Raw genomic sequence first — 57,671 nt, 5'->3', positions numbered from 1 at the left:
CGTCGAGGTAGACGAGGTACTTGTAGAAGTTGCTGCCCGCGGCCCCGGGCACGGCGTGCGGCCGGACGCCCGGTACCTCGGCGAGCAGCGCGTCGTACCGGGCGGCCAGCGCACGGCGGGCCGCGAGCGTGCGGGAGAAGCGCTCCAGGTCCACCGTGCCGACGGCGGCGTGCAGTTCGCTCAGCCGCCAGTTGCCGCCGGGCCGGTCGTGCAGCGTGGAGCCCTGGGCGCTCTTGCCGTGGTCGCGCCAGCGCCGCACCTGCTCCAGGTCGTCCGCCGACGGGGCGCAGAGCAGCCCGCCCTCGCCACTGACGGCGACCTTGGTGGGGAAGAAGGAGAAGGCGCCGAACCGGCCGAAGCTCCCGGCCGGATGCCCGTCGAGGGTGGCGCCGAGGGCGTGCGCGGCGTCCTCCACCACGGGGATGCCACGGTCGCGGGACTCCGCGAGCACCGCTTCGAGCGCGGGCGAGACGATGCCGCCGATGTGCACCGGCAGGACGGCGGCGGTGTCGGGGTGCCGGTCGAGGGCGGCGCGCAGCGCGTCCGGGTCCATGCCGAGGCCGTCCAGCTCGATGTCGACGAAGCGTGCGGACGCCCCGGCGCGGACGGCGGCGGCCGCCGTGGCGAAGAACGTGTTGACCGGTACGAGCACCGTGCGGCCCGCCACACCGATGATGCGCAGCGCGATCTCCAGTGCCGCCGAGCCGGAGGCGACCGCCGCCGTGTCCGCGCCGGTCCAGGGGCGGGCGAGCTCCTCGAAGCGGGCCACCTGCGGGCCCTGGGTCAGGATGCCGGAGGCGAGCGCGGCGTCGACGCGGTCGAGCACGGCGCGCCGGTCGCAGATCTCGAAGTGGATGCGTTGCGCGGGCACTTCGAGGCCTGCGACAGGTTCCGAGGCGCTCGTGGGGGCCGGTTCGGGCAGCGTGCGGGTGAAGAAGTCCGCCGCGTGGCCGACGTGGGTGCCGTGCCCCATGGGGAGTCCGTGGATCTCCGCGTCGGCCCCGACGGCCGCGTACGTCTCCCGGACGCTGTCGGCGGCGGCCCGCGCGTCGGCCGGTTCCAGGTAGGAGTCGGCCGTGCCGTACTGGAGCTGGAGCGGGGCCGGGGCGAGGGCGCCGTACAGGTCGGGCAGGTCGGCGTACTCAAGGATGCCCGGGAGCACCGCCCCCTCGTAGCCGGTCAACAGCCGTTCGTACAGGGCCGGATAGCTGCCGACGTGGCTCGCCGCGCAGAGCGGGATGCCCCGGCGTTCGGTGAGCAGCGCCGTGTGCAGGGCGACCGCCGCGCCCAGGCTGTGGCCGAAGAGGCCGACGCGGCACGGGTCGACGAGCGGATGCGCGGCGAGGACGTCGAGCGCGCCCAGGGCGTCGCCGACGAGGGCGCCGAGCAGGGAGCGGCCGGTGAGGGCGAACGCGTGGGCCAGCAGCGCCCCTTCGTCCCGCCCGGCCCTGCGGGCGGCGTCCATGCCGCCGCCGATGCCGTGGTCGAAGGAGAGCGTGACGAAGCCGGCCCGCGCCAGGTGTTCGGCGACATTGCGGTCGGGGTGGTCCGGCGGCACGTCCCCGGTGAGCTGGTCGAGGCGGGCGTTCTTGCCGCCGAGGACGAGGACGGCCGGGCCCCGCGCGGTGTCCGGCGGCGCGAGGAGGGTGCCGTGGAAGGAGCCGCGTACGGGGGACTCGAACAGGAGCCGTTCGTGGCGGAGGCCGTCGCGTGCCGAGGCGGTCGACCCGGCGATGACGAGCGGGGCCCGCTCCACGCGGGCGAGCCGTTCGACGACGGCACGGACCCGGCGGGCCCGGGCCGCGTGCTCGTCGGTGCTCTTGGCGTGCCGCAGGACCGGCTCGGCGGCGAGGAGCCGCTGGACGTGACGTAGCTGCATGCGCGCTCAGACGAAGTCGCCGTGCAAGGTGCTCGGCACTTCCAGCGCGTAGGCGTCCAGGGCCTCGTCCAGTTTGATCTGGCCGCGTTTGAGGAGTTCCAGGAGTTCGTTCTGCGGGCGGTAGAAGCAGGATTTACACAGGTCGGTCCTGCGCGGATTGGACGCTTCCCACTCGGCGCGCGGTCCGCCTTCGAGCACTTCCGCGTATCCCTGTTCGACGACATTGCCGATCAGATAGCGGCTGTTGAGATGCACCTGCGGGCACGGATAGAGATTTCCGTCGGCGCCGACGGCCGTGACGAAACGGCTGTAGTGGCAGCGCTCGAAGTCGCCCTCTACCTCTTCGACCTGGTCCATCGGGCCGCGGTCGAGTTTCGGCACCGACACTTCGAAGGCGTCGGTGGAGAGTTCGGCGGCGCGGGTGAGGGATTCGGAGATCTCCGGCATCACGGATTCGATGGTCTCGTGCCCGAGTGCGCTGTAGAATTCGGGCTCGAAGCGCACGTAATGCGCTCCGGACTCATGGGCGATACGGGCCGCCTCCATGATTTCCCGGTAGTTCTGCAGGGTGATCACATAGTTGAAGCCGATGCGGAAGTCGGGGTCGACGGCCCGCTCCCTGAGCTTGCCGACCGAGCCGATGAATTTCGAGAACGTCTGCTCGCGGTCCCGCGTGATGTCGTCGAAGGTGGCTTCCGTGCCGGCGTTCAGGCCGATCCGGACCCAGGTGTGCGTCTCGGCGACGCAGTCGGCGACCTTCGGGCGGCCCAGGCGCGAGCCGTTGGTGATCAGGCCGATCCGCAGCCCGGCCGCGTGCCCGGCCCGGCAGATCTCCGCGTACCCGGGGTGGATGGTGCACTCGCCGCTGCCGCAGAAGGTGACCGCGCGTCCGTCGTTCTCGGCGAATTCGCGCAGCAGGGTCACTGCCTTGTCGGTGGCGATCGAGTCCTTGAACGAGAACAGGTCGTAGAACTGTTCTTCGTTGGGGGAGTGGAAGTTGCAGAAATTGCACCGCATGTTGCAGGCGCCCATGATGCCGATCCGCATGTGAACCGGCTTGATCTCCTGGTCCGCCACGAATCGACGCAGCAATTCACCGTGGGCGAGGACCTTCTGGGGAGAGTGCGCCTGATCTAGGCTGACAATTGGCAGACCTTCACGATTTTGGGGGGCTGCCATTCCGATTTCGCCGACACCTGGTGTGCTGTTCACGAACCCCCCACGCATGATCGATGTGCGGTGACGTTGTTCGAGCGTATTCCGGTATTAGGGACACTAGGGAGCGCCAGAAGTGCTGTCAATGGGTCTAGACAACCGGGTAGTTGATGGCGGAATCAGGCACCCCGGTCTGTTGGGAACGCCGTCCGGAGCAGTGGCCGGGAGCGGCCGGCGGGCCGCGATGAGGTCCGCGCTCAACCACTCCGGAGGCCGCCTGTCGTGCAGGTGGAGCGCGGCGGGCCCGGGGTCGGCCGGGACGGCGGGGGAGGGTGGCGGCGCACACTCGGAGCGCATATGCCCGGTGGCCGTCAAGAGGCGGAAACTCGTCGCCGGTGGGCTGCCGCGGTGCATGTGGGCCGGTGAGGGCGGGGCTGGTGGGGTTGACGGGACAGGTGGGTACAGCGAGTGGACATTGCGCCCTGTCAGGTGCTCATCGCAGCCATGGTTGTCAGTTCCTCTGTCACCGTGTTGGCGAGCAGTTGGGAGTCCCCGGGACGGAGGTGGCTCACGACCGTGAGCGTGTAGGTTTCCGCGTTCTGGGTGAGGGCGAGGTTCACGGAGGCGGGCGGAGACAGCGGGGGCAGGGCAATGATGCCGGTCAGGCGGCGGCCGTGCAGGCGGCTCGGGCCGTCTCGCCACTTGAACGCCGTGCACACCGCCGTGTTCACCTCGGGCCGGGTCATGCGCCTGGTCAGCGTCGCGGTCAGCCAGGGTGCGGCACGGGAGATGCCTTCCAGGACGGGCAGGGCCGTGCGGTGGGCATGGCATCGCTGGTTCAGGGCCGACATCAGGTGCTGGCAGGTCCGCAGGCGGTCGGCCGGGGAATCGGTGTCCACGGGCAGCGGGACGCGGAGGGCGGTGAGGAGGGTGCCGAGCGCCTGTGTCTCGTCCGGGCTGCGCAGGTCCACGGGCACTCTCACGTAGAGGGGCGCGGCGTCCAAGGGCCGGGACGTGAGGGTGTCGTAGCAGGTGGGAAGGGCACCGGCCAGGGCGCTGAGGAGTAGTTCGTTCAGCGTCGCGCCCCGTCCCGTTGCGGGCTGACGCCGTGCTGAGCGCATCACGGCGGGGTCGAGCCGGGTGACGGTAACGGCGGGGCGGCATTCGCCGGGTGCCAGCGGCAGAGGCTGTCCCGGGGAGTTGCTGCTACGCCACTCCCTGATCAGGTCCGTGACCGGCACGCGGGGCCGCGGCGGCGTCAGGGCGGGTTTCGGTGCACGGACGCGGATGCCGGGGTCGTCCATGAGGAGGCGATAGAGGGTGGTGAGGGAGCTGCCGTCGAGGAGCGCGTGGTGGGCAAGGAGCACCAGGGGCTGTCCGCCGGAGGGTGTGGCCTTGGGTACCAGGAGCTGCCAGGGGGGCCGGTTGGGAGGTAGCTGCCGGACCACCGCCGCGGCCAGGAGCGGCTCTACCTCCTGCGCGCACGAGATGACGTGTGCGGCCGGATCGAACGGTCCCGCGAACGCCCAGCGGTGGCCGAACAGCGCCGCTGACCGGGGAGACGGCATCAGGATCTGGTGCATCCGTTCCAGCGCACCCCACCGCTCACCGACACGGGAGCGGAGTTCGGCCAGGTCGAAGGGCTTGCCCGTGTACAGCGTGGCGGAGCCGATCGTTCCGGACAGCCCCGGGCGCACGAAGCCTTCCTCGATCCCTGACAGTCGCACGTGTGTCCCTCTTGGCTCGTGATGGGCGGGGTCGTCGTCTTCGGTTCGGTCAGCGGATCAGGGCCGGGGGGTGTCGAAGACGAGACAGGCGTTGTGGCCTCCGAAGGCGAAGCTGGCGCTGATGGCCGGTCCGGCGGGCAGTTTGCGCGGCCGGGCCGTGACGACGTCCAGGTCGCACTGCGGATCGAGCTGCGTGGTGTTCGCGGTCGGCGGCACGATTCCCTCGTGCAAGGACAGGGTGGTGATCACGGCTTCCAGGGCTCCTGCCGCCCCGAGGGCGTGTCCGGTGACCGACTTGCAGGCAGTCACCGGGACGGCGGCGGGGCCGAAGAGGGCGGTGAGGGCGCGTGCTTCGGCCACGTCGTTCAAAGCGGTGCCGGTGCCGTGCGCGTTCATGTGCGTGACGGCGTCGGCGGGGGTGCCGGCGTCGGCGAGCGCCTGTTCCATGCACGCTCGCGCGCCGGTGCCATGGGGGTCCGGCGCCGTGAGGTGATGGGCGTCGGAGGTGCTGCCGTATCCGGTGAGGGTGGCGTAGATACGGGCGCCGCGGGCGCGGGCGTCATCCAGCCGCTCCAGCACCAGGAAGGCTGCGGCCTCGGCGAGCAGGAATCCCTGCCGGTCCGTGTCGAAGGGCCTCGAGGCACGGGCAGGGTCATCGCATTCGGTGATCATGGCACCGGATCGTCCGAAGGCGAGCGCGGTCGTCGCGGTCATAGGGCTTTCGTGGCCGCCTGCGATGACGACGTCGGCGCGCCCGGCCCGGATCATCAGCATCGCCTCGCCCACCGCATGGCTGCCGGAGGCGCAGGCCGTGGAGAGAGTCAGTGTGGGGCCGGTGGCGCCGTGCTTGGCGCTGATCCAGTAGGCGCCGGCGTTGGGCATGACCCGGGGTGTGTACGTCACGTCGGGCCCTCCGATCCCGGCCTCCTGGGCGATCACTCCGCCGTAGGCGGTGCCGGTGACGACCGCCCTGCGGCTTGCGGGGGCCTGGATACCTCCGGCATCCGCGACGGCGTCCGTGGCGGCGCACACCGCCATCTGCACGGACCGGTCCGTTCGCCGGGCTTCTTTGTAGGTGAGGTAGCCCTCCGGTGTGAACTCGGGCATCGGGCATGCGGGGCGTACGACGGTGCCTTCGGCATCGAAGGCGTGCATCTGGGCCGGGCAGCGGGAGGTGAGCAGGTTCTCCCACAGTGCGCCGACACTCGTCCCTGCCGCGCAGCGGACACCGAGGCCCGTGACCGCGACGGCGCTCTGGTGAGTCATCCGGTGACCGCTCCCGAGGCACGGGTGGTGCGCAGCTGCTCGATGAGCTCGGCTACGTCGCCGACCGTGCGTACCGAGTCGGGGCCGACGCCTCTGAACGACACGTTGAAGCTTTCCTCCACGGCAGCCTGGAGTTCGGTGATGTCCAGACTGTCGGCTCCGAGGTCGGCCACGAGCCGAGCTTGCGGCACGACGTCCTGCACCGGCACGGACAGGCAGTTCGCGCACAAGGCGCGCAGCTCATCCCAATAGTCCGGGGGTGTTGTCTTCACGGTGTCTTCCTTTGCTCTGGTGCCGTCATCAGGGGCCTGGTCGGTGCGCACCGGCGTGGGTGGCGTGGTGGCCCGCATCTGCCGTCCGCGCCAAGGTGTCGATCTCGTGGGCGACGGCGTCGGCGAGCCGGTCGGCGCTGCCGGGAAGCAGGTGGCACACGGCAGTCAGCGCGCACGCGCCCGGAGTCTGCATCAGCAGAAAGCTGGCGCCACCCGGCCGGGACAACGGTGGCAGGCCCGCCATGTGCCTCAGCTCCCGGCCTTGGAAGGTGGTCGAGCGGGCACGCCATTTCACGGTGGTCGTCACCGTCGCCATGTAGGACGGCCGACCTCCTCTGCCGGTCAGCCACGCGCCCGCCCACGGCGCCATCCGCCGAACGCTCTCCGCCAGGGGGAGCAGTACGGCGGCGTGGACGCCGGCTCGTTCGGGCACCGCTTGGAGCGCCCCCTGGCAGACCCGCAGGCGGTCCACCGGGTCGGCGAGGCCGAGGGGCAGCGCGACCCGAACAGCGGTGACGACGTTGCCCAACTCGTCCTGGTTCTCCCGTGTGCGCAGGTCGCACGGCACACACGCGTACACCGGCCGCGCGGACGGCCAGTCCTTCAGAGGGCCGAAATGGGTGCGCAGCGCTCCGGCCACCGCGCTGGTCAGCAGCTCGTTCGGGGTGGCGCCGCGAGTGCCCTGAGGGTGCCGGCCCGCGGCACGCAACGTGGGAACCGGCAGCAGGCGGACGGCGACCGAGGGCTCCGCCTGGTCGGGCGAGGGCAGGGGGAGGAGCTGCCCGGGTGAGGTCAGCGCCTTGAGCTCCCGGGCCACCGCGGCCGGCGGGACGCGAGGGGGCCGGGGCACGAGGCCGGTGGTCCGCACAGGGTCGGCGCCGTCCATCAGCAGGCGCAGCGCAACGGTGAGGGAGTGCCCGTCCATCAGCACATGCTGGGCCACCAGCGCCAGCGCGAAGCCGCCTTCCGATCCGCCCGGAACGAGGTACAGCCGCCAGAGCGGCAGCCCGCCGGACGGCGGCCGGTTGACGAGGTGGGCCCACAGCTCGTGCAACTCACAGTCCGCGTCAAGAACGTGCTCATCAGGGTGGAACGGTCCCGGGACGGCCCAGTGCGCGTGGCGCCCGTCCTCGTCGGCGCCGGGCGTGAAGTGAAGCACCTGGTTCAACCGGGACAGGGCCGTCCAGCGTTCGGCGACCCGCCGCCGGACTTCCTCCAGCGAAGGCGGTTCCCCGGTGAAGACCGCCGCCAGCCCCGTGACACCGGAGCAACCGTTGCGCAGGAGCATCTCGTCGGCGAGGGACAGCCTCATGAGGTGCACCGCCTGTCTGTCTTCCGTTGGTACACAGCCCTGATGCCGGATGTTGCGGAGACGGAACTCATGACCCTCCACGTCGATCAGGCACGTCCATGGCACAGCGGCCGTCCCGGTGCCCGAGACCGGTGACGGGCCGCTCCCCAGGCAGGGCGCTGAACGCGGGCACGCCGTGCGCGAGCAATGCCAGTTCTCGCCCGAACGCGTCGGCCAGGTCCCGGGCGTGGCCCTCAGGGGTGTGGCCCGTCACGGTCAGGGTGAAAGCGCGCGCGTAGTCCGTGAGCGTCAGGCGGACCGTTCCGCGGGTCTGCAACGGCGCCAGGGGAATCACCCGCTCCAGCGCCGCACCGTCCAGGGACCAGGGCCCGCGCGGCCAGGTGATGGCGGTGCAGGCCACGGGGGCCCAGCTCGGCAACGCGGCCGGGATGCTGACCAGGCGCAGCGCCCAGGGTCCGATGCGGGAGGCAGCGTTGACCAGGTCGAGCGTGGCATGCGCCTGCTGCAGGGGACCGAGGCCGGTGAGCAGCTCACGGCAGGCTCGCAGCCTTTCTTGGGGGTCGTCGACCGCCACGGGCAGGGGAAGTCGCACCACTGAGAGGAGGTTGCCGAGCTCTTCGCTCTGTTCGGGTGTGCGCAGGTCCACGGAGAACATGCCGTAGAGCGGGCGAGCCGCGCCGGGCCAGCGCTCCGGGGGGCCGTGGACGGCCCGCAGGGCGCCCGCGGAGGCCGCGAGCAGGAGTTCGTTGAAGGTCGCGCCGAGCCCTGGCAGAGCCCGGCGGGCCGCTCGTACGGTGTCGGTGTCCAGGCCACTCCACGCGAAGTCCCTCTCCGGGCGGACCGGCCCGCAGAGACGTGGCAGGGCACGCCCGCACCGCAGGGTGTCAAGCGGCCGGCCGGCATCCCGCAGCGCAGGTGCGGCCCGCACACCGCGGTGCGTGGTGCCGCCGCGTTCGCTGCCGCTGTCGAGGAGCCCGCTCAGCAGCCGTTCCAGGGACCGTCCGTCCATGAGGGCGTGGTGGGCGGTGAGGATGAGGGCGAAGCGCTCCTGCGCCCCCTGCTGGCCGGGGCGGACCAGCAGCAGCCGCCAGGAGGGCCGCCCGCCGGGCACCGGCTGGGTGACCAGGCGGGCGAGCAGTCCCGTGAACGCCTCCTGGCCCATACCGTTACTGGGCACCGCCGCGAGGACCTCGGTGACATGAGCGCCGAGGTCGACGTCCTCACTGTGGTGCCAGCGGTGACGACGCAGCCAGGAGGGCGGCCCGGGCCGCAGCAGGACGCGACGCAGCTGCGCAATGCCGCCCCAGCGGTCGGCCACGCGAGCGCGCAGATCAGCAAGGGACGGCGGCGTTCCCGTGAACAGCAGGGCCATTCCGATGGGGGGTGAGGGACGCGCGCTGGTTCCGGCGAGGAGTTCATCGACGGGCGACAGAAACACACTCTTGCTCATCGTGTGAACCGCCTTTCCATCTCCGGCCGCGATGCGCGTTTTGGCCACTGCTCGGGGTCATGGTGCCGTCACCTCCGCACCGGAGGCGCACGAGTCGTCGATGGCGGCGGCAACCTGATTCAGCGTCGTGTCCAAGGTGATCTGATCGTGGCTGAATGGCAGGCCGGTGCGCCTCTCCAAAGCGACGGCGAACTCGACCTGCGACAAGGAGTCCAGGTTGATGTCCTCCATCGTTGCCCCGGGCGTCAAGTCATCCTCAGGGCACCCGAATTCGCCGACCAGAACTTCCACGACGATGCTGTATCCCGTGCCCACGACAAACTCCTCGTGACGTCGCTCGAACCGGCTGCTGCCAGCGGTGTGCAACGGCCGATTCTGCCAGGGGAAATCCCGCACACCTGGCCAGAAGCAGGCCTTTCACTCGTAAGGGGCTCCCGTCGCGGCACAGCGCAAGGGGCCAGCCCCCCCCACCCACCGGACACTCCGGCTCACCACTCCACAAGCAGCCGTGAGAGCCCGCGGGTGATCAGGCCCTCCTTCCAGGCGACGGCCTGCGGCGGCCCGGCGGCCAGACGCAAGGACGGGAAGTGCCGCAGCAGTTGCGCCAGGACGATCTGCAGCTGGAGCCTGGCGAGCGGCGCGCCGGGACACCGGTGCGCGCCGTGACCAAACGTCAGGTGGGTGGCAGAACGGCTCTGCGACGTGCCGCCCCGCGGCTCGGCAAAAACGCTCTCGTCCCGGTTGCCGTGCAGCAGAGACACCACAACGGCCTCGCCCGCGGCGACAGTGACCGCGCCCAGCCGTACCGGTTGCGTTGCCACCCGGGTCAGACTCACCGGGGTGGAGGGCGTGAGCCGCAGCAGTTCCTCCACCGCCGCGGGCAGCAGCTCGGGCCGTCGGCGCAGCTGCCCGTACGCAAGCGGGTCAGACACCAAGGCAAGTGCCGCCAGACTGATCTGACCCGCGGTCGTCTCATATCCGGCCGTCAGCAACGTCAGGCCCATGGTGATCAGTTCGGCGGATGACAGCCTGTCCTTGTCGTGTGCCTGGATCATCGCGGTGAGGAGGCCGTCGTCCGGTTCCTGGCGTCGGCGCTCGACAAGGCCCGCCATGTAACTCACCAGCCGGACGCGGTGCCGCGCCTTTTCCTGGCGCGTGCCGTGCGTGCAGTCGAACACCACTGTCACGTGGTCACGGAAGCAGTCGCTGTCCTGCACGGGGATGCCCAGCAGTGAGCACAGCACGCCGCGTGCCAGCGGCAGGGCCAGACCTCCGCTCAGGTCCGCGGGTGGCCCAGCAGCGATCATCCGGCCGATGTGCTCGTCGGCCAACCGCTCGATGGACGGGCCCAGGAGCGCTGCCCGGCGGCCGGTGAACGCACCCGCCACCACCCGCCGCAGCCGCGCATGGTCGGGGCCGTCCATGCTCACCATCGACTGCGGGGCGGGCTGGACGTCGACCAGCTTCGGCGCCAGGGTGCCGGCGGCCGCGGCCCGGCTGAACCTGTCGTCCGTCAGCACCAGGCGCCCGAGGGCGCGGTCGCGTACGAGCCACACCTTGTCGCCGGTCGGTGCTGTCACCCGAGCAACAGCTCCCCGGGCTTCTGTAAGGAACGCCGGCAAGGGCCCCAGCTGATTCTCCTCGATACGCAGGGACGCAGACGCCAATTCCATCGATTCCATGGCCCTCCAACTCGATCGGAAACGTCCACGGGACGTCGTCCGAGCCGATGGCCGAGATCGGTGACGCATACGGGCATCCCGCGGTTCGCAGGATACGCCGCGGCGCATTTTTGCTTTACCCGCCAGGTGAATTGGCAGCGGGTCGTGGGATTCCGCCTGGAGCCGCATACCCGCGAGCGGCGACAATAACAACATGTGAGGGTGCAACCGCCGTCGTGCGCATAGGAGTTAGTACTCACGGGAGCCGGGGCTGTGCGCCTCCAGAGGTGCCGCACCGGCTCTGCTCGGCGCACACCGCGTACAGCACCGGCGCCTCGCTGCCCGTGGACGGCGCCTCCGGACCCGGCTGAACCCTCCCCGGGGTGCCACAGGAAAACCCTGGGTTCGGGGGCCGCGCTCAGTGGTTGAACCCCAAAAGTACCGGCTGGCCGACCTGGCGTTCGAGGCCGTACGTTCCGTGTGCCCCGTCTGTCCCACGGGCCCCGGTCGCCCACCCCGGCACCCGTACCCGTACCCCAGGGTTTTCACGGTCGCCCCCGTCCGCGTACGGCGCGAAGGTATACCCACGGTCGCGGAGACGCGGCGGACCTGAACACCGGAAATGGGGGAGCTGGACCGGTGATCCGGACGTACCACGGGGGTGTACGCACGGAGGGTCTGCCGCGGATCGGGGGAGCGACCGTCGCGAGGGCGGGGGGCGGGGGTGCCCGGAGGCACCCCCGTTCGGGTGCCGGACACGACCGGGACCGGGGCGCGCGCCGTTGCCGCCCGTGCGGCTGTGGGAGCCGCACGAGGGGCGAGCGGGTCCGGGGCCGAGGCCGTCCGGCCCGACGGTCCGGCCGAGACCCGGACTGCCCCGCCCAGCCAGCCCCCGGCGTCGGGGCGCAGCCGGGGGTTCAGAGGCGGGCCCTCAGACCTCCGACACCTCGGGGGCCTCCGCGGCCTGCGCGAGCAGGCGGACCAGCTGCGCCCTGCGGTGCACCCCGTCGAGCTTGCGGTAGATGTTGCTCAGGTGGAACTCGACGGTTTTCACACTGAGGAAGAGCCGCTCCGCCACCTCGTGGTTGGTGAGACCCCGGCCGACCACCAGCGCGACCTGCAGCTCCTGCGGGGTCAGCCGCTCCAACGGAGCCCGCTCGGGCCGCACTTCGGTGCCGCCCGCCGCGTGCAGCTCCGCCGCCACCCGCGCCGCCCATCCCGCAGCCCCGAGCCGCTCGAACGTGGCGAGCGCCCGCTCCAGGAGGCGCCGGGCCTCGCTGCGCCTGCCCTGCCTGCGCAACTGCTCGCCCCAGGCGAATTCGGTCCGGCCCCGCTCGAAGGGCACCGGGCGCTCGGAAAGCAGTGCGAGGGACTGCCTCATGTGGCGCGAGGCGGCCTCCGGGTCCCCCGGTTCAAGGAGTCCGCGGCACCGGGCCGCGGTCCCCGCCGTGACGGGCCGGTGGCCGCGGCCCGCCTCGTACTCCAGGACGTCGAGGACCTCGCGGGCCTCGGCGGTCCGGTGCAGATGGACGTACGCGTCGGCCAGGTCGGCCGCCCACGTCAGATACAGCCCGTCGCCCCGGCCGTGCCGCTGCGAGAAGGCCCGTACCTCCTCCAGGTGGTGCACCGCCTCCTCGAAGCGCCCGAGGCCCAGTTCGAGCAGGCCGAGGCCGCCGAGCGCCCGTGCCGCGTCCAGTTGCAGTTCGGTGGAGGCGGCCCACTCCATGGCCTGCGCCGCGTGCCGCCGGCAGTCCTCCTCGCGGTTGAGGGCGGCCTCGGTCCTGACCAGGGCGGCGAGGCCGCGCGAGACCTCGATGACCTGCCCGGTGGCCTCGGCCAGGCGCACCGCTTCGTCGGCGCTGGCGAGCGACGGCGTCCAGCGGCCCCGCCAGAACTCGACGACCGACAGGGTGCCCAGCAGGTGCGAGAGCAGCCCCACCGCACTGGAACCGCGCGCGGTGTACGCGGCGCGGTCCAACAGGCTGTGCGCCTCGTCGAGTTCCTCCGCCGCGAGGTGGCACAGGCCGCCCACCCCGGCGACCGGATAGGGAAAGGTGGGGTCGGGGGAGGCGAGCGGGCCCGCCAGTTCGCGCAGGAGCGCGCGGCCCGCCTCGGCGTCTCCGCCGAGCAGCAGCATTAGGGTGCGCAACAGCCTTACGGGGACCAGTGGTTCGTGCGCGGTGTCCGCGAGCTCGACCGCCCTGGCGGAGGTGCGGTGGGCCGCCGTGAGGTCGCCGATCGCCAGCTCCGTGAGCGCGATGCCGCCGAGCATCACCGCGGCGAGTGCCGGGTCGACCTTCTCCGCCTCGTCGAAGGCCGACCTGAGCAGTTCGCGCGAGCGGGTCGGACGGCCGCGCTGCACGTCGAGGTAGCAGCGGAGCTGGCGTATGTCGAGCTGGGTGGCGAGCTGTTCGGCGTGTTCCAGGGCGCGGTCCAGGATCGCGGCCGCTTCGTTCAGGGCCCCCGCGGCCTGCGAGGCGCGGGCCGCGCAGAGCAGCCGCTCCGCCTTGCGCTGCCCCTCGGGAGTGAAGCGCGCGGCCCGCTCGTACAGCCGTGAGGCCAGGGGGTACGCGAGGGTTTCGGGGGCACCGGCGGCGGCGTTCTCCAGGAGGGACGCCACGTGCTCGTCCGGCTCGGCGCCGGAGGCGGCCAGGTGCCAGGCGTACTGTTCGAGCGCGGGGGCGGTGGCTCCCTGCAGCGAGCGGGCGATGGCGTGGTGGGCCCGGCGCCTGCGCACGGGCGTCGCGCTGTGGTAGACCGCCGAGCGCACCAGTGGGTGCCGGAAGGCGTATCCGTCCCGCTCCTCGACGACCAGACCCGCCGCCTCGGCGGTCTCCAGCGATTCGTAACTGAGCCCGTGCGCCCGCAGCGCCGCCTCGGTGCCCGCGAGCGGCCGCGTCCCGAGGACCGCGAGCAGCAGCATCGCGTCCTGTGCCTCCGAGGGCAGCCTGGCCACGGCGCTGCCGAACGTGTGGGCCAGCATCTCGCCGATGGGCAGGGGGGCTCCTGAGTCGTCGTCGCAGCTGCCGGCGAGCAGCGCGGGCAGCTCGATCAGGGCCAGGGGGTTGCCGCGCGCCTCCGTGAGGAGCCGGTCGGCCTCCCGCTCGGTGAGCTCGGCGGTGCCCTCCTCGGCGATCAGCCGGTGCGCGGACTCGGGGTCGAGGCCGGTGAGGGTGAACGTGTCGATGGAGGCGAGCCGGGAGGCGGCCTCCTCCTGTTCGTCGCGGGCGGTGAACAGGACGACGACGCCCTCGCGGCCGAGCCTGCGGGTGGCGAAGGCGAGCGCGTCCAAGGAGTACGGGTCGAGCCACTGCGCGTCGTCGACGGTGACCAGGACCGGGTTGTCCTCGGCGAGCGCGCCGAGCAGGCTGAGTGTGCCCGCGGCCACCGCGAAACGGTCCTGGGCGACGGCGGGACCCAGTGCCAGCGCGCCGGTGAGGGCGTCCGCCTGCCGGTCCGGGATGCGGTCGAGGAAGTGCAGGACGGGGCGCAGCAGATCGGCGAGGCCCACGTACGGCAGGTCGGACTCGACCTCGACGCCGCGCGTGGAGAGCAGCAGCAGATCGTCGGCCTGTGCGGCCACATGGCTGACCAGGCTGGTCTTGCCGATCCCGGCCTCCCCGCGAATGAGCAGGGCGCCGCTCTCACCCCCGCGTGCCTTGTCGATGAGAGCGAGAAGACGAGCGCATTCCGCGGAACGCCCAAGGAGCATACGTAAAGCGTACCGGCGGTAGGTGACTTCGGAGAGGGAGGGAAATGGACGTATCTCTTCTTCTCGTCCTGTCTTCTCGGGCCGCGCCTCTGTCAACCGTCGCCGCCCCTCGCTACCCTCCGCGCATGATTCCCACGGTGGTCTGGGGCACCGGCAATGTCGGCCGTGCGGCCCTGCGCGGCGTCGAGGCCCATCCCGGTCTCTCGCTCGCGGCGGTGCTCGTGCACGACCCCGCCAAGGTCGGCCGCGACGCGGGTGAACTGGCGGGCATGGCAACGCGGTTGGGGGTCGCCGCGACCGACGACGTCGGGGCGGTCCTGGCCGCTCGGCCCCGCGCCGTGGTCTACGCGGCCTCCGGCGACCTGCGCCCCGAGGAGGCGCTCGCCGACGTCGTGCGGGCGGTGCGGGCCGGCGCCGTGGTCGTCACGCCCGCGCTGTACCCGCTCTACGACCGGCGCAGCGCCCCGCCGGAGTTCAGGGACCCGGTGCTCGCGGCCGTCGCGGAGGGCGGCGGCTCGCTGTTCGTCTCCGGCGTGGACCCCGGCTGGGGCAACGACGTGCTGCCGCTGCTGATCAGCGGACTCGGCTCCACCCTCGACGCGATCCGCTGCCAGGAGATCTTCGACTACTCCACGTACGACCAGGAGGACTCGGTCCGGCACCTGATCGGCATGGGCCATCCGATGGAGTACGAGCCGCTCATGCTCGCGCCCTCGGTCCCGACCATGGTGTGGGGCGGGCAGATACGGCTGATGGCGCGCTCGCTCGGCGTCGAACTCGACGCGATACGCGAGACGTTGGAGCGCCACCCGCTGGACACCACGGTGCGCACGCGCACCATGGGCGAGTTCGCGGCGGGCACCCAGGGCGCGGTGCGTTTCGAGGTGCAGGGCATCGTCGGGGGCGAACCCCGCATCGTCATCGAGCACGTCACCCGCATCCACCCCTCCTGCGCGCCCCACTGGCCCTCGCCTCCCGACGGTGGCGACGGGGTCCACCGGGTGATCGTCGAGGGCCGTCCGCGCATCGAGGTCACGGTCGAGGCCACCGACGAGGGCGAGAACCGCTCCGCGGGCGGCAACGCCACCGCGGCGGGCCGCCTGGTGAACGCCGTCGACTGGCTGGCGGCGGCCGAACCCGGCCTCTACGACGCGCTCGACGTCCCGCTGCGCCCGGCGGCGGGCCGACTGGGAAGGAAGTGACCCATGACCGGACCCCTGCGCATCGACATCCCCGAGGGCCAGGAGGCGATCCCGTACGTGTGGGGCGACATGGTGCCCGAGATCGGGACGGCCGCGTCGAACTTCTCGCTCGCGGTGTACGCCCACACGACGCTCGGCCTGTGCGAGTTCGAGGCGGCCCGGCTGCGCGTCGCCCAGATCAACGGCTGTGTGTTCTGCCAGGACTGGCGGACCGAGCGGGACGGGGACAAGGTCGACGACGCGTTCGCCGACGCGGTCACCCAGTGGCGTACCACCGACGCCTTCGACGACCGCACGAGGCTGGCCGCGGAGTACGCGGAGCGGTACGCCCTGGACCACCACAACCTCGACGACGCGTTCTGGACGCGGATGGCCGCGCACTACAGCCAGGCCGAGATCGTGGAACTGAGCATGAGCATCGGGTCGTGGCTCGCCTTCGGCCGGCTCAATCACGTGCTCGGGCTCGACACGGTGTGCGTGCTGCCGAAGCCCTGACCGGCCCGCGGCGGGATCACAGGTCCGTCGCGATGATCTTCTCGATGTTCCGTTCGGCGAGCGCCGTGATGGTGACGAACGGATTGACGCTGGTGCTGCCGGGGATCAGGGCGCCGTCGATGACGTAGAGCCCGGGATAGCCCTGCAGGCGACCGTAGTTGTCGGTGGCCTTGCCGAGCACCGCGCCGCCGAGCGGGTGGTAGGTGAGGTGGTCGCCCCAGATCTTGTACGTCCCGAAGAGGTCGGTCCGGTAGATCGTGCCCTCCTTGGAGTTGATCTTGTCGAAGATCGTCTTGGCGGCGTCGATCGACGTCTGCTTCCAGGCGGTCTGCCAGTTCAGCTCGGCCCGGTTCGCCGCGGCATTCCAGGTGAACTCGGCGCGGTGCGGGGTCCTGGTGATCGACAGGTAGAACGAGGCGTACGTCTCGATGCCCGTGGGCAGCGGCGCGACCTCGGCGAAGGCGCCGCCCGCGGCCCAGTTGTCGATGCCCGCCGTCGGGATGGACGACTGGAGCTTGCCGGTCGGGTCCCACAGGTGGTTGGCGCGGCCGCACATGACGTTGCCGTTGTCGCCCCAGCCCTTGCCGACCTCGCCGCTGAGGCGGGGCAGCGCGCCGGTGGCCCTCAGCTTGACCAGGAGCTTGCTGGTGCCGACGCTGCCCGCGGCGAAGAACACCTTGCCTGCCGTCACGGACTTGGTGGCGGTGGTCTCGCCGCTGGTGTCGAGCTGGTCCATGGTGACCGTGTAGCCGCCGCCGGCCGCCGGAGCGACCGAAGTGACCCGGTGCAGCGGGGAGATGGTGACCCGCCCCGTCGACCTGATGCGGGCGAGGTAGGTCTGCTGCAGGGACTTCTTGCCGTAGTTGTTGCCGTACAGGATCTCGCCCGCGAGCGCCGACTTCGGGACGGTGCCCGCCTGTTCCTTCTTCATGTACTCCCAGTCGTACACGTCGGGTACGAAGGTGAACTGGAAGCCGGAGCGCTGGGCGTGCTTGCGGCCGACCCGGGCGTACTGGTAGCACTCGGCCGTCTCGAACCAGGCGGGGTCGATGGTGTTCACGCCGAGTCCCGCGTTGGCGCGCGGGTAGTAGGTGCCGTACATCTCTCCCGCGTCGACCGTCGGCAGGACGGCGCCGAAGTTCTCGCGCTTCGGCGTGACCGCCATGCCGCCGTTGACCAGTGAGCCGCCGCCGACGCCGCGGCCCTGGTAGATGATGATGCCGCCGAACTCCTCGGCGTCCAGGATGCCGGTGTGCCGGGGGACGTCCTTGTCGATCGGGAAGCCGAGGAAGTTGCTGATCGGCTGCTTGGTCCTGGTGCGGAGCCAGAAGGAACGCAGGTCCGGTGCCGTGGTGTTGGCGAAGATCTTGCCATCGGACCCGGGGGTGTCCCAGGCCATGCCCATCTCGACCATGTGCACGTCGACGCCCGCCTCGGCGAGCCGGAGGGCCGCGACGGAGCCGCCGTACCCGGTGCCAATCACCAGGACCGGCACGTCGGCCCCATCGGTGACCGATGCGGCGGCGACGGTCCTGGCCCGGGCCGGGCCGACCTGACCGGCCAGCGCGACCGCTCCGAGAACAGAACTTGTTCCCGCGATGAATCTTCTGCGTGACACACCGTCAATTCCGGTGCCACGCGCGGCAGATGCACTCATGTGATCTTCCTCACGTTTGGCTGAATCGCAACGAGTTCTACTGCGGAGCGTGTGTGAAGTCACGGCATACCTAAGAGTAATTTCGAGCCGCCCCGCGCACCCCGGGAACGGCCCGGCGCCGACCGCCCGCCACCGCGCGTGTCGGCCGTGCACACGGCTGGGCGCCGAACCACGAGGGTCCGCCATACACGCCACTGATCTGCGGTCTCCTACCTCGGTTTCCTGCCTTGAGCCGGTACGGAAGCGTCCCCGCGACTCAGTGGTCCGGGTGATGCCCCGCCCACACCGCGGGGGTCCGGCCCGACCACGGGCTCGCCTGCTCCAACTGGCCCGCGAGCCGGAAGAGCAGCCCTTCCCTCCCGTACTCGGCGGCGAACTGCATGCCGACCGGGAGCCCCGTGGCGGCGTCGGCCGTTACCGGCACGGACATCGCGGGCGTGCCGGTGACGTTGAACACCGCGGTGAACGGCGACAGGTCGAAGAGGCGGCGGAGCCAGCCGAGGCCGTCCATCGCCGCCGCGCCCTCGGCGTGCGTGCCCAGGGGCACGGGCAGTTCCGGCAGCGTCGGGGTGAGCAGCACGTCGTGCGTGTCGAAGTACCGCGCCAGGCTTCGGGCGACCCGGTTGCGGACCGCGAGAGCGTTGACGAACTCGGCGCCGCTGACCCGCTGCCCGTAGTGGTAACTGGCCAGTACGGGCGGCTCAAGGGTCGAGGAGTCGACGGGACGGCCGAAGGCGGCGGCCAGTTCGTCGACCTGGGCCGTGAGGTTCGCCGTCCACTGCCGGGCGTTGGACAGCAGGAACTCCTCCCAGCCGGCGCCGAGTTCGACCTCGGCCTCCTCGACGTGGTGGCCGAGGGATTCGAGCAGCCGCACGGTGCGTGCGAGGGCGTCGGTCACGGGCGCGGTGGTGCGGTGACCGCCCCACGCGTGGGTGAGGACACCTATCCGCAGCGCGCCCGGGTGGCGGGTGACCTCCTCCGCGTACGGCCGGGGCGGCTCCTGGGCGGTGTAGGGGTCGCCGGGCTCGGGGCCGCTGATCCGGTCGAGGAGTACCGCGCTGTCGCGCACGGTGCGGCTGACACCGCCCTGCACGGCCAGGCCGTTGAAGATCTCGTCGAAGTCCGGGCCGACCGAGACCCGGCCGCGGGTGGGCTTCAGACCGAAGAGGCCGTTGTACGAGGCGGGGACCCGGATCGAGCCCGCGGCGTCGGTGGCGTGGGCGATCGGGACCACCCCGGCGGCGACGGCCGCCCCCGCGCCCCCGCTGGATCCGCCCGCGCTCCGCCCGAGGTCCCACGGGTTGCGGGTCGCGCCGTACAGCACCGGTTCCGTCGTGGTGCTGTAGGCCATCTCCGGCGTGGCGGTCCTTCCGAACGTCACGAGGCCCGCGCGGCGCAGGCGCCGCATCAGGAAGGAGTCGGCGGCGGAGACGTGGCCGGCCGCGAGGCGGCTGCCCAGTTCCATGCGCCGGCCGGCCATGGCGACCCCGATGTCCTTGATCAGGAAGGGCACACCGGCCAGCGGTGAACTGCCGGGCCGGGGCTCGTCGTCGGTCTGCCAGGTCTCCACGACGGCGTTGATCCGCGGGTTGACCGCCCGCGCGGCCTCGCGGGCGGCGGCCCCCAGTTCGGCGGGGGTCACCTGCCCCTCGGCCACCAGCTCCGCGAGCCCGACCGCGTCGAATTGCACGTACTCGGTGATGCGCACTGTCACTCCCAGCAGAACAGAGGAAACGATACCTTGCGGTGCCGAACGATACCGATCGGTATCGCGTGGAACGGACTGGTACCGTAACAGGGGGTCAGAGGCCCAGCAACGAACCGACGTCACGGAGCAGTCATGGCATCCACCGTCAGCAGGCCGGACCGAGTGGCCCAACTGCCGCCCCGTGAGCGCATCCTCGACGCGGCGGAGGAGCTCTTCCAGAGCGAGGGCATCCGGCGGGTGGGCGTCCAGGCGATCGCCGAGCGGGCCAGGACCACCAAGATGGCGATCTACCGGCACTTCGAGACCAAGGATGCGCTGGTCGCTCAGTGGCTGCGGATCGTCGCCGCCGACTACCAGGCCGCCTTCGACCGGGTCGAGGCCGAACACCCCGGCCGCCCCGAGGAGCAGATCCTGGGTCTGGCCCGCTTCATCGCCGAGGGCCTGCCCGCGCTCTCGCACCGCGGCTGCCCGTTCATCAACTCCCTCGCCGAACTGCCCGACCGCTCCCACCCCGCACGGCAGGTGATCGAGGAGCACAAGGCCCGCCAGACCCGCAGGCTCGTCGGCATGTGCGCCGCCGCCGGGCTGCCCGACCCCGAGCAGGCCGCCGCCGAGATCACCTTCGTACTCGAAGGCGCCCAGGTCAGTACGCAGAACGGAAGCATCGACCGGCCGGGGGAGCGGCTGATGCGCATCGTCGAGGGGATCGTGGACCGGCACAGGGCCGCCCCCGACGCGGCGGCGACCGCAGGCTGACCGCCCGGCACCCGCACCGGGCGCCGTCCACCCCGGTCGAAGACAGGCTCTCAGGCGGCGGGAATCCTGCGGTGGATGTCGTCGAGCAGGTCCCGCATCGACACCCGGAAGATCTCGGCCTGGTGGTCGCCGAGGAACGAGGTGTGCCCGAACACCTCCAGGACCACGAGGCCGTGCATGCGGCCCCACGCGCTCATGAACAGCGCGATCGCGGGCGGCGGCAGTTCGCCGAGACCGGACGGCGGCAGGCCCGCCAGGTGCGCCCGCAGCGGCGCGGAGAGCGGGGGAGTGTCGGCCGCGGCGAGCTGCGCCCTGGTGAACCCGCCGAACAGCACGCGCTCGAAGAGCGTGCTCATCCGGCGTGTCGCCTGGGTGGTCGGGCCGTCGGCGGGCGCCTCGTAGCCCCGCAGCGGTGTGCCGTACAGGAGTTGGAAGCGCTCGGGATGGCTGGTCGCCCAACTGCGGTAGCCCTCGGCGGCGATCACCAGGCGCGGCAGGTCCGGGTCGTCACCGGCGGCGTCGACGGCGGCCTCCAAGGCGTCGGCCAGGTCGTCGTACGCCTTGGTGAGGAGCGCCGTGAGGAGGGCGTCCCGGTTCGGGAAGTAGTGGTAGAGCGCCTGCACGGTCATGCCGAGGGCGCGGGCGACGGCTCGCAACGACAGGGCGGCGGGCCCGACTTCGGCGATCTGGTGCTCGGCGGCCTCGACGATCTCCCGGGTTGCGGTGGCCCGGCGTCGTTCGCGCAGGGAGAGCTGGGGCATCGCGTCTTCCTCCGCGTCAGTGCGGCGACCGTGCGGCGGTCGCCCCGGTGGGCCACCCGCATGTTCGTGCGGGGTGTGCGGAAAATCTAACACTGCCAAATCTCTTGTGGGGTCACTAACGTCGTGCACGGCGACGAAGCGTGCGGCACCGCACCCGCTCCCGACGGGGCGAAGCGGCTTCGCGGAGCACCGAGCCGCCTCCCCCGCACGGCCAACTCCGGCCGTTTCGCGCCGTATTCGCATGGACACCGAAGGAGATCGGGCGTGTTTGAACGCATAGCCGACATGGCGATTCGCCGGTCACGGCTGGTACTCGTCGTCGCCGCCGTGGTGGTGGCCCTCATGGGCGCCCTGGGCGCCGGTGCCTTCGGGAAGCTGCAGGACGGCGGCTTCGAGGACCCGGCCTCGCAGTCCGCCCGCGCCCGGACCGTCATCGACGAGAAGTTCGGCGGAGAGACGAACCTGGTGCTGCTTGTCCGCGCCGCCGAGGGCCGCGTCGACACCCCGGCCACCGAACGGACAGGCAGGGCCCTGGTGTCCGGCCTCAAGAAGGAGCGCGGCCTGGAGAACGTGGTCTCGTACTGGGACACCGGCAACCCCGACCTCCGCTCCAAGGACGGCCGCGAAGCCGTGGTGCTCGCCCGGGTCAAGGGCGACGACGCGGAGCGGAAGGAGAACGCCGAGAGCGTCATCGACGACTACGCGGGAACGTACCGGGGCGTCCTCACCGTCAAGGCCGGCGGCAGCACCGGCGTGAGCCACGAGATGGGGCCGCAGACCGGAAAGGACCTCGTCCTGGCGGAGAGCATCGCCGTGCCGCTGATCCTCCTGCTGCTCCTGGTCGTCTTCGGCGGCGTGGTCGCCGCGCTGCTGCCGCTGGCCATCGCGCTCATCGCCATCGTGGGCGTGTTCGCCCAGCTCTTCCTGCTCGGCGGCGTCACCGACGTCTCCATCTTCGCGGTCAACCTGACCACGGCACTCGGCCTCGGACTCGGCGTCGGCTACGGCCTGTTGATGATCAGCCGGTTCCGAGAACAGCTCGCGGCCGGGGCGCGCGTGGAGGATGCCGTACGGACGACGATGAGCACCGCGGGCCGTACGGTCGCGTACTCCGCGGCGACCGTGGCGGCCGCACTCGCCGCGCTCATGGTGTTCCCGCAGTACTTCCTCCGTTCGTTCGGCTACTCCGGGGTCGGGGTCGTCGTCATCGCGGCCCTCGGCACCCTCTTCGTGATGCCCGCCCTGCTCAACGTCCTGGGGCACCGGGTCAACAGCGGGCGGCTGCCGTGGGTGAAGCCGGGACGCGCCACGGCCGCCGGAACGTCCGCATGGAGCCGCCTCGCCCGCACCGTCATGCGGCGGCCCGCGCTCACCGCACTGCCCGTACTCGCGGTGCTCCTGCTGGCGGCGAGCCCGCTCCTCGGCATCACCTTCGGCACGGCGGACGAGCGCGTACTGCCGGAGGGCGCCGAGAGCCGCCAGGTCTCGGTGTCGCTGCGGGAGAACTTCAACGGCAACGACGCCGCGGCCCTGCACGTCGTCATCGACAAGGCCGTCGGCAAGGCTCCCTTGGCGCGGTACGCGGCCGGGCTTTCCGAACTCGACGGGGTGGCCCGCGTCGAGACCGGCACGGGCGTCTACACCGACGGACGCCCCAAGGCGAAGGCACCCGGCAACCCGGCACTCGCCCGCCCCGCCGCACAGCAGCTCAACGTGGTGAGCACCCTCACACCCAAGTCGCACGCCGCCCAGAACCTGGTCGACGAGGTCAGGGCGGCCGCCCCGCCCGCCGGGACAGCCCCGCTCGTGGGCGGCGCCGACGCCGAGCTCGTCGACTCCAACGACTCCATCGGCGGCCAACTCCCGCTCGCCGTCGGCCTGATCGCCGTCACCACGTTCCTGCTGCTCTTCCTCTTCACCGGCAGCGTCGTGCAGCCGTTGCGCGCCCTGGTCCTCAACATGATCAGTCTCGGCGCGACCCTCGGCGCCATGACCTGGATCTTCCAGGACGGCCACCTCTCCTCGCTGCTCGGTTTCACCGCGCAGCCGATGGAGACCTCGATGACCGTGCTGATGTTCTGCGTCGCCTTCGGCCTCTCGATGGACTACGAGGTGTTCGTCACCAGCCGGATCAAGGAACTCCACGAGCAGGGCGAGAACAACGAGTCCGCCGTGGCCAATGGCCTCGGGCACACCGGACGCATCGTCAGCGCGGCGGCCGTCCTGCTCGCGGTGAGCTTCTTCGCCTTCGGCACGGCCAAGATCAGCTTCCTGCAGCTGTTCGGCCTGGGCAGTGGCCTCGCCATCCTCATCGACGCCCTGGCCGTACGCGGCATCCTCCTGCCGGCCGCGATGCGCCTGCTCGGCCGCTCGGCCTGGTATGCGCCCGGCTTCCTGCGGAGGTTCCACGCCCGGTTCGGCCTCAGCGAGAAGGCCCCCGAGCCCGCGCGGGCGCCCGCCCCCGAGCCCACGCCCACCCCCGCGGCCGAGTCGCCGTACGCCGACAGCTCGACGGAAGCCTGACCCCGCCGAGCCCCCGGTCGCGGTGCCCGCCTCCATCCCCCGGTGGCGGGCACCGCTCTGTGCGCGGCCCCCTCCCGACGGCGGCGCGGTGGATCCGGAACAGGCCATCGACCGCACCCACCGCGCCGGGAGACCATCGCCCCATGCTTCCCACCGCCCAGCTGCGGCTCGGCATGGGCGAGGGGCTCGGCGGGCTCGTCGCCCAGACCGCCCGCCCTTACGTCACCGGCGACTACCAGCAGGACCCCCGCTTCCACCACACCGACGCCATCGACAGCATCGTCCTGACCGGGCGGCCCGAACTCGCCGACGCCGACCGGCGGTTGTTCGAGCGGGCGGGCGTCGTCACCGCGCTGCTCCTGCTCCTTCGCCGGTCGGTCGCCGAGACCGAGGACCGGGTCCGCGGCGAGCTCCTGGGCGACCTGCTCGCCACCAACGGCGACCCGGCCGGCCTGGTCGGCCGCGCCCGCCGCCTCGGCGTCCGGCTCGACCGGCCGCACGCGGTGTTCGTCGCCCCACGGCGAGAGCGCGCCCCGGCCGCGGCTGCTCGCCGCGGCGCACCGTACCGCCCGCGACCACAGCGGCCTATCCGGTCTCCACCGCGACAACGTGGTGCTCGTGACCCCGCCCTCGCGCCCGGCACCGACGCCCGGGCCCTCGGCCACACCGGCCACGGCGCCACTCTCGCGGACCTCGGCTTCGTGGGACTGCTCATCGGCGAACAGGCCGACCTGGGCGGCTACATCAGGGCCACCCTCGGCCCCGTCCTGGACTACGACAGTGACCGCGGCACGGAGCTGGTGCGCACCCTGGAGGCGTACTTCGGCCAGGACCGCAGCCTCACCAGGGCCAAGACCGCGCTGCACGTGCACGTGAACACGGTGGTGCAGCGACTGGAGCGTTTGGCGCGGCTGCTCGGTGACGACTGGAACACGCCGGCCCGCACCCCGGAGATCCAACTCGCCCTGCGACTGCACCGGTTGACGCCAATGGCTTGAGGTTCGCCCTCGGCGAGTTGACACATCCGCGCCTGTTGGATCCGTCAGCCGGGCGACCTACCCTGGAACCGCCTGAAAGGGAGTCGCATGAGCGGACGCACTGAGCGCACCGGGACGAACGCACGACCTGTAAGGCTCGGCAAAGGGGAGCGGATCGCCGACTGGGCGGACGGACGGCTCGGCATCAACTCCCTGGCCAAGAGCCAGATGCGCAAGATCTTCCCCGACCACTGGTCGTTCATGTTCGGGGAGATCTGTCTCTACAGCTTCATCATCCTCATCCTGACCGGGACCTACCTCACCCTGTTCTTCGATCCGAGCATGGCCGAAGTCGCTTACAACGGACGGTACGTGCCGCTCAAGGGCGTCCTGGTCTCCCGGGCGTACGAATCCACCGTGGACATCAGCATGGAGGTCCGCGGCGGCCTGCTCATCCGGCAGATCCACCACTGGGCCGCGCTCGTCTTCGTCGCGGGGATGCTCGTGCACATGATGCGGGTGTTCTTCACCGGGGCGTTCCGCAAGCCGCGCGAGCTCAACTGGCTGTTCGGCTGGACCCTGTTGTTCCTCGGCATCCTCACCGGCCTCACCGGCTACTCGCTCCCCGACGACATGCTCTCCGGCACGGGCATCCGCTTCGCGCAGGGCGCCATCCTGGCCACCCCCGTCGTGGGGACGTACCTCTCCTTCTTCCTGTTCGGCGGGGAGTTCCCGGGGGAGGACATCATCCCGCGGCTCTACCCGATCCACGTGCTGCTGCTCCCCGGCATCATGCTGGGGCTCGTCGTCGCCCACCTGATCCTGGTCTTCTACCACAAGCACACGCAGTTCGCCGGGCCCGGCAGGACCGAGAAGAACGTGGTCGGGGCGCCGCTCCTGCCCGTCTACATCGCCAAGGCCGGCGGCTTCTTCTTCCTCGTCTTCGGCGTGCTCGCGATCATGGGCGCGGTCGCCTCCATCAACCCGGTCTTCGCGATCGGCCCCTACCGGCCCGACGTGGTCTCCACGGGCGCTCAACCCGACTGGTACCTGGGCTTCTCCGAGGGCCTGATCCGGGTGATGCCCAGCTGGGAGATCAACGCGTGGGGGCACACGCTGGAACTGGGCGTCTTCATCCCCTTCTCGCTCTTCCCGCTGATCCTGATGGCCATCGGCGTCTATCCGTTCATCGAGTCCTGGGTCAAGGGGGACAAGAGGGAGCACCACATCGCGGACCGGCCGCGCAACGCACCCGTGCGCACCGGGCTCGGCGTCGCCTGGCTCGCCCTGTTCGGCGTGCTGATGGTCGGCGGCGGCAACGACCTGTGGGCCACCCACTTCCACCTCTCCATCAACGCGATCACGTGGTTCGTGCGGATCAGCTTCTTCGTGATGCCCGCCCTCGCCTTCTTCGTCACCCACCGCGTCTGCCTCGGCCTGCAGCGCAAGGACCAGGAGAAGGTGCTGCACGGCCGGGAGACGGGCACCGTCAAACGCCTCCTGCACGGCGAGTACGTGGAGATCCACGAACGCCTGCCGCAGGCCGAGCTGTACCGCCTGACCGCCCACGAACAGCCCAGGCCCTACGAGGTCGGCCCCCTGGTCGACGCCAACGGCGTGACCCGCAAGGTCCGTGCCTCCCAACGCCTGCGCGCCCGTCTCGCCCGCGCCATGTACGGCCCGAAGGCGCAGGTGCCCAAGCCGACGAAGGAGGAGTATCTGGCGATCCAGCGAGGTGAGGGCGACCACCACTGACCGTGCGGCTCGGTTAGCCTCGCACCGTGATGGCATCCGAGAAGACTCCGAAACTGCTGGCGATCAGCGACCTGCACGTGGCGTACGCGGAGAACAGGAAGTACGTCGAGACCATCCGGCCCCACACGGACGGGGACTGGCTGATAGTCGCCGGCGACGTCGCCGAGCGCATGGCCGACATCGAGTGGGCGCTGCGCACGCTCGCCGGGCGCTTCGCCAAGGTGGTGTGGTCGCCCGGCAACCACGAACTGTGGACGCCCAAGGACGATCCGGTCCAGCTGCGCGGCGAGGAGCGGTACCGGCACATCGTCGAACTCTGCCGGGAGTTGGGGGTGGCGACGCCCGAGGACCCCTACCCCGTGTGGCGCGGCGCGGGCGGGCCGGTCGTGGTCGCCCCGCTCTTCCTCCTCTACGACTACACCTTCCGCCCCGAGGGCACGCACACGAAGGAACAGGCACTGGAGGTCGCCCACGAGGCGGGCGTCGTCTGCACGGACGAGTACTTCCTGCACCCCGACCCGTACGCGACCCGCGACGACTGGTCCCGCGCCCGGGTCAAGCACACCGAGGAGCGGCTCGCCGAACGGCCCGCGGGAATGCCGACCGTCCTGATCAACCACTGGCCGCTGCTGCGCGAACCCACCCGCGTCCTGCGCTACCCCGAGTTCGCCCTGTGGTGCGGCACCGAGCGCTCCGCCGACTGGCACGTGAAGTACGAGGCGGCCGCCGTCGTCTACGGCCACCTGCACATCCCGCGCACCACCGTGCACGACGGGGTGCCCCACATCGAGGCGTCCGTCGGCTACCCGCGCGAGTGGCGCAGGGACTTCCACCCCGACCCGCACCTGCGGCAGGTCCTGCCGGTGCCCGAGGAGGACTGACCCGGGCAGCTCAGGCCTGCGCGGGCAGCGGGCGGCGGGCGAGGAGTTCGGCCAGGCCCTGCCGGGTCGCGGCCAGGACGACGCGGTCCTGGGGGCGCAGCTCGTAGTCCGGGTCGAGCTCCCACTCCAGGCCCGAGGTGAGGCCGGGGCCCTCGCCCGAGGCACGCTCCAGGGCGACGACCCGCCGCGCCCCCGGCCGGAACACGTCGGCGATCCTGCGGCCGGTCAGTTGCGGCTGCAACGAGACGTCCAGCGCGGCGAAGAGCAGCACGGAGCGCTCCACGGGAAGCGCGCCCAGGATCTGCCGCCCCATCATCGCCCCGGCGAACGCGGGCGCGGCGAGCGCCGACACGCTGCGGCTGCGGGTGAGGGCGCCGGGGTGGGCGGCGCGCAGGGTGCGGTAGACGGCGGTCGCGAACTCGTCGTCGTACAGCCGCAGCGCCACCCGCAGATCGGGCTTCACCGACCGCGCGTACAGGGCCGCTTCGAGGTTTATGGTGTCCGCGCTGGTCAGCGCGAGCAGCGCGTGCGCGCGGTGCACCTTGGCCGCCTCCAGGACGCCCTCCTCCGTCACGTCGCCGATCACGGTGGGCACGCGCAGCCGCCGCGCCAGGGAGATGCCGCGCGCCTCGGGGTCGGCCTCCACGCACACCACGGGGATGTCCAGCTCGCGCAGCCGGGCGAGCACCCGGGTGCCGATCTTGCCGAGGCCAAGCAGGACGACGTGGCCCGAGAGGCCGCGGGGCGGGCGGCGCAGCGAGGAGGCGGTGCGGAAGGTGCCGAGGGCCTCCAGGACGGCGGCGAAGAGGATCGGCAGGAGCAGCAGCCCGACCAGACCGGCGAGGAGCTGGAGGACCTGGCGGCTCATCGGCCCGTCCGTGGCCGGGTCGTTGATGGAGAACAGATCGAGGAGCGTCAGGTACGTCGCGTGCAGCGGGGTGGTGTCCTCGGTGGTGATGATCGACGCGATGGCCATGCCGACGACGGCCGCCGCGAACCCGGCCACCGACCAGCGCAGCCGCCGCGAGAACAGCTGACGCAGCGGCACGCCGCGCCCGGCGAGGAATCCGGGCGGCGGAGTGGACCCCGAGTAGGAGACGGCCTCAAGGACCAGGGCGCCCCGCCCCGGAGCGGCCGCCACGGCGGCGTCGTCCGGCAGCAGCCGGGGCCCGGCTCCGGAGTCCGCGTCGTCCGAACCCTCCGCCCCCGCGGGGTCGTTGGCGGTGGACGAGAGCAGTGCGAGGGTGGCGAGGCCGCGCGGCGCCACCTCGCCCGGCGCCGGTGGCGTGCGCTCCACCGCGCGCAGGAGCAGCCCGTAGGCGTGGACGACCTTGCTGGTCCCGGCGACCGCGGTGGCCGCGAGCGCCGGGGCTGCGGTGTCCGCGTCGGACAGGACGGTGACGCTGGCATCGGTGGTGGCGAGGCCGGCCACGGCGGCGGCCTGGTCGAGCAGGTGCTCCAGATGCTGGCCCAACTTCCGGTTGTACAGCCGGATCACAAGGCGCAGCCGGGGGTTGAGCCGTCGCGCGGCCAGTGCGGTGCGGATGTTCGTCTCGTCGTCGTCGTGCATGAGCGCGAGGGCGGCGGCCTGCGGGACGCCCGCGTCGACGAGGACGTCGTCGGTGAGCTCGGCGGCCTCCAGGGTCCGTGGCGGGCCACTCGCGCCGCCGCCCTCGCCGTCCCCGTTCACGGTCCCGTTCACCGCGCCCGTGGTGCGCGAGACGGCGGCCGTGATGCGGCCGAGCAGCGCCGTGGTCCTGGCCCGGCCCGTCAGCCGGTTCCGCTCGTCGCGCCCCGCGGGCGGGACGACGAGGACGACCTGTTCGCCGTAGACGCCGCGGAGTTCGGCGGCGAGCCGGTGGGCCAGGACGTTGTCACCGCCGCATACGACCATGTGGCCGGTGGCGGGCGGCGAAGGGCGCTGGGGAGGGAGCGAGGATGCGTGCGACACAGACAGAAGAGTGCCTCAAGTGCCGCCCCGGTTCCGTGCGGCTTACTGCGCGGGCGCCTGGTAGGGGGCGCCCTGCAGGAGGCTCGCCAGGTGGACCGTGTTGGCGGCCAGGGTGCGGGTGGTGCTCGCGACGCTGTCGGGCGTCTCGTCGAGGTCCTGGTAGTCGGTGCCCTGCATGGCCTCTCCGACCCAGTACGTCACGGCTCCCGGCGCGAGGGAGAAGCCGACGTCGTTGAGGCCCTGGAAGACGTCGGCGCTCACCTTGTGGGCGCCGTCCTCGTTGCCCACCACCGCCACGGCGGCCGCCTTGCCGTAGAACAGCGGGCGCCCCTGGTCGTCGGTCTCGGAGGAGTCGGCGTTGAGACGCTCCAGGACGCGCTGGCAGATGCTCGACGGGTGGCCGAGCCAGATCGGCGTGGCCACCAGCAGGATGTCGGCCGCCAGGACCTTCTCCCGCAGGGCGGGCCAGGCGTCGCCGTCGCCCATGTCGGCGCCGATGCCGGGTTTCACGTCGTGGTCGGCGATCCGTACGGACTCCACCGTCACCTCCCGCTTCGCCAGCTCGGCGAGGACCTGACCGGCCAGGCGGTCACTGCTGGACGCGGCGGGGGAGGGGGACAGGGTGCAGACGAGTGCCAGGGCGCGCACGGGAACTCCTTCTTGTGGTGGTAGTGGTCGTGACGGTGAGCGGCAGATACCTCCAGTCCCCTTGATCGCCGACCGTGAAACACGTGTGGTCGCGAGGGCCCGACGGGTCCGGTGGCCGCAGGGGCACCCGGGGCCGAGCTCCCCGACCGGAGCGTCGAGGCCGTTCATGCTGTCGAGCACCCGGTAGGTGCGCAGCGCCTGGGATCGAAACCGACTGATGCGTCAGTCAGAATCGCAATCTCGACCGGTTCTCTGGATATGCGGCTGATAACGGTTGATTATCCGGATGCACTAGGGATGTACAGGTCATCGCCGCGCGTCCCTCGTTGCGTTCATCGCAACGCGCGAGTAGGGTCGACGACCATGCAGCACGACCCCGAGGTGGCGGACCGCGTCCGCAAGGTGATCGCCGACGCCGGTGTGACCCAGCGCGAGTTCGCGCGCCGCATCGTCATGGACCCCTCCAAGCTCTCCCGCTCGCTGGGCGGCACCCGGCGCTTCACGGCGGCGGAGCTCGCCCGCATCGCGGACACCGGCGGGGTCGACGCGGGCTGGCTGCTCGGCGCCGCCGCCCGCGGCCAGGAGCCGGCCGCGCGGCGCGAGCGTGCCGCGCCCCCCGAAGGCGGCCGCCCCCTGCAGATCGTCCGCGAGACCGTGCGCCTCATCGCGGAGCGCGGCTTCCACGCCGTCCGCGTCCAGGACATCGCCGCGGCCTGCAGCACCAGTACCGCTGCCATCCACTACCACTTCCCGGGCCGCGACGACCTCCTCGAAGCCGCCGTGCGCTGGTGCATGGACGAGGACACCGCGCGCCGGGCGGCCCGGACAGCGGACGCCGCCGACGCCGCCGACGAACTGCGCCAGCTCATCGAGCTGCAGATCCCCCGCACCCCGCAGCAGCGCTGGCAGTGGAGCGTCTGGCTCGACCTGTGGGCGGAGGCCGCCCGCTCCACCGCCGTGGGCCGACTGCACGCCGACTACTACCGGCAGTGGCGCACCACCGTCGCCGACGTCATCCGCCGCGGCATCGACGGAGGCGTCTTCCGCCCCGCCGACCCCGAGTCCGCCGCGCTCTGCCTGACCGCGCTGATCGACGGGCTCGCCACCCAGGTGCTCGCCTCCGCCCCCGACGGCCCCGGCACCGGCCCCGACGACATGCACAAGGCCCTCACCGCCTACGTCGACGCGACGCTGACCGCGCACTGACCGCCCGTACTCCCCCCGTCCGTCGCACGCCCCGTATACACAACACCCCACCCCCGAGGGAGAGTTCCGCATGCCCGTGAACGACAACGTCATCATCACCTGCGCCCTGACCGGCGCGGGCGACACCGTGCGCAAGAGCCCGCATGTGCCCGTGACGCCCGAGCAGATAGCCGCCTCGGCGGTCGAGGCCGCCGAGGCGGGCGCCGCCGTCGTGCACATCCACGTCCGCGACCCCGAGACCGGCGACCCCTCCCGTGACCCGCGGCTCTACCGCGAGGTCGTCGAGCGCATCAAGGAGACCGGCACCGACGTCGTCATCAACCTGACGGCGGGCATGGGCGGCGACCTCGTCATCGACCCGGACGAGCCGCTCAGGCACCTCCCCGGCACCGACCTCGTCAGCGGTCTCGACCGGCTGCCGCACGTCGAGGACCTGCTCCCCGACATCTGCACCCTGGACTGCGGCTCCCTCAACTTCGGCGACGGCAGCAACCTCTACATCTCCACCCCCGACATGCTCCGCCAGGGAGCCAAGCGCATCCAGGAGCTCGGCGTCCGCCCCGAGCTGGAGATCTTCGACACCGGCCAGCTCTGGTTCGCCAAGCAGCTCCTCGCCGAAGGCCTGCTCGACGACCCGACCGTCTTCCAGCTCTGCATGGGCGTCCCGTGGGGCGCCCCCGCCGACCCGGGCGTCCTGCAGTCCATGGTCAACATGCTTCCCGAGGGCGCCCAGTGGGCCAGCTTCGCGCTCGGCCGCATGCAGATGCCGTGGGTCGCGCAGTCGATCCTGCTCGGCGGGCAGGTCCGGGTGGGCCTGGAGGACAACCTCTACCTCGGCAAGGGCAACAAGGCGACGAACGGACAGCTCGTCGAGCGTGCCGTCCAGATCACCGAGTCCCTCGGTTCGCGGGTCGCCACGCCCGACGAGGCCCGCCGGAAGCTCGGCCTCAAGCCTCGCGGGTAATCGCTGCGCAGCGACTCCTTTGCGGGCCGCCTGTGGCCGGCTGGTCGCGCAGTTCCCCGCGCCCCTGAGGGGGCACCCCCCCACGCGCAGCAACGAAAGGATCCCCCCACGCCATGACCACCACCCCCGAAGAGGTACGCCGCGTCGCCTGCATAGGTGCCGGTGTCATCGGCGGCGGCTGGGCCGCCCACTTCCTGGCCCGCGGCTACGACGTCACCGCCTGGGACCCGGCGCCCGGCGCCGAGCAGAAGCTGCGGCGGCTCGTCGAGGCCGCCTGGCCCGCCCTCACCCAGCTCGGCCTCGCCGACGGCGCCTCGCAGGAGCGCCTCACCGTCACCGCGACCCTCGAAGAGGCCGTCGCCGACGCGCAGTTCGTGCAGGAGAGCGCCCCCGAGAAGCTGGAGCTCAAGCGCGACCTGCTCGCGAAGCTGGACGCCGCCGCGCCCGCCGGCGTCGTCATCGCCTCCTCCACCTCCGGCTACCCGATGACCGACATGCAGACCGAGGCCGCCACCCCGGGCCGCCTCGTCGTCGGGCACCCCTTCAACCCGCCGTACCTGATACCCCTCGTCGAGGTCGTCGGCGGCGAACTGACCGACGCCGACGCCGTGGCGTGGGCGTCCCGCTTCTACGAGGTCGCGGGCAAGTCCGTGATCACGATGAAGAGCGAAGTCCCGGGCTTCATCGCCAACCGCCTGCAGGAGGCCCTGTGGCGCGAGGCCCTGCACATGGTCGCCAACGGCGAGGCCACGGTCCAGGAGATCGACGACTCCATCACCGAGGGACCCGGCCTGCGCTGGGCGTTCATGGGCCCCATGCTCACCTTCGCGCTCGCGGGCGGCGAGGGCGGCATGGCCCACATGCTCGACCACTTCGGCCCGTCCCTGAAGTCCCCGTGGACGCGCCTCGAAGCCCCCGAACTCGACAAGAAGCTGTACGACGCCGTCGTCGCCGGATGCGACGAGGAGGCGGACGGCCGCACCATCGCGGACCTCGTCGCCGAACGCGACCAGGGCGTCATCGACGTCCTGCGCGCCACGGGCCGCCTGAACGGAGGCAAGAAGTGAGCGAGCCCCTGCCCCTGCTGCACCGGACCGTGCGGCCCGAGTGGATCGACTACAACGGCCACATGAGCGAGGCCTTCTACGTCCTCGTCTTCGGCCACGCCACCGACGCCATGATGATCGAGACGGGCCTGCACGGCGGCTACCGCGAGTCCACCGGCTGCTCCCTCTACACGGTCGAGGCCCATGTGCGGTACCTGAACGACGTCTCCGAAGGCGCCCATCTCGCCATCCGCACCCGCCTGTTGGGCGTGGACGCCAAGAAGGCGCGCTTTACGCACGAGATGTTCGTGGTCGAGGACGAGGACGAGGGCGCAGAGCCGGCGCCGGACGCCGCCCCCGTGGCGACCACCGAACTGCTCGCCCTCCACGTCGACCAGAACGCGGGCCGCACGACCCCGTTCCCGGACGACATCCGCGACCGCCTGACGGGACTCGTGGAAGCAGCCCCTGACTGGGCGGGACGATCCATCGCCGAGGTGCCCCGGACGGCCTAGGGGCGCGGGGAACTGCGCGACAAGCCACGACGAACCCGCGGTCAAGGGCGAACCCGCGGTCAAGGGCGAACCCGCGGCCAAAGGAACCCGCGGCCACAAGGGAGCCTCACCGCTCCAACGGCCCGCGCGCGGTCTCCGGCAGCCGCAGATAGACCGCCGACGAGACGACACACAGCACGGCCACGTACACGGGAAAGAGCCCAGGAGACCCGATCTCCTTGAACAGCGTTCCCACGTACGGGGCCGTGCCCCCGAACACCGCCACCGTCAACGAGTACGGAAACCCGATCCCGGCCGCCCGGACCCTCGCCGGGAACACCTCCGCGTTCACCGCCGCCGAGATCGACGTGAACCCGGTGAGCAGCACCATCCCCGCACACTGCACGAGCAGCAGCGAAGTGAACGACCCGGTGAGGGACTTGAGCAACGGCACGCTCAGGACGGCGAAGCCGATGCCGAAGAAGAGCAGCAGCGGCCTGCGCCCCACGCGGTCCGAGAGCAGGCCGCCGACCGGCTGGAGCAGCGCGAAGAACGCCAGCGAGACCGTGCCCGCGAGGAGCGCCTGACTCTTGCCGATGTCCGTGTTCAGCTCGGCGTACGTCGGCAGGTACGACGTCCAGGTGTAGTAGGCGAGGGTGCCGCCCGCCGTGATGCCGCAGATCAGCAGGGACTGGCGCGGGTGGTGGCGCAGCGCGTCGAACAGGCCGGGGCGGTCGCCGTCGTCGGCGGGCGCCCGGTGGGTCTCGTGCGCGCCCTGCCTGATCCAGAACCCCACGAGGCTGAGCGCGGCGCCGGCCAGGAAGGGCAGCCGCCAGCCCCAGCCGTCCATCTGCCCGTCGGAGAGCGTGGCGACGAGGAGCGCCGCGACGCCGGACGCCGCGAGCTGGCCCGCGCTCGTGGAGACGTACTGGAAACTGGAGAAGAGCCCGCGCCGCCCGGGGCCCGCCGACTCGACAAGGAACGTCGTCGACGCGGCGAACTCACCGCCCACCGACAGGCCCTGGAGCAGCCGGGCGAAGACCAGGAAGACCGGGGCGAAGACGCCCGCGGCCGCGTACGTGGGGGTCAGTCCGACCAGCAGGCTGCTGCCGCCCATGAGCAGGATGGTGACGGTCAGCGCGGCGCGCCTGCCGCGCCGGTCGGCGACCGCGCCCATGAGCAGACCGCCGACGGGGCGCATGAAGAAGCCCACCGCGAAGACGGCGAAGGTGGCGAGCAGCGGGACGAGGGAGTTGCCGGAACCCTTGGGGAAGACCTGGCTTGCGATGTACGTGGCGAGGAAGGTGTAGGCGTACCAGTCGTACCACTCCACGGCGTTGCCGACCGATGCGGCGAGCAGCTGCCGTATCGGGCGCCGCTCAGGGACGGGGACGGTGGCCATCACCTGCTGGTCGTGCTGTGTCATGATCACGACCTTCCCCCGCGCCGCGGCGCCCCACACGTCCTGTCCGGCAGGCGGACGGGGCGGGCGCTCAGACGGTGGTCGGCCGGTACGCGTGCACCGCCGTCGTCACCAGGCACGGCGCGGGCGGCACCACCTCGACGCGCAGGGTGCGGCGCACGGAGTCGTAGTCGATGCCCTCCGTCTCGAACGTGCCGGAGCAGAGACTGCGCTGCGGCGCGGCGAAGAGGCTCGTGACGCGGCCGGTCACCGGCTTCCCGTCGAGCGGGCGCGCCAGGTCGACCTGGAGGACGGGGCGGTCCTCGGGCCACAGCTCCTTGGAGGCGTCGTTCGAGGCACACACCAGACGGGAGTCGGAGACGAAGTCGCAGCCCTGGACGTCACGGACCGGCTTGTCGAGCGAGATCTGCCCGGCCTGGGGGAGCGCGCCGCCGGTGGGCGGGGTCGAGGAGTTGAGGAGCGGCGCGGGGAAGACCTGGAGACGGTTCTGCTCGCCCCACTCGCCGGAGACCAGCCACTGGTTGTCGGGCGAGACGGCCGCGAAGGAGTTGTTGAGCTTCTCGCCCGCGTCGAGCTTGTGCTCGTAGAGATAGCGCTGCCCGCCCGGCGTCGTGACCGCGTACATCTTCGACTGCGCGGTGTCGCCGCCCTGGTAGGCGTCGAAGGTGTGGCCGTCCGCCACGTCCGGGTCGCCTATGTGCCCCCAGCCCTTCACGCGCAGGTCGAGCGGTATCGAGCCGAGCCCCCGGTGGAGAAGGCTGCCGTCCGCGCGGCTCGCCAGACCCTGGCTGCCGGTGAGCGAGTTGATGTACGAGGTGCCGGACTCCTGCCAGCCACCCGGCGCGGCGGGCGCGGCGGAGGCGCCGCCGCCCGTCATCACCGCCAGAGTGACGGCGCCGAACAGGGCGGTTGATGCCTTCCAGACGGTCATCGGGCGCTACCTCCGTGGGGGGTCGGAACGCTGCGGCGTCATCGTACGTAACGTGCGCCCCGGCGACGTGCGTTACGCCGAGCCCGATGCGGTACGTAACGTGAACATCGGTGATACCGGTCCGACAGAAGGCGGTTCAGACGTGAAACTGGCAATTCTCGGCGGGGGCGGGTTCCGCGTGCCGCTCGTGTACGGGGCTCTCCTCGGCGACCGCGCCGAGGGCCGCGTCACCGACGTCGTCCTGCACGACCTGGACGCCGCCCGGCTCGACGCCGTCGCCCGCGTCCTCGCCGAGCAGGCCGCCGGCGCCCCGGACGCGCCCACCGTCACCGCCACCACCGACCTCGACGAGGCACTGCGCGGCGCCGACTTCGTCTTCTCCGCGATCCGCGTGGGCGGTCTGGAAGGGCGTGCCGCCGACGAGCGCGTCGCGCTCGCCGAGGGCGTCCTCGGGCAGGAGACGGTCGGCGCGGGCGGCATCGCGTACGGGCTGCGCACGGTGCCCGTCGCCGTCGACATCGCGCGCCGCGTCGCGCGGCTCGCCCCCGCCGCCTGGGTCATCAACTTCACCAACCCCGCGGGGCTGGTCACCGAAGCCATGGCCCGCCACCTGGGCGGCCGCGTCATCGGCATCTGCGACTCACCGGTGGGCCTCGGCCGCCGGGTGGCGCAGGTGCTGGGCGGCAACCCCGACGAAGCCTTCATCGACTACGTGGGCCTCAACCACCTCGGCTGGCTGCGCGGGCTGCACATCGCGGGCCGCGACGAACTGCCGCGGCTGCTCGACGATCCCGGGCTCCTCGGCTCCTTCGAGCAGGGCAGGCTGTTCGGTGCCGACTGGCTGCGGACGCTCGGCATGATCCCCAACGAATACCTGCACTACTACTACTTCAACCGCGACACCGTGCGCGCCTACCAGCAGGCCGAACGGACCCGCGGTGCCTTCCTCCACACCCAACAGGCCCGCTTCTACGACGCGATGCGCAGCGCCGACACCCCCGCCCTCAAGACCTGGAACGCCACCCTCGCCGAGCGCGAGGCGGCGTACATGGCGGAGAACAGGGCAGCGGCGGGCGTGGGGGAGCGGGCCGAGGAGGACCTGGAGTCCGGCGGGTACGAGAAGGTCGCCCTCGCCCTGATGCGGGCCATCGCGCGCGACGAGCGGGCCACGCTGATCCTCAACGTCCGCAACGGCACGACCCTGGCCGCGCTGGACACGGACGCCGTCATCGAGGTGCCCTGCTCCGTCGACGCCAACGGCGCCCACCCCATGTCGGTGGCCCCGCTGCCCGGCCACGCCACCGGCCTGGTGTGCGCGGTCAAGGCGGTCGAGCGCGAGGTGCTCGCGGCGGTGGACAGCGGTTCGTCGGCCACCGCCGTCAAGGCGTTCGCGCTGCATCCGCTCGTCGACTCCGTGACGGTCGCGCGGCGCCTTGTGGAGGGCTACCGGAGCGTGCATCCCGGACTCGCGTACCTGAGGTGATCACGGCTTTCGGGCACCTGAGATGATCACGACATGAGTCCCGTCGTCTCCATCGGTGCCGCCGCCCGCCGCCCCTGCACGCTCGTCGTGTGCCGGGGCTGCTGCTGCGGTGACGCGCGCAAGAACCCCGGCATCGACCACGCCTGGCAGCTGGAGCGGATGCGCACCGCCGCGGCGGCCTCGCGCGGCCGGTTCACTGTGCGCACGAGCGACTGCCTCGGGCCGTGCGGGCAGGCCAACATCGTCGTGGTCCAGCCCTCGTACGAGGGGCGCAGGCGGGGTGGCCGGGCGGCCTGGGTCGGCTTCGTCACGGACGACGAGTCGCTCGACGGGATACTCGCCTGGGCCGCCGCGGGCGGTCCCGGCCTGGCCGATCCTTCGGCCACGCTCGCGCTCCAGATGGTGGATCCCCGCGCGCTCTAGCCGGCGAGGATCTGGTCCAGGAAGCCGTCCAGGTTCCGTATGGTCCTGGCGTTCTGCTCCTCCGGCGTGAGGCTCTCCTCCAGGCGGCGGGCCAGCACCGTGGTCTTCTTCCCGCGTACGTAGAGGGAGCAGGCCAGGTCCGCGCAGATGTACAGGCCGACCGAATTGCCCTGGCGGCCCGCCGCGCCCGCCTTCGGGGCCACGAGCAGTGTGATGCCGGAACCGGACTGCGGCGTGACGCACACCGAACAGATGCTGGACTTGAGCAGGCTCTTGCGCGCCCCCGTCGAGGCGCGCAGGGCGATGCCCACGGGCTTGTCGTCCCGCCACGTCACCACATAGCCGCGGTCGGGCGCCTTGGGGTCGCGCCAGCCGAGAAAGTCCAGGTCGGACCAGGGGGTGTCGGCGAAGCCCGCAGGGAGGGTGAGTCTGCGGGCCTCGCCCTTGGAACAGTTGACGAAGGACGCGCGGATCTCGTTCTCACTGAGGGACTTCATGATCCGGAAGGTATCAACGGGCCGACCGGGCCGTCGTGCCATTTTCTCCCGCCGCGGCTCCCCCGGACACCCGCGCCCCGCCTCACACGGACACCTCGATCACGACCTTGCCCCGCGCGTGACCGCCCTCCACCGCGCGCAGCGCCTCGTCCGCGCGGTCCAGGGGGTACGTCGCCGTCACGTGCGGGCGCAGCACCCCCGCCACGGCGAGGAGCGCGACCTCGTCCAGGACCGCCGCCGTACGGGCCCGCGCGACAGGAGCGCCGCCCAGTTCCGCCACGGTCTCCTTGGCCGCCGCCGTGATCAGCTTCCCGCGGTCGGTCAGGAGCTCCGCGAGCCCGGCCAGGTCCGCGCCGCCGACCAGGTCGAAGACCGCGTCGACGCGGTGGTCGGGCGCCGCCTCCCGGATGCGCTCGGCGAGCCGGGGCCCGGGCGGCACGTGCACCGCACCGAGCGACTCGACGAACTCCTTCTTGCCGGTGCTCGCCGTGCCCACCACGCGCAGCCCGAAGTGCCGCGCGATCTGCGTCGCGGCCACCCCGACACCACCGCCGGCCCCGGTGACCAGCAGCGTCGACCCCGCGGGCAGATCGAGCTGCCGCAGCCCGTCGTACGCGGTGGCCGCCGCGACGGGCAGCACCGCCGCGTCCGCGAAGGAGAGGGGGCCCGGCTTGTGCGCGGCGATGCCGGCGGGGATCAGGGTGAACTCCGCGTACCCGCCGGTGACCGGATTGCCGAACACCGGATCCCCGGGCACGAACCCCTCGACCCCGGCGCCGACCCGCTCCACGGTGCCCGCGACCTCGCTGCCCAGGACCTCGGGGCCGGTCATGGGCGCCTGGCCGGGACGCCGTTTGCCCGCCCGCAGCTTCCAGTCGACCGGGTTCACACCGGCCGCACGCACCGCCACGAGCAGCTGCCCGGGGCCGGGCTCCGGCTCGGCGAGGTCGAGGAACGCCTCCACCTCGGGACCGCCGTGTGCGGTGAATCCGTACGCCTTGGGCATCTGGCTCCCTCTCTCCGATCACCTGCCGACCGCCCGCCGCGCACGCGACCGCCCGTCGGCTCACCCAGATGACGACCACCAGGATCCTCCGGCTATTCCCGGCCCGCGGGTGCTGAGCCGCGGTCCTGGGGGCAAGCTGACGAGTGGAAGGGCGAGGGAGCGTGCGAGGGAGAGGTCAACGCGGTGGAGCCGACCGATGGGAATGCCGACGATCTGCTCGAAGGGCTGTCCGTGGACGACGCCCGCCCGGAGCGCCCGGTGCTCCTCGACAAACAGGGGCGGCCCCTGCAGACCTGGCGGGAGAACTACCCGTACACCCAGAAGCTGAGCCGGCGGACGTACGAGCGGCACAAGCGGATCCTGCAGATCGAGCTCCTGAAGCTGCAGAAGACGGTGCGTGAGCAGGGGCGGCGCGTCGTCGTGCTGTGCGAGGGGCGTGACGCGGCAGGCAAGGGCGGCACGATCAAACGGTTCACCGAGCGCCTGAATCCGCGCGGCGCGCGAACGGTGGCGCTGGACAAGCCGAACGAGCACGAGGCCGGCCAGTGGTACTTCCAGCGGTACGTCGCCCAGCTGCCGTCGGCGGGTGAGATCGTCTTCTTCGACCGGTCCTGGTACAACCGCGCCGGAGTCGAGCCGGTCATGGGGTTCTGTACACCCCGCGAGCACCTGCACTTCCTGGAGCAGGCGCCGCTGTTCGAGAAGATGATCACCGATGACGGCATCATCCTCATCAAGTTCTGGTTCTCCGTCTCCCGGGGCGAACAGCGGACGCGTTTCGCGATCCGGCAGGTCGATCCGGTGCGCCAGTGGAAACTCTCCTCCACCGACCTCGCCTCGCTGGATCTGTGGGACGCCTACACCTACGCGAAGGTGGAGATGTTCCGGGCCACGGACACCCCGCACGCCCCCTGGACCGTGGTGAAGACCAACGACAAGCGGCGCGGCCGTCTGGAGGCCATGCGCCATCTCCTGCTGCAGATCGACTACGAGGCCAAGGACACCGAGGCGGTCGGCAAGGCCGATCCGCTGATCATCGGCCCCGCCAACACGCTCCTCGAACCGGGCGAGGACGCCACGGACCTCTCACCGAGCAAGCTCGCCCCCCACGACCGGGGGCCGGGCCGCCACCCGCACACGTGAGGCCACCGCACGCCCGGCACCTACTCGGGCGTACGCGAAGCGACCGCGCAGGGAGGGCGCTGAGCCGCTGCCGGGCGGGTGCCTCTCCCGCGAACGCCCAACGACCAGTGCTTTCTCAGAACCCCACCGCCCCGTCGATCCGCTCCCGGAGCAGATCGGCGTGGCCGTTGTGGCGGGCGTACTCCTGGATCATGTGCACGAGCACCCAGCGCAGCGACACCGCGCCGAGAAAGGGGTCCTCTCCCTCGACATCGAGATCGGCGGCCGTCTCGACGAACTTCTCCGCGAACGCCACCTCGGCCCGCCACGCCTCCCAGGCCGCGGTGACGGCTTCGGGTTCCGCGAGCGCGCCGTCGAAGTCTCCGTCGGCGTTGTCGGGCGTGGCGTAGAGGGGCGCCGGGTCCTCGCCCGCGAGGATGCCCCGGAACCAGCGGCGTTCGACGTCGGTGAGGTGCCGGAGCAGGCCGAGCAGCGACATGGTGGAGGGGGCGACGGATCGCCGGTCCAACTCGGCGGCAAGGCCCGCGCACTTCAGTTCCAAGGTCGCGCGCTGGGCGCGCAACTGCTCGCCCAGGACGGCCCGTTCGTCGCCGGTGGTCACCGCGCCGTACCGGGGGTCGGTCTGCTCTCCCGTGAAGAACCTGGCTCTTCTGCGTGCTGTCATGCCCTCCATCTTCGCTCCCCGCCCCGGCCCTGCTCGCGGAGCTCCCGGTACAGGGCGCCGACCAGGTGGATGCTGCGCAGGTCCTCGCCCGAGGTCCCGGCGCCCAGGCGGTTCATCACGTACGCGTACGAGACGCCGTTCTCCGGGTCGGCGAAGGCGTACGACCCGCCCATGCCGCCGTGCCCGAAAGCGCGGGGGTTGGGGCCCGCCTGCCCGAACTGGTTGAGCATGTAGCCGAGGGCCCACGGCCAGGTGTCGGCGAGCGGGGTGCCCGCCCGCAGGACGAGGTCGGGCTCCTCGCCGTCGCTCTGGAGGGTGCGCAGCCGCTCCAGGGTGCCGGGGGAGAGGAGCCGGCCGCAGGCCAACTCCGCGTACACGGAGGCGAGTCCGAGCGCGGTGGCGTGGCCGTTGACCGCGGGGATCTCCGCGCTCCGGTAGGCGGCGCTGTGCACGTCGCCCAGCGGCAGGTAGCGCAGCGCGAGCGTGACCGGCGCCATCGGATGGTCCGTGAGCCCGCCGACCGGCGGCTTCGGGGCCTCACCGAACGTGTTGCTCGCCGCCGACGAGGGCGCCGACGAAGTCGAGGGCGAGGGCGAGGGCGAGGACGGCGGGGGCGGCTCGGCGGCGCGTACGGGAGGCGCCAGCTCCGCGCACCGGCCGTGCTCGCTCGCCGGTGTCCCGACATGGACGTCGGCGCCCAGCGGGCCGGTCACCTCGCTGCGCAGGAACGTCCCGAGCGAGACGCCGCTGACGCGCCGCACCACCTCGCCGACCAGGAAACCGAACGTCACCGCGTGGTAGCCCTGCGCCGTGCCGGGCCGCCACCACGGCCGCGTCGCGGCCAATGCGTCGGTGACCTTCTCCCAGTCGTACACCGCGCCCGGCGCCATGGGTTCGCTCGGCGCGATGAGCCCGGAGCGGTGGCTCAGCAGCCAGCGCACCGGGATGTCGGCCTTGCCGGCTTGCGCGAACTCCGGCCAGTACCGCGCGACCGGCGCGTCCAGGTCCAACTCGCCGTGCTCCACGAGCAGATGGGCGCAGAGCGCGGTCATGCCCTTGGTGGTGGAGTAGATGTTCACCAGCGTGTCCCGCTCCCAGGGGCGGGTGCCCGTACGGTCCGCGTCACCGCCCCACAGATCGACGACGACCTCGCCGTCGACGGTGGCCGCGACGGCCGCCCCGAGCTCGCCGCGCTCGGCGAAACTCCGCTCGAACTCCTCGCGCACGCCCTCGAATCCGGGGGCGCAGGCGCCGTGGACGTGCACAGTCATGACTCTCCTCGGTGGCCGGAGCGGGCAGACGGACGTGCCGTGGGCAACCATCCTTCCGCATGGTTTCCCACGGCACCTACCCCTCCGGCGCGCCAACGTGCCGGGCGGCTACAGCCAGTCGTGGTAGCGCCGGAGGTACCAGCCCTTCACCGCCTGGGTGAGCGCGCAGTACGCGCGCCGCGTCCCGATCAGCCACGGGAAGTAGCTCATCGGCAGCGGCCGTGAAGCCGTTGATCGCGAACACGGCCGGGACCATGACCAAAGGCGTGGCGAAGCGCGCCCGTGCGCGAGGGCGTAGACGTGGTGTGAATGTGCTGTGAAAACGCCCCTGGACGTGCCGACGGCGGACACGTCCGTGGTGGGGCAGGGGTCACCGCCGCGGCCTCAGATGACGGACAAACGTGACATCAGCACGGCGGAGCGAGGGGAAAGGCGGCGGAGAGCGGCCTCAGAGAAGCGCACCGCTGGCGCAAGGACTTCCTTCGGGACTCATCCCGAACACCTCCTTGCGATCGCGGGACACGAAGACGACGCCATGGATCGGCGCGCCGCCCAGTCAGGCCCGCGCATTGCCATATGTCAAATATGGGACTTTGGTCCCGAAATGGCGATGACTTGTGTCCCGCCCATCAGAGGTTGGACTTCTCTTCACACGCAGGTCACCGGCTCTTCCGTATTGCTTGCTCCCCTTGGCACACTGCACCCGCTCGCGTCCCCCACATCCCACGAGGTCGGAATACACATGCCTGAACTCAATCGGCGTCGCTTCATGCAGCTGACCGGCGGCACCGCTGCGTTCGCGATGCTCAACCAGAGCATCGCGAAGGCCGCGTCCCTGCCCGCCAGGCGCGCCACCGGCACCATCAAGGACGTCGAGCACGTCGTCGTGCTGATGCAGGAGAACCGCTCCTTCGACCACTACTTCGGCACCATGAAGGGGGTCCGGGGCTTCGGCGACCCGCGCCCGGTGACGCTGCCCAACGGCAAGCCGGTCTGGAACCAGCCGAGCGGCGCGAAGGAGGTCCTGCCGTTCCACCCGGACGCCAAGGACCTGGGGATGCAGTTCATCGCGGGCCTCGACCACGACTGGGCCGGCGGCCACAAGGCGTTCAACAACGGCGCGTACGACCAGTGGATCCCGGCGAAGTCCGAGCGGACGATGGCGTACCTCGAACGCGACGACATCCCCTTCCACTACGCCCTCGCCGACGCCTTCACGGTCTGCGACGACTACCACTGTTCGTTCATGGGAGCCACCGACCCCAACCGCTACTACATGCTCTCGGGCCACGTCGGCAACGACGGCAAGGGCGGCGGCCCGGTCCTCGGCAACCAGGAGGCGGGCTACGACTGGACGACGTACGCCGAGCGCCTGGAGCAGGCGGGCGTCTCCTGGAAGGTGTACCAGGACATCGGTGACGGTCTGGACGCGGCCGGACACTGGGGCTGGATCGACGACGCCTACCGAGGCAACTACGGCGACAACTCGCTGCTCTACTTCAACAAGTACCGCAACGCCAAGGCGGGCGATCCGCTGTACGAGAAGGCCCGCAAGGGCACCAACGCCAAGGCCGGCGACGGCTACTTCGACATCCTCAAGGCCGACGTGAAGGCGGACCGGCTGCCGCAGGTCTCCTACGTCGCGTGCCCGGAGGCGTTCACCGAGCACCCCAACTGGCCCGCCAACTACGGCGCCTGGTACATCTCGCAGATCCTGGACGCGCTCACCTCCAACCCCGAGGTGTGGGCGAAGACGGCGCTGTTCGTCACCTACGACGAGAACGACGGTTACTTCGACCACATCGTGCCGCCGTACGTGCCCAAGGACGCCAACCAGGGCAAGTCCACCGTGGACACCACGCTCGACTACTTCCCGGGCAACGCCTCCTACGCGGCCGGGCACTACGGCCTCGGCCAGCGCGTCCCGATGATCGTCGTCTCGCCCTGGAGCACCGGCGGCTACGTGAACTCCGAGGTCTTCGACCACACGTCGATCATCCGGTTCATGGAGCGGCGCTTCGGCGTCAAGGAGCCCAACATCTCGCCGTGGCGCCGGGCGATCTGCGGCGACCTCACGTCCGCCTTCGACTTCGGCGGCAAGGACACCGACCCGGCGAAGCTCCCCGACACCGCCTCCTTCGAGCCGCCGGACCACGAGCGCCACCCCGACTACCGGCCCAAGGCCCCCGGCTCCCCGGCGCTGCCCAAGCAGGAGCGCGGCTCCCGGCCCGCCCGCCCGCTGCCGTACGCGCCGCTGGTGGACGGCGCGGCGGACGTCGCCGCGGGGAAGTTCACGCTCACCTTCAGCGGCGGCGCCAAGGCGGGCGTCTGCTTCCACGTCCGCTCCCAGAACCGCACCGACGGGCCCTGGACGTACACGGTGGAGGCGGGCAAGACGCTCTCCGACACGTGGAACTCGGCGTACTCCGGCGGTTCGCACGACCTCTCGGTGTTCGGCCCCAACGGCTTCCTGCGCACCTTCAAGGGCCCCGGCAAGAAGGCGGGCCCCGAGGTCGTCGCCCGCCACGACGCCAAGACCGGCAACATCAAGCTGACCCTCAAGAACGCGGGCAGTACCGCTGTGAACCTCACGGTGACCAACGCCTACGGCGGCGCGGGCCAGACCTTCAAGGTCAGGGCCGGTGCCTCCGTGGAGCACACCGTCGACCTGCGGGCCAGCAAGCGCTGGTACGACCTGACGGTCACGTCCGACGCGGACAATGGGTTCCTCCGGCGTCTCGCGGGCCACGTGGAGACCGGCGCGGCGGGTGTCAGCGACCCGGCGATCATCGCCGGCTGATCCACCCCGTGCCCCGGGCCGGAAAAGAGCAGGCCCCGGCCCGGGGCCGCTGGATAGCATCCTGAGGCATGGCCATCACCCCTCGCCGTGCCGGCGTCCCCGAGAAGCCCGTCCTCGACGGGCTCGAAGAGAAATGGTCCCGGCGATGGGACGCGTCGGGCGTGTACGCCTTCGACCGTTCACGGACGCGGGACGAGATCTTCTCCATCGACACCCCGCCGCCCACGGTCAGCGGTTCGCTGCACGTCGGCCACGTCTTCTCGTACACGCACACCGACGCCGTCGCCCGCTACCACCGCATGCGCGGCAAGGAAGTCTTCTATCCCATGGGATGGGACGACAACGGCCTGCCGACCGAGCGGCGCGTCCAGAACCACTTCGGCGTCCGGTGCGACCCCGCTCTCCCGTACGACCCGGATTTCGTCCCACCCGCGCGGCCCGGCAAGAACCAACTCCCCGTCTCCCGGCGGAACTTCATCGAGTTGTGCGAAGTGCTCACCGCCGAGGACGAGAAGGCCTTCGAGGATCTGTGGCGGCGGCTCGGCCTCTCCGTCGACTGGTCCCGCACCTACCGGACCATCGACGCGGACGCCCGCGCGACCTCGCAGCTCGCGTTCCTGAACAACCTGGCGCGCGGTGAGGCGTACGTCGCCGAGGCGCCCACCCTGTGGGACGTCACGTTCCGCACGGCGGTCGCCCAGGCCGAGTTGGAGGACCGGGAGCGGCCCGCCGCCTACCACCGGCTCGTCTTCCACCGGGCGGACGGCGGCGCCGTCCTCATCGACACGACCCGGCCCGAGCTGCTCCCCGCCTGCGTCGCGCTGGTGACGCATCCGGACGACGAGCGCTACCGGGACCTGGTCGGCACGACGGTCCGCACCCCGCTCTTCGGCGTCGAGGTCCCCGTCGTCGCGCACCGCCTCGCGACGCCCGAGAAGGGCACGGGGGCCGCGATGGTCTGCACGTTCGGCGACACCACCGATGTCACGTGGTGGCGCGAACTGCGGCTCGCCACCCGGCCGGTGATCGGCTGGGACGGCCGCTTCCTCGCCGAGCCGCCGCAGGGCGTCGAGGCACCGGCCGCCGTCGCCGCGTACAAGGAGCTCGCCGGTGCCACCGTGCACACCGCCCGTGAACGCGTCGTCGGGATGCTGCGCGAGAGCGGCGACCTGACGGGCGAGCCGCGGGCCGTCACGCACGCGGTCAAGTTCTTCGAGAAGGGCGACAAGCCCCTGGAGATCGTCACGACCCGCCAGTGGTACGTCCGCAACGGCGGCCGGGACACGGCCCTGCGCGAGCGGCTCCTCGCCCGTGGCAACGAGCTGGCCTGGCATCCGCCGCACATGCGGATCCGCTACGAGAACTGGGTCGGCGGACTCAACGGCGACTGGCTGATCAGCCGTCAGCGCTTCTTCGGCGTCCCGATCCCCGTCTGGTACCCGCTCGACGGCTCCGGGCGGCCCGACCACGACCACCCGATCGTCCCCGACCGCTCCGTGCTGCCCGTCGACCCGAGCGCCCAGACCCCGCCCGGCTATCGCGCGGACCAACGCGGTGAGCCGCACGGCTTCATCGGCGACCCGGACGTCATGGACACCTGGGCGACGTCCTCGCTCACCCCGCAGATCGCCGGCAAGTGGCTCACGGACCCGGACCTGTTCGAGCGGGTCTTCCCGATGGACCTGCGCCCCCAGGCCCACGAGATCATCCGCACCTGGCTGTTCTCGACCGTCGTGCGCGCGCACACCGAGCACGGCGCGCTGCCCTGGCGGCACGCGGCGATCTCGGGCTGGATCCTCGACCCCGACCGCAAGAAGATGGCGAAGAGCAAGGGCAACGCGGTCACCCCGGACCATCTGCTCGTCCAGCACGGCGCGGACGCGGTCCGTTACTGGGCGGCGAGCGGGCGCCCCGGCACGGACACGGCGTTCGACGTCGGCCAGATGAAGATCGGCCGTCGGCTCGCCACGAAACTGCTGAACGTCGGCAAGTTCGTCCTGAGCCTCGGGGAGGCCGGTGAGGTCCGAGAGGCCAGTGAGGTCCGTGAGGCCGGGGAGGGTGCCGCCGTCACCGAGCCGCTCGACCGGGCCCTGCTCGCCGACCTCGCGTCGACGGTCGAGGAGGCGTCGCGCGCCTTCGAGGCCTTCGACTACGCACGCGCCCTGGCCCGTACGGAACAGCTCTTCTGGCGCTTCTGCGACGACTACGTGGAGCTGGTCAAGGCCCGCGCGTACGGCGACCACGGCGACGCGGCGGCGACCGGGTCCGCACGGGCAACACTGCGTACGGCGCTCGACGCCCTGCTGCGTCTCTTCGCGCCGGTCCTGCCCTTCGTCACCGAGGAGGTCTGGTCGTGGTGGCGGGAGGGGTCGGTCCATCGAGCGGCGTGGCCGGAAGCCTCCGGGCTGCGGGCCCGCGCGGGCGACGCGGAGGTCCTCGCCACCGCCTCGGAGGCCATCGCCGCGGTCCGCAAGGCCAAGTCGCAGGCCTGCCTCTCGATGCGGACGGAGGTCGCGCGGGCGACGGTCACGGCGCCGCGCGCCGCCCTGGACCGCTTCACGGCGGCCGCGGACGACGTGCGGGCGGCGGGCAGGATCGGGGCGGTGGAGCTGCGGGAGGCCGAAGGGCCGGAGCCGCTGCGGGTCGAAGTGGCGTTCTGAGCGGTTCGGGTGCGCCCCACGAGGGGCGCACCCGCTCCGGCTGAGGCGGACATCACAACTCAGCAAGGGGCTGGCGGGCGGCCCGCACCCGGGGGGTAGGGTCACCCGGGTGACCACGCATTCGAACACTCCTGCAGGCTGGTACCCGGACCCGCACGGCGCAGCCCAGCTCCTGCGCTGGTGGGACGGCTCCCAATGGACGGAGCACACCACCCCGGCCCAGCAGCAGGCCCAACAGGTCCCGCAGCAGGCGCAGCAGCAGCCCGCGCAGGCCCCCGCCGCCGCCCAGCAGCAGGCCCAGCCCGCTCAGCAGCAGGGTCAGTTCGGCCAGGCCCAGGCCCCGGCCCAGCAGGGCCAGTTCGGCCAGGCCCAGGCCGTCCAGCAGCAGGGCCAGTTCGGCCAGCCGCAGGCGCACCCGCAGGCCGCCCCGGCCGCCGACCCGGCCAAGGTGCAGCGCCAGGTGCAGAAGCAGGCGGGCGTCGCACCGGCCGCGCAGGGCGGCGGCACGCTGTTCACGGAGCCGGTCCTGGTCGTGAACCAGAAGGCCAAGCTCATCGAGCTCACGAACGAGTACAGCGTCATGGACCAGGCGGGCAACACGCTCGGCTCGGTCGTCCAGGTGGGCCAGAGCACGCTGAAGAAGGTCGCGCGCTTCGTCGCCAGCGTCGACCAGTTCATGACGCACAAGCTGGAGATCCGCGACGCGTACGGCCAGCCGCAGATGATGCTGACCCGCCCGCGGAAGTTCATGAAGTCGCGGGTGATCGTCGAGCGCCCGGACGGCCAGCAGGTCGGCGAGATCGTCCAGCAGAACATGATCGGCAAGATCAACTTCGGGATGATGGTCAACGGCCAGCAGGTCGGCGCCATCAAGGCGGAGAACTGGCGCGCCTGGAACTTCTCGATCGTCGACCACGCCGACAACGAGGTCGCCCGGATCACGAAGACCTGGGAAGGCCTCGCCAAGACGATGTTCACCACCGCGGACAACTACGTCCTGCAGATCCACTACCAGCTGCCCGAGCCGCTCCTGAGCCTGGTCGTGGCGACCGCGCTCACCGTGGACACGGCGTTGAAGCAGGACTCCCGGGGCCTCGGGTAACCGCACCCCTTCTCGTACAACTTCTCGACAACTTCTCGTACGACGACGGCGCCGGCCGTCCCCTTCCGCAGGGGGCGGCCGGCGCCGTTCCGCTTCTCCGTGTCAGACGCTCTGCAGGCCGGATGTGGCGGGTCGCGCAGTTCCCCGCGCCCCTTCGGGTGACCCGGGCTGGCCGGGAACGGAGAGCAGGGAGACCGGCTCCGGCTCGGCTGTCGGCTTCTGCGGTGACCGGGTGAGGACCACGACCCCGTACGCCGCCACCGCCGCCCCTGCCACCGCGAGGAGGATGCCGACGGTCCCGCCCTGGAGGCGTTCGCCGAGCAGCGTCACGCCGATCACCGAGGCCGCGAGGGGGTTGGAGAGCGTCACCACGGCGAGCGGCGCGCCGAGACCGCCGCGGTACGCGGTCTGCGAGAGCAGCAGCCCGCCGGCGGCGAACGCCGCCACAAGGAGGGCCACGACGATCACCTGCGGGCTGAGCAGCGGTCCCGAGCGGTCCGTCACGGCGACCGTCACGGTCTGCGTGAGCGCGGAGGCGACGCCCGACGCGAAGCCGGACGCGGTCGCGTGGCGCAGTCCCGGGCGGGTGCCGGGCCGGGAGAGAACCCCGATGACTGCCATGGTCGCGGCGGCGACGGTCAGCGCCTCCGGCACGCTCAGGCTGTCGTCGGGCGCGGGGCCCGACGCGGTCAGGAGCAGCGCGCCGAGGCCGATGAGGGTCAGGCCGGTGCCGCGCCACTCCAGGCGGGTCACCCGGCGTCCGGCGAGCCGGGCACCGAGCGGCACGGCGGCGACCAGGGTGAGCGCGCCGAGCGGCTGGACCAGCGTGAGCGGCCCGTACTTCAGGGCCGCCACGTGCAGCAGCGCCGCGGACGCGTTGAGCCCGACCGACGACCACCACGGGCCGCTGCCCAGCATCCGCAGGACGCCGCTCTCGCCCTCGGTGATGCGCGAGGCGAGCCGCTCCTGCGCGACCGCCGCGGCGGCGTAGGCGGCCGCGGAGACGAGAGAGAGTGCGACGGCGAGAAGCGTGGCGCTCATCGGCGGGCTCCCGAGGTGATCAGTTCCGGTGCGGGTGTGGGTGCGGGTGTGGGTGTGGGTGTCGGTGTCAGCATCGGCAGCGGCGCCGGTGCGGAGCCGCGTACGACCGTCGGGCGGCTCGCGCGCGGCAGCCGGATCACCGCGAGCGCGATGCCGAGCAGCGCGGTCGCCACGGCGGCGTCGAGCCAGTAGTGGTTGGCGGTGCCGACCACCACGAGCAGGGTCAGCAGCGGGTGCAGCAGCCACAGCCAGCGCCACCGCGTCGAGGTGGCGACGATCATGCCGACGGCGAGCATCAGCGCCCAGCCGAAGTGCAGGGAGGGCATGGCCGCGAACTGGTTCGCCATGGTGTCGGTGGCGGGCTTGGCGGCGTACACCGAGGGCCCGTAGACCTGCGCGGTGTCCACGAGGTGCGCGGCGTCCAGCATCCGCGGCGGCGCGAGCGGGAAGCCGAGGTGCAGCACGAGCGCGGCCGCGGTCAGCGCGGCGAGCACCCGCCGTGTCCAGACGTAGTGCCGGGGCCGGCGCAGATACAGCCAGACCAGGAACAGCAGCGTCGCCGGGAAGTGCACCGTCGCGTAGTAGGTGTTCGCGACGTGGATCAGCGTGTCGCTGCTGAGCAGGGCGTCCTGCACGGCGCCCTCGCCGGGCAGGCGCAGCGTGCGCTCGGCGTCCCATACGCGGTGCGCGTTGCGGAAGGCCTCGCCGGTGTGTCCGTTGGCGAGCTGCCTGCCGAATTTGTAGACGAGGAAAAGTCCTACGACGAGGAGGAGCTCGCGGACGAGGGGCGGTCGGGCAGATGTGTCCGGCTTCCGGACGGCGGTCGCGCCCGGCTCCCGGACCTTTATGTCCGGCTCCCGTTCGGCAGGCTCGGTTCGGGATTCCATCCCCCGGCCCCTTTACGTGATGACTGGGTAGTGCGGTGCTGAGCGGAGGATCGCCCCACTCATCGATACGCCAGTGTACCGATACGGAAGCGTACCGGTACACTGGCGTATCGAAGGGTGTCGATCGAGCCGATCGGCTGCCGTACCGAGGAGAAGAGTCATGACGTCGACGTCGAGCCGCTCGAAGATCACGCCCGAGCGTGAGCAGGAGTTCTACGACGCCGTCCTCGAACAGCTCCGCGAGTGCGGATACGACTCCCTGACCATGGAGGGCGTGGCCGCCCGCACCCGCTGCAGCAAGTCCACGCTCTACCGCCAGTGGAAGACCAAGCCCCAGTTCGTGGCCGCCGCGCTGCGCGCCAACCGCTGTGTGCGCTTCGCCGGCATCGACACCGGAAGTCTCGCCGGGGATCTGCGGGAGGCCGCCCGGGCCGCCGGCGAGCAGTCGGGGCGGGACACGATGCTGGTCCAGGCGCTCAGCCACGCGGTCCTGCAGGACGAGGAGCTGCAGCGGGCCCTGCGCGAGACGCTGGTCGAACCGGAGCTCCAGGCCGTGGCCGCGATCATCCGGCGCGGTGTCGAGCGCGGCGAGATCGCCGAGGGACACCCGGCCGTGGAGTTCCTCTCGGTGCAGATGTTCGGCGTGCTGCGGGCCCGGCCGATCCTGGAGGGCGCGTACGCGGACGGGGAGTATCTGACCCGCTTCGTCGAGGCCTGTGTGCTCCCCGCACTGGGCCTCACCTGATCGTGGGCCCGGGTCTGTGGGATGACGAGACCCGGGCCTGCCCGCGCCGCACCGTGGGGACGGGGGCGGCGCGCACCCCGGGCCGGACGGGGTTCCTCCTGAGCGGCGAGGAACCCCGCCCGGCCCGCTGAGACTCCGCTGAGTCGCCGCTGAAGGAGCCTTTAGACGTCCTTGCCGGCTCCGCCGCCGCTGCCGCCGACCGGACCGGCCTTGATGCCCTCGGCGATCTTGTCCATGGTGGACAGCGACGGGGCCTTGTCGTTGACGTCGATGCCCATGCGGACGATGACCAGCTTCGACTTGTCGGCGGGGGAGGGGAAGGCGAGCGATTCGACGTAGCCGTCGTCGCTCTTCTCCGTGACCGCCTTCCAGCGCACGAAGTAGCCCTTCTGGCCCGCCACGGTGACCGGCTCGGACGCCAGCACCTTGTGCGAGGTGATCTTGCCGTAGGTCTTGCCGCCGTACCCCTCCTTGGCGTTCTTCTTGATGTCGGCCTTGGCGGCCGCCTCGGGTGTGTCGGCGTCGATCTTCAGCTGCTCCGCCGACTGGGAGAACGCGCTGCCGCGCGTGCACTGCTCGTCGGCGTTCCCGGGGCAGGGGATGGGTTCCGTCTGCACCCCGCCGCCGTACTTCGTGCTCCCGCCGCGCCAGCCGTCCGGCACGGGAATCCTGATGCCGTTCACCGGGTCGCTCGCGAAGCCCGGCTCCTGCTCCGGTGCCCCGGGCTCATCCGGCCCCTCGGGCGCCTGGGGCGACTCGGACCTGCCCGGGGCCCGCGGGCCGCCGACCGACGGTTCCTTCACCGCGGAGCCACCGCCGTCCCCGTCGTCGTCGGAGGTCAGGGCGTATACGCCCCCGCCTATCCCGGCGAGGACGACAAGCACCACGCCGGTGGCTATCGCTATGCGCAGCCGTCGCCGCGGAGCGGGCGGCTGCCCGGGGTACGCCGGGAAGGCCGGCTGCGTCGGATGCGCCGCGGTGCCGGCGGCCGCCCGCACCTGGTCCGTCCACACGTTCCCGTCCCACCAGCGCTCGGTGGGAGGACCGCCGGCGGTCTGGCCGGGATCGGGGTACCAGCCTGGGGGAGTCATCTGGGTCATGCCCGTCAGCGTATGAGCCCCGCGTGAAAGGGGGATGAGAGGGGCCCTCCAACCCTCGGCACGCCCTACCGGCCCCCGTCCCCATGGCCGTTGACGACGAGCCGCACCGGGCCCTCGCCCTCCGCCGTCACCGTCGGCCACGGCGTCCCCCGGCGCCCCGGCGTGATCGAACCCAGCACGCTCGCGTGCCGCGCCCCCGTGCTCGCCGGGACGGTGCCCGGCAGCCCGTGCAGGGTCAGGAAGCCGAGGACCGCGAAGGCGTAGGCCTCCTTCGCCGCGGAGGGCAGGCCGAGCTCGTCGGAGGTGCGTACCGGGATCCCGCTGCCCAACTCCGCCCGCAGGGCGGCCATCAGGGCGGGGTTGCGCGTCCCACCGCCGGAGGCGACGACCTCGGTGGCCCCGACGGTGCGGACCGCGTCGGCGACCGTGCGGGCGGTGAGGCGGGTCAGCGTGGCGACCACGTCCTCGGCGGGCAGCGCCTCGTACCCTCGCAGGGCCGTACGCAGGTAGGGCAGATGGAAGAGTTCCTTACCCGTCGTCTTCGGCGCCGCGAGCGCGTAATACGGCTCGGTGAGGAGCCGGGCCAGGAGCCCCTCGTCGACCGTGCCGCTCCTGGCCAGTTCGCCGTCCAGGTCGTACGCGAGGCGGCCGTCCGTCGCCTCGTGCACCGCGGCGTCGACGAGGGCGTTGGCGGGGCCGGTGTCGAAGGCGGTGCCGTCGGCGGCGGTGATGTTGGCGATGCCGCCGAGGTTCAGCGCGGCGGGGGCGCCGGGCCTGCCGCGCAGCCACATCCGGTCCACCAGGCTGACCAGCGGCGCGCCCTGGCCACCCGCCGCGATGTCACGGGGGCGGAAGTCGGCGACCACCGGCAGCCCGGTGGCCTCGGCGATCCAGGCGGGCTGGCCGATCTGGAGGGTGCCGTGCACCTGCCCGTCCGCCACCCAGTGGTAGACGGTCTGGCCGTGCGAGGCGACCAGTTCGGCCCGCCCGTCGCACAGTTCGCGGTCGGCCTCGACCGCCGCGGCGGCGAAGGCCCGCCCGATCCGGGTGTCCAGGCGGCAGACCTCGGCGAGAGTGGTGGCGGCGGGCGGCAGCGCGGCGGCGAGAGTGGCGCGCAGCCCGTCGTCGTAGCCACGGCTGATCAGCCCGAGGGGGGTGAGCGTCAGACGGTCGCCGTCCAGGGTCAGATCGGCGGCTGCCGCGTCGATCGCGTCGTACGAGGTCCCTGACATGAGCCCGATCACGCGCACGTGGGGCCTCCTTCTGGGTCGGCTCACCAAATGTGCTTGATCATCGCATCCCGCGGGCCGCGCGCGACTCGTGTTCAGGAAAGCGGCACGGGGTGCAGACGCCGCCGGCCGCCCGGCGCGCCCCTCACCCGGTGCCGGCCGTTCGTTCCCCGTACGCGGCGAGGGCCCGGCCGCGCCACAGCCCGGGGTCCCCCCAGGCGCTCCGCAGCGCCCGCGCCTTGGTGAGCCACAGGGACAGGTCGAACTCCGCCGTGTACCCGATCGCGCCGTGCAGTTGCAGCGCCGCGCGGGCCGCCGCGTACGCGGCCTCGCCCGCCGTCACCTTTGCGGCCGCGACATCACCCGGAGACATGGTCGTCGCGGCGCCGAACACCAGCGGCCGGGCGAACTCCAGGCCCACCAGGACGTCCGCGAGCCGGTGCTTGACCGCCTGGAACGACCCGATCGGCACCCCGAACTGGGTGCGCTGCTTCGCATACGCCACGGTCCGCTCCAGCAGCGCGAGACCTACGCCGAGCGACTGCGCGGCCGTGGCGAGCGCCGTCCACCGGGTGGCGTGCCGTGCGGCGGCCGCCACGGCGGGGCCCGAGGCGAGCAGTTCCCCGCCGGGTGACGGCGCGGCGAGGCGCCGTGCCGGGTCCAGGGACCGCCGCACGCGCGCGTGTCCCGGGGCCAGCCGCAGCGCGTCGTCCGACACGGCCAGGATCAGGTCCGCCGCGTCCGCGTCCAGCGCGTGCGGGCCGCCGTCGGGCAGTGTCAGCGTCGCGCTCATCGCCCCCGAGGCCAGAAAGGGCAGCAGGCGCTTGGCCGGTTCCCGCTCGCCCTCCTCGGCGAGGTGTGCCAGGAGCGCCGCCGCCGCCACCGTCTCGACGGCCGGCCCCGGCACGGCGTGCCGCCCCAACTCCACGAAGGCGACGGCCGTCTCGACGGGCAGCGGGCCCACGCCCTCGTACTCCTCGGGGACCGGCAGCGCGAAGACGCCCGCGTCCGCGAGCCGCGCCCACACCGCACGACCCGGCGCGTGGTCGCCGGTGCCCCACGCGCGCGTGGCCGCCACCGTGCAGGACGCCGTCAGCATCGCGTCCAGGGAGCGCGCGAACTCCCGCTGCCCGTCGTCGAGGAGGAACCTCATCAGCGCCGTCCCTTCGGCAGGCCGAGCAGCCGCTCGGCGATGATGTCGCGCTGGATCTCGTTGGTGCCGGCGTAGAGGGGACCGGCGAGCGAGAAGACGTACCCCGCCGCCCAGTCGGCGCCGGGCGCGGACGGGGCGTCGGTCAACTCGCCGTCCGGGCCGAGCAGATCGAGCGCCGTCTCGTGCAGCGCGATGTCGTACTCTGACCAGAAGACCTTGTTGAGGCTGGACTCGGCGCCGATCCGCTCCCCGGCCAGGAACCGGGAGGCGTTGGCCCAGGTGAACAACGCGTAGGCGCGGGCGCCGATGACGGCGTCGGCGACCCGGTCGCGCAGCGCCGTGTCGGCCGGGTCCGACCGGGCACTCCACTGCCGGGCAAGGCGGTCCGCCGAGGCGAGGAAGCGGCCGGGGGAGCGCAGCGTCAGGCCGCGTTCGTTGCCCGTGGTGGACATGGCGATCCGCCAGCCCTGGCCGGGCTCGCCGATCACGTCCTCGTCCGGCACGAACACGTCGTCCAGGAAGAGTTCGGCGAAGGCGGGTTTGCCGTCCAGGCGCCCGACGGGACGGACCGTCACTCCGGGGGCGTCGAGCGGGAACATCAGATACGTGAGGCCATGGTGCGGCTTGCCCGCGTGCTCCTGGCCGCTCGCGTGCTTCCCTCCGCCCTCGTGTTTCCCGCCACTCCCGTGCTCCCCACCGCTCTCATGCTCCCCGCTGCTCCCGTGCGGCTCGCTGCGGAACAGGCCGAACGCGCGGTCGGCGAAGGCAGCCCGCGACGACCACGCCTTCTGTCCGCTGATGAGCCAACCGCCGTCCGTGAGCCGGGCGGTGGAGCGCAGGGATGCGAGGTCGGAGCCCGACTCGGGCTCCGACCAGGCCTGCGCCCAGATCACGTCACCGGACGCCATGGGTGGCAGCACCCGCGCGCGCTGCTCCTCGGTGCCGAAGTCGAACAGGGTGGGCGCGAGGAGGTTGATGCCGTTCTGCGAGACCCGGCCCGGCGCGCCCGCCGCGTAGTACTCCTCCTCGAACACTAGCCACTTGACGATGTCGACGCCCTGCCCGCCGTACTCCTCGGGCCAGGACACCACCGACCAGCGGTCGGCCGCGAGTGTGCGCTCCCATTCCCGGTGGGCGGCGAACCCCGCGCCGGTCTCCAGGGAGGGGAGCGGCGCGGCCGGTACGTGCGCGGCGAGCCAGTCGCGCGCCCGCTGCCTGAACTCCCCTTCCTCGGCGGTGAAGTCGAGGTCCATCAGTGGCCCACCTCTTCGGTTCCGGGATGCGGGGCCGCGTCCGCGGCCGGAATTGCCGTGCACTCTTCCCTAACAAGTGTTTGGTAGATTACCCTGAAGATGGCCGACGAGTCGAGAGCCTGAATCCGGAATCGGGGGGCAGTCCATGGACGCACCGGTCTACGTGCCCGCGCACGACCTGCTCGCGGGCCGCACCGCGGTGATCACGGCCGCCGCGGGGGCGGGCATCGGCGGCGCCACCGCGCGCCGCTTCCTGGAGGAGGGCGCGCGGATCGTCATCGGCGACGCCCACCCGCGCCGGACCAAGGAGTCGGTGGCGGCCCTCGCGGAGGAGTTCGGCGCCGACCGGGTGGACGGTATCCCGTGCGACGTCACCGACGCGGCGCAGATCGACGCACTGTTCGACCTCGCGGAGCGGCACCACGGCCACCTCGACATCGTGGTGAACAACGCCGGTCTCGGGGGGACGGCCGCCCTCACGGAGATGACCGACGAGCAGTGGGACAAGGTCATCGACGTCACGCTGAACGGCACATTCCGCTCCACCCGCGCCGCCCTGCGCCGCATGCGCGCCGCCGACCGGGGCGGCGTGATCGTGAACAACGCCTCGGTGCTCGGCTGGCGCGCCCAGGCCGGCCAGGCGCACTACGCCGCGGCGAAGGCCGGCGTCATGGCCCTCACCCGCTGCGCCGCGCTCGAAGCCGCCCCCCACGCCGTCCGGGTCAACGCGGTCTCGCCGAGCCTCGCCATGCACCCCCACCTCGCGAAGGTCACCCCGCCCGAACTCCTCGAAGAGCTCACCGCGCGCGAGGCGTTCGGGCGGCCTGCCGAGCCGTGGGAGATAGCCAACGTCATCGTCTTCCTGGCCAGCGGCTATTCCTCGTACATGACAGGGGAGGCGGTCTCGGTCAGCAGCCAGCACGCCTAGGGCCCTTCTGACAGATCTCCGCGGGGTCGCGACGCCCGGCACGCACGCACCTCGCGGCGTTGCCCGAAACGCCCGGGGAGCTCCGCTGCCAGGACGCTCCGGCGCCTTGCGATCGCACGCACCACCCCCCGCTCCCCGACCCGGCCCGATCCACCCGAGAGGCCCTAGGCGGAGAATGACCGTGTGTCGAACCCGAAGCAGCACACCAGCAACCCCGAACGGCCCGCAGCGAAGAAGAAGCCCCAGGTGAGCCCCTCGCCCGAGCGGCGCCGCGAGCTCCTCGCCATCGCCGCCGACGTCTTCGCCGAGCAGGGGTACAACGCCACGACGGTCCGCAAGATCGCCGACGCCGCGGGCATGCTCGCCGGCAGCCTCTACTACCACTTCGATTCCAAGGAGTCGATGCTCGAAGAGATCCTCCGCACCTTCCTCACCGAGCTGTGGGACGGGTACGAGACCGTGCTCCAGGCCCAG

At 71.8% G+C, this 57,671-nt stretch carries 46 protein-coding genes and 1 pseudogene (2 of these 47 only partly in view); 20 read left to right on the top strand and 27 right to left on the bottom strand.

Annotation, left to right across the window (positions count from 1 at the left end):
- The 10 genes from ACFVYL_RS01220 to ACFVYL_RS01175 form a co-directional block, all read right to left on the bottom strand.
- Nucleotides 1–1,879, bottom strand: the 5' portion of a protein-coding gene (locus ACFVYL_RS01220; protein WP_389712195.1) for a DegT/DnrJ/EryC1/StrS family aminotransferase. Its footprint begins 260 nt before the window's first position; 1,879 of the gene's 2,139 nt are visible here — the first part of the coding sequence; its start codon is at nt 1,877–1,879; its stop codon lies beyond the left edge, outside the window.
- A gap of 6 nt (nt 1,880–1,885) precedes the next feature.
- Nucleotides 1,886–3,091 (bottom strand): radical SAM protein, encoded by a 1,206-nt coding sequence (locus ACFVYL_RS01215; protein WP_389712194.1) that lies wholly within the window; start codon nt 3,089–3,091, stop codon nt 1,886–1,888.
- A 428-nt stretch (nt 3,092–3,519) separates the two neighbouring features.
- Nucleotides 3,520–4,761 (bottom strand): WS/DGAT domain-containing protein, encoded by a 1,242-nt coding sequence (locus ACFVYL_RS01210; protein WP_389712193.1) that lies wholly within the window; start codon nt 4,759–4,761, stop codon nt 3,520–3,522.
- Between the two features lie 57 nt (nt 4,762–4,818).
- The gene (locus ACFVYL_RS01205) at nt 4,819–6,027 is read right to left on the bottom strand and encodes a beta-ketoacyl-[acyl-carrier-protein] synthase family protein (RefSeq protein WP_389712192.1); all 1,209 of its coding nucleotides are present in this window, start codon (nt 6,025–6,027) and stop codon (nt 4,819–4,821) included.
- Nucleotides 6,024–6,299, bottom strand: coding sequence for a phosphopantetheine-binding protein (locus tag ACFVYL_RS01200; RefSeq protein WP_389712191.1), 276 nt, complete (start codon nt 6,297–6,299; stop codon nt 6,024–6,026). Before ACFVYL_RS01200 ends, ACFVYL_RS01205 begins: the two co-directional genes overlap by 4 nt.
- Nucleotides 6,300–6,327: 28 nt before the next feature.
- On the bottom strand, nt 6,328–7,611 hold the full coding sequence (locus ACFVYL_RS01195) for a wax ester/triacylglycerol synthase domain-containing protein (protein ID WP_389712190.1): 1,284 nt from the start codon (nt 7,609–7,611) through the stop codon (nt 6,328–6,330).
- A gap of 67 nt (nt 7,612–7,678) precedes the next feature.
- Nucleotides 7,679–9,061, bottom strand: coding sequence for a wax ester/triacylglycerol synthase domain-containing protein (locus ACFVYL_RS01190; protein ID WP_389712189.1), 1,383 nt, complete (start codon nt 9,059–9,061; stop codon nt 7,679–7,681).
- Between the two features lie 57 nt (nt 9,062–9,118).
- Nucleotides 9,119–9,376 carry an acyl carrier protein gene (locus tag ACFVYL_RS01185; protein WP_389712188.1) on the bottom strand — a complete coding sequence of 86 codons (258 nt, stop codon included), beginning with the start codon at nt 9,374–9,376 and terminating at the stop codon, nt 9,119–9,121.
- A 173-nt stretch (nt 9,377–9,549) separates the two neighbouring features.
- Nucleotides 9,550–10,641, bottom strand: a complete 1,092-nt coding sequence (locus ACFVYL_RS01180; protein ID WP_389712187.1) for a cytochrome P450 — start codon at nt 10,639–10,641, stop codon at nt 9,550–9,552.
- A gap of 1,012 nt (nt 10,642–11,653) precedes the next feature.
- Nucleotides 11,654–14,434 carry an AAA family ATPase gene (locus ACFVYL_RS01175; protein ID WP_389712186.1) on the bottom strand — a complete coding sequence of 927 codons (2,781 nt, stop codon included), beginning with the start codon at nt 14,432–14,434 and terminating at the stop codon, nt 11,654–11,656.
- Nucleotides 14,435–14,559: 125 nt separating this feature from the next.
- Between ACFVYL_RS01175 and ACFVYL_RS01170 the strand changes: the two genes are divergently transcribed.
- Entirely contained in the window at nt 14,560–15,636 is a 1,077-nt protein-coding gene (locus tag ACFVYL_RS01170; protein ID WP_389712185.1) for a dihydrodipicolinate reductase, read from the top strand.
- Nucleotides 15,637–15,639: 3 nt separating this feature from the next.
- Nucleotides 15,640–16,131 carry a carboxymuconolactone decarboxylase family protein gene (locus ACFVYL_RS01165; RefSeq protein WP_389712184.1) on the top strand — a complete coding sequence of 164 codons (492 nt, stop codon included), beginning with the start codon at nt 15,640–15,642 and terminating at the stop codon, nt 16,129–16,131.
- Nucleotides 16,132–16,147: 16 nt separating this feature from the next.
- Here the strand turns inward: ACFVYL_RS01165 and ACFVYL_RS01160 are convergent, their stop codons facing one another.
- Nucleotides 16,148–17,788, bottom strand: a complete 1,641-nt coding sequence (locus ACFVYL_RS01160) for a GMC oxidoreductase (RefSeq protein WP_389712183.1) — start codon at nt 17,786–17,788, stop codon at nt 16,148–16,150.
- A gap of 256 nt (nt 17,789–18,044) precedes the next feature.
- Nucleotides 18,045–19,496 (bottom strand): amidase, encoded by a 1,452-nt coding sequence (locus tag ACFVYL_RS01155; RefSeq protein WP_389712440.1) that lies wholly within the window; start codon nt 19,494–19,496, stop codon nt 18,045–18,047.
- Between the two features lie 132 nt (nt 19,497–19,628).
- Here ACFVYL_RS01155 and ACFVYL_RS01150 point away from each other — a divergent pair, with 132 nt between their 5' ends.
- A complete protein-coding gene (locus ACFVYL_RS01150; RefSeq protein ID WP_389712182.1) occupies nt 19,629–20,252 on the top strand; it encodes a TetR/AcrR family transcriptional regulator in 624 nt (207 codons plus the stop codon).
- A 50-nt stretch (nt 20,253–20,302) separates the two neighbouring features.
- On the opposite strand, the gene ACFVYL_RS01145 is transcribed toward ACFVYL_RS01150, so the two are convergent.
- Complete coding sequence (locus ACFVYL_RS01145) at nt 20,303–21,013, bottom strand: TetR/AcrR family transcriptional regulator (protein ID WP_389712181.1); 711 nt, start codon at nt 21,011–21,013, stop codon at nt 20,303–20,305.
- A 264-nt stretch (nt 21,014–21,277) separates the two neighbouring features.
- Here ACFVYL_RS01145 and ACFVYL_RS01140 point away from each other — a divergent pair, with 264 nt between their 5' ends.
- The 4 genes and pseudogenes from ACFVYL_RS01140 (at nt 21,278) to ACFVYL_RS01125 (ending at nt 27,149) form a co-directional block, all read left to right on the top strand.
- Entirely contained in the window at nt 21,278–23,536 is a 2,259-nt protein-coding gene (locus tag ACFVYL_RS01140; RefSeq protein ID WP_389712180.1) for an MMPL family transporter, read from the top strand.
- 263 nt (nt 23,537–23,799) lie between these two features.
- Nucleotides 23,800–24,534 (top strand): annotated as a pseudogene (locus tag ACFVYL_RS01135) (PucR family transcriptional regulator); the annotation flags it as partial.
- Nucleotides 24,535–24,621: 87 nt separating this feature from the next.
- The gene (locus tag ACFVYL_RS01130; protein WP_389712179.1) at nt 24,622–26,268 is read left to right on the top strand and encodes a cytochrome bc complex cytochrome b subunit; all 1,647 of its coding nucleotides are present in this window, start codon (nt 24,622–24,624) and stop codon (nt 26,266–26,268) included.
- Between the two features lie 29 nt (nt 26,269–26,297).
- Complete coding sequence (locus tag ACFVYL_RS01125) at nt 26,298–27,149, top strand: metallophosphoesterase family protein (RefSeq protein WP_389712439.1); 852 nt, start codon at nt 26,298–26,300, stop codon at nt 27,147–27,149.
- Nucleotides 27,150–27,159: 10 nt separating this feature from the next.
- Here the strand turns inward: ACFVYL_RS01125 and ACFVYL_RS01120 are convergent, their stop codons facing one another.
- Nucleotides 27,160–29,043, bottom strand: coding sequence for an NAD-binding protein (locus ACFVYL_RS01120; protein WP_389712438.1), 1,884 nt, complete (start codon nt 29,041–29,043; stop codon nt 27,160–27,162).
- Nucleotides 29,044–29,142: 99 nt separating this feature from the next.
- A complete protein-coding gene (locus ACFVYL_RS01115; RefSeq protein ID WP_389712178.1) occupies nt 29,143–29,748 on the bottom strand; it encodes a flavodoxin family protein in 606 nt (201 codons plus the stop codon).
- A gap of 363 nt (nt 29,749–30,111) precedes the next feature.
- Here ACFVYL_RS01115 and ACFVYL_RS01110 point away from each other — a divergent pair, with 363 nt between their 5' ends.
- From ACFVYL_RS01110 to ACFVYL_RS01095, 4 genes are all read left to right on the top strand, one after another.
- A complete protein-coding gene (locus tag ACFVYL_RS01110) occupies nt 30,112–30,954 on the top strand; it encodes a TetR family transcriptional regulator C-terminal domain-containing protein (protein ID WP_389712177.1) in 843 nt (280 codons plus the stop codon).
- 70 nt (nt 30,955–31,024) lie between these two features.
- Nucleotides 31,025–31,918, top strand: a complete 894-nt coding sequence (locus ACFVYL_RS01105) for a 3-keto-5-aminohexanoate cleavage protein (protein WP_389712176.1) — start codon at nt 31,025–31,027, stop codon at nt 31,916–31,918.
- A 113-nt stretch (nt 31,919–32,031) separates the two neighbouring features.
- Nucleotides 32,032–32,985, top strand: a complete 954-nt coding sequence (locus tag ACFVYL_RS01100) for a 3-hydroxyacyl-CoA dehydrogenase NAD-binding domain-containing protein (RefSeq protein WP_389712175.1) — start codon at nt 32,032–32,034, stop codon at nt 32,983–32,985.
- Nucleotides 32,982–33,479, top strand: a complete 498-nt coding sequence (locus ACFVYL_RS01095) for a thioesterase family protein (protein WP_389712174.1) — start codon at nt 32,982–32,984, stop codon at nt 33,477–33,479. Before ACFVYL_RS01100 ends, ACFVYL_RS01095 begins: the two co-directional genes overlap by 4 nt.
- Nucleotides 33,480–33,585: 106 nt before the next feature.
- Here the strand turns inward: ACFVYL_RS01095 and ACFVYL_RS01090 are convergent, their stop codons facing one another.
- Nucleotides 33,586–34,884 (bottom strand): MFS transporter, encoded by a 1,299-nt coding sequence (locus ACFVYL_RS01090; RefSeq protein WP_389712173.1) that lies wholly within the window; start codon nt 34,882–34,884, stop codon nt 33,586–33,588.
- A 67-nt stretch (nt 34,885–34,951) separates the two neighbouring features.
- On the bottom strand, nt 34,952–35,812 hold the full coding sequence (locus ACFVYL_RS01085) for a hypothetical protein (protein WP_389712172.1): 861 nt from the start codon (nt 35,810–35,812) through the stop codon (nt 34,952–34,954).
- A gap of 142 nt (nt 35,813–35,954) precedes the next feature.
- Here ACFVYL_RS01085 and ACFVYL_RS01080 point away from each other — a divergent pair, with 142 nt between their 5' ends.
- Together ACFVYL_RS01080 and ACFVYL_RS01075 are read left to right on the top strand one after the other, a co-directional pair.
- On the top strand, nt 35,955–37,295 hold the full coding sequence (locus ACFVYL_RS01080; protein WP_389712171.1) for a 6-phospho-beta-glucosidase: 1,341 nt from the start codon (nt 35,955–35,957) through the stop codon (nt 37,293–37,295).
- A gap of 33 nt (nt 37,296–37,328) precedes the next feature.
- Nucleotides 37,329–37,718 (top strand): (2Fe-2S) ferredoxin domain-containing protein, encoded by a 390-nt coding sequence (locus ACFVYL_RS01075; protein WP_389712170.1) that lies wholly within the window; start codon nt 37,329–37,331, stop codon nt 37,716–37,718.
- On the opposite strand, the gene ACFVYL_RS01070 is transcribed toward ACFVYL_RS01075, so the two are convergent.
- Entirely contained in the window at nt 37,715–38,215 is a 501-nt protein-coding gene (locus ACFVYL_RS01070; protein WP_389712169.1) for an FBP domain-containing protein, read from the bottom strand. The genes ACFVYL_RS01075 and ACFVYL_RS01070 overlap by 4 nt on opposite strands.
- Before the next feature lie 82 nt (nt 38,216–38,297).
- Nucleotides 38,298–39,221 (bottom strand): NADP-dependent oxidoreductase, encoded by a 924-nt coding sequence (locus tag ACFVYL_RS01065; RefSeq protein ID WP_389712168.1) that lies wholly within the window; start codon nt 39,219–39,221, stop codon nt 38,298–38,300.
- A 183-nt stretch (nt 39,222–39,404) separates the two neighbouring features.
- Between ACFVYL_RS01065 and ppk2 the strand changes: the two genes are divergently transcribed.
- Nucleotides 39,405–40,364, top strand: coding sequence for a polyphosphate kinase 2 (gene ppk2, locus ACFVYL_RS01060; protein WP_389712167.1), 960 nt, complete (start codon nt 39,405–39,407; stop codon nt 40,362–40,364).
- 115 nt (nt 40,365–40,479) lie between these two features.
- Here ppk2 and ACFVYL_RS01055 read toward each other — a convergent pair whose 3' ends face one another.
- Together ACFVYL_RS01055 and ACFVYL_RS01050 are read right to left on the bottom strand one after the other, a co-directional pair.
- The gene (locus ACFVYL_RS01055) at nt 40,480–41,028 is read right to left on the bottom strand and encodes a DinB family protein (protein ID WP_389712166.1); all 549 of its coding nucleotides are present in this window, start codon (nt 41,026–41,028) and stop codon (nt 40,480–40,482) included.
- The gene (locus ACFVYL_RS01050; protein ID WP_389712165.1) at nt 41,025–42,299 is read right to left on the bottom strand and encodes a serine hydrolase domain-containing protein; all 1,275 of its coding nucleotides are present in this window, start codon (nt 42,297–42,299) and stop codon (nt 41,025–41,027) included. The genes ACFVYL_RS01055 and ACFVYL_RS01050 overlap by 4 nt, the downstream gene beginning before the upstream one ends.
- A gap of 742 nt (nt 42,300–43,041) precedes the next feature.
- Between ACFVYL_RS01050 and ACFVYL_RS01045 the strand changes: the two genes are divergently transcribed.
- The 3 genes from ACFVYL_RS01045 to ACFVYL_RS01035 all read left to right on the top strand — a co-directional run bounded on the left by ACFVYL_RS01045 (nt 43,042) and on the right by ACFVYL_RS01035 (nt 48,861).
- Nucleotides 43,042–45,099, top strand: coding sequence for a phosphocholine-specific phospholipase C (locus ACFVYL_RS01045; protein ID WP_389712164.1), 2,058 nt, complete (start codon nt 43,042–43,044; stop codon nt 45,097–45,099).
- A 68-nt stretch (nt 45,100–45,167) separates the two neighbouring features.
- On the top strand, nt 45,168–47,759 hold the full coding sequence (valS, locus tag ACFVYL_RS01040) for a valine--tRNA ligase (protein ID WP_389712163.1): 2,592 nt from the start codon (nt 45,168–45,170) through the stop codon (nt 47,757–47,759).
- A gap of 109 nt (nt 47,760–47,868) precedes the next feature.
- On the top strand, nt 47,869–48,861 hold the full coding sequence (locus ACFVYL_RS01035; RefSeq protein WP_389712162.1) for a phospholipid scramblase-related protein: 993 nt from the start codon (nt 47,869–47,871) through the stop codon (nt 48,859–48,861).
- A 102-nt stretch (nt 48,862–48,963) separates the two neighbouring features.
- On the opposite strand, the gene ACFVYL_RS01030 is transcribed toward ACFVYL_RS01035, so the two are convergent.
- The gene (locus ACFVYL_RS01030) at nt 48,964–49,902 is read right to left on the bottom strand and encodes a DMT family transporter (protein ID WP_389712161.1); all 939 of its coding nucleotides are present in this window, start codon (nt 49,900–49,902) and stop codon (nt 48,964–48,966) included.
- Nucleotides 49,899–50,789 (bottom strand): phosphatase PAP2 family protein, encoded by an 891-nt coding sequence (locus tag ACFVYL_RS01025; RefSeq protein ID WP_389712160.1) that lies wholly within the window; start codon nt 50,787–50,789, stop codon nt 49,899–49,901. The genes ACFVYL_RS01030 and ACFVYL_RS01025 overlap by 4 nt, the downstream gene beginning before the upstream one ends.
- A 160-nt stretch (nt 50,790–50,949) precedes the next feature.
- Here ACFVYL_RS01025 and ACFVYL_RS01020 point away from each other — a divergent pair, with 160 nt between their 5' ends.
- A complete protein-coding gene (locus tag ACFVYL_RS01020; protein ID WP_389712159.1) occupies nt 50,950–51,534 on the top strand; it encodes a TetR/AcrR family transcriptional regulator in 585 nt (194 codons plus the stop codon).
- Between the two features lie 161 nt (nt 51,535–51,695).
- Here ACFVYL_RS01020 and ACFVYL_RS01015 read toward each other — a convergent pair whose 3' ends face one another.
- The 4 genes from ACFVYL_RS01015 to ACFVYL_RS01000 form a co-directional block, all read right to left on the bottom strand.
- Nucleotides 51,696–52,634 (bottom strand): DUF2510 domain-containing protein, encoded by a 939-nt coding sequence (locus ACFVYL_RS01015; RefSeq protein WP_389712158.1) that lies wholly within the window; start codon nt 52,632–52,634, stop codon nt 51,696–51,698.
- A gap of 65 nt (nt 52,635–52,699) precedes the next feature.
- Entirely contained in the window at nt 52,700–53,884 is a 1,185-nt protein-coding gene (locus ACFVYL_RS01010) for an anhydro-N-acetylmuramic acid kinase (RefSeq protein WP_389712157.1), read from the bottom strand.
- Nucleotides 53,885–54,008: 124 nt separating this feature from the next.
- Nucleotides 54,009–55,016 carry an acyl-CoA dehydrogenase family protein gene (locus ACFVYL_RS01005; RefSeq protein ID WP_389712156.1) on the bottom strand — a complete coding sequence of 336 codons (1,008 nt, stop codon included), beginning with the start codon at nt 55,014–55,016 and terminating at the stop codon, nt 54,009–54,011.
- On the bottom strand, nt 55,016–56,269 hold the full coding sequence (locus ACFVYL_RS01000) for an acyl-CoA dehydrogenase family protein (protein WP_389712155.1): 1,254 nt from the start codon (nt 56,267–56,269) through the stop codon (nt 55,016–55,018). The genes ACFVYL_RS01005 and ACFVYL_RS01000 overlap by 1 nt, the downstream gene beginning before the upstream one ends.
- Nucleotides 56,270–56,414: 145 nt before the next feature.
- On the opposite strand from ACFVYL_RS01000, the gene ACFVYL_RS00995 reads away from it, so the two are divergent.
- Both ACFVYL_RS00995 and ACFVYL_RS00990 read left to right on the top strand, forming a co-directional pair.
- Nucleotides 56,415–57,197, top strand: coding sequence for an SDR family oxidoreductase (locus tag ACFVYL_RS00995; protein ID WP_389712154.1), 783 nt, complete (start codon nt 56,415–56,417; stop codon nt 57,195–57,197).
- 183 nt (nt 57,198–57,380) lie between these two features.
- Nucleotides 57,381–57,671, top strand: the start of a protein-coding gene (locus tag ACFVYL_RS00990; protein ID WP_389712153.1) for a TetR/AcrR family transcriptional regulator. 360 nt of this gene lie beyond the right edge of the window; the window shows 291 of its 651 coding nt (coding positions 1–291); the start codon lies at nt 57,381–57,383; its stop codon lies off the right edge, out of view.

It is taken from the genome of Streptomyces sp. NPDC058308 (genome assembly GCF_042880275.1).
Classification (GTDB): domain Bacteria; phylum Actinomycetota; class Actinomycetes; order Streptomycetales; family Streptomycetaceae; genus Streptomyces.
The sequence above is the reverse complement of the archived record's forward strand: the minus strand, read 5'-3'. Positions and strand labels throughout refer to the sequence as shown.

Bases quoted from the DNA above. Each gene is read 5' to 3' on its own strand.
- ACFVYL_RS01205 (WP_389712192.1), bottom strand. From the start codon at position 6,027: ATGACTCACCAGAGCGCCGTCGCGGTCACGGGCCTCGGTGTCCGCTGC.
- ACFVYL_RS01195 (WP_389712190.1), bottom strand. From the start codon at position 7,611: ATGAGGCTGTCCCTCGCCGACGAGATGCTCCTGCGCAACGGTTGCTCC.
- ACFVYL_RS01190 (WP_389712189.1), bottom strand. From the start codon at position 9,061: ATGAGCAAGAGTGTGTTTCTGTCGCCCGTCGATGAACTCCTCGCCGGA.
- ACFVYL_RS01175 (WP_389712186.1), bottom strand. From the start codon at position 14,434: ATGCTCCTTGGGCGTTCCGCGGAATGCGCTCGTCTTCTCGCTCTCATC.
- ACFVYL_RS01170 (WP_389712185.1), top strand. From the start codon at position 14,560: ATGATTCCCACGGTGGTCTGGGGCACCGGCAATGTCGGCCGTGCGGCC.
- ACFVYL_RS01165 (WP_389712184.1), top strand. From the start codon at position 15,640: ATGACCGGACCCCTGCGCATCGACATCCCCGAGGGCCAGGAGGCGATC.
- ACFVYL_RS01160 (WP_389712183.1), bottom strand. From the start codon at position 17,788: ATGAGTGCATCTGCCGCGCGTGGCACCGGAATTGACGGTGTGTCACGC.
- ACFVYL_RS01150 (WP_389712182.1), top strand. From the start codon at position 19,629: ATGGCATCCACCGTCAGCAGGCCGGACCGAGTGGCCCAACTGCCGCCC.
- ACFVYL_RS01145 (WP_389712181.1), bottom strand. From the start codon at position 21,013: ATGCCCCAGCTCTCCCTGCGCGAACGACGCCGGGCCACCGCAACCCGG.
- ACFVYL_RS01130 (WP_389712179.1), top strand. From the start codon at position 24,622: ATGAGCGGACGCACTGAGCGCACCGGGACGAACGCACGACCTGTAAGG.
- ACFVYL_RS01125 (WP_389712439.1), top strand. From the start codon at position 26,298: ATGGCATCCGAGAAGACTCCGAAACTGCTGGCGATCAGCGACCTGCAC.
- ACFVYL_RS01120 (WP_389712438.1), bottom strand. From the start codon at position 29,043: ATGGTCGTATGCGGCGGTGACAACGTCCTGGCCCACCGGCTCGCCGCC.
- ACFVYL_RS01110 (WP_389712177.1), top strand. From the start codon at position 30,112: ATGCAGCACGACCCCGAGGTGGCGGACCGCGTCCGCAAGGTGATCGCC.
- ACFVYL_RS01105 (WP_389712176.1), top strand. From the start codon at position 31,025: ATGCCCGTGAACGACAACGTCATCATCACCTGCGCCCTGACCGGCGCG.
- ACFVYL_RS01100 (WP_389712175.1), top strand. From the start codon at position 32,032: ATGACCACCACCCCCGAAGAGGTACGCCGCGTCGCCTGCATAGGTGCC.
- ACFVYL_RS01090 (WP_389712173.1), bottom strand. From the start codon at position 34,884: ATGACACAGCACGACCAGCAGGTGATGGCCACCGTCCCCGTCCCTGAG.
- ACFVYL_RS01085 (WP_389712172.1), bottom strand. From the start codon at position 35,812: ATGACCGTCTGGAAGGCATCAACCGCCCTGTTCGGCGCCGTCACTCTG.
- ACFVYL_RS01075 (WP_389712170.1), top strand. From the start codon at position 37,329: ATGAGTCCCGTCGTCTCCATCGGTGCCGCCGCCCGCCGCCCCTGCACG.
- ACFVYL_RS01070 (WP_389712169.1), bottom strand. From the start codon at position 38,215: ATGAAGTCCCTCAGTGAGAACGAGATCCGCGCGTCCTTCGTCAACTGT.
- ACFVYL_RS01065 (WP_389712168.1), bottom strand. From the start codon at position 39,221: ATGCCCAAGGCGTACGGATTCACCGCACACGGCGGTCCCGAGGTGGAG.
- ACFVYL_RS01055 (WP_389712166.1), bottom strand. From the start codon at position 41,028: ATGACAGCACGCAGAAGAGCCAGGTTCTTCACGGGAGAGCAGACCGAC.
- ACFVYL_RS01050 (WP_389712165.1), bottom strand. From the start codon at position 42,299: ATGACTGTGCACGTCCACGGCGCCTGCGCCCCCGGATTCGAGGGCGTG.
- ACFVYL_RS01045 (WP_389712164.1), top strand. From the start codon at position 43,042: ATGCCTGAACTCAATCGGCGTCGCTTCATGCAGCTGACCGGCGGCACC.
- valS (WP_389712163.1), top strand. From the start codon at position 45,168: ATGGCCATCACCCCTCGCCGTGCCGGCGTCCCCGAGAAGCCCGTCCTC.
- ACFVYL_RS01030 (WP_389712161.1), bottom strand. From the start codon at position 49,902: ATGAGCGCCACGCTTCTCGCCGTCGCACTCTCTCTCGTCTCCGCGGCC.
- ACFVYL_RS01025 (WP_389712160.1), bottom strand. From the start codon at position 50,789: ATGGAATCCCGAACCGAGCCTGCCGAACGGGAGCCGGACATAAAGGTC.
- ACFVYL_RS01020 (WP_389712159.1), top strand. From the start codon at position 50,950: ATGACGTCGACGTCGAGCCGCTCGAAGATCACGCCCGAGCGTGAGCAG.
- ACFVYL_RS01015 (WP_389712158.1), bottom strand. From the start codon at position 52,634: ATGACCCAGATGACTCCCCCAGGCTGGTACCCCGATCCCGGCCAGACC.
- ACFVYL_RS01005 (WP_389712156.1), bottom strand. From the start codon at position 55,016: ATGAGGTTCCTCCTCGACGACGGGCAGCGGGAGTTCGCGCGCTCCCTG.
- ACFVYL_RS01000 (WP_389712155.1), bottom strand. From the start codon at position 56,269: ATGGACCTCGACTTCACCGCCGAGGAAGGGGAGTTCAGGCAGCGGGCG.
- ACFVYL_RS00995 (WP_389712154.1), top strand. From the start codon at position 56,415: ATGGACGCACCGGTCTACGTGCCCGCGCACGACCTGCTCGCGGGCCGC.